The sequence below is a fragment of the Oerskovia flava genome, assembly GCF_026163685.1.
In the GTDB taxonomy this organism is placed as follows: domain Bacteria; phylum Actinomycetota; class Actinomycetes; order Actinomycetales; family Cellulomonadaceae; genus Oerskovia_A; species Oerskovia_A flava.
In genome coordinates this window covers 114,713-172,383 of the sequence record NZ_JAOXSR010000002.1, presented here as the reverse complement: position 1 = coordinate 172,383, position 57,671 = coordinate 114,713, and the positions used below count along the sequence as shown (strand labels likewise).

The 57,671-nt window shown below is 71.4% G+C and carries 44 protein-coding genes and 1 tRNA gene (1 of these 45 cut by a window edge); 21 read left to right on the top strand and 24 right to left on the bottom strand.

Features of this window, described 5'->3' with window-relative positions; genetic code table 11:
* Window positions 1-189 carry the 3' portion of a hypothetical protein gene (locus OHL10_RS05415; RefSeq protein ID WP_265521159.1) on the top strand. The gene continues 126 nt to the left of window position 1, outside the view, so only the last 189 of its 315 coding nucleotides appear in the window; the start codon falls outside the window, past its left edge; its stop codon occupies window positions 187-189.
* Here the strand turns inward: OHL10_RS05415 and OHL10_RS05410 are convergent.
* The 3 genes from OHL10_RS05410 to OHL10_RS05400 all read right to left on the bottom strand — a co-directional run bounded on the left by OHL10_RS05410 (window position 186) and on the right by OHL10_RS05400 (window position 7,707).
* On the bottom strand, window positions 186-4,682 hold the full coding sequence (locus tag OHL10_RS05410) for an nSTAND1 domain-containing NTPase (protein ID WP_265521158.1): 4,497 nt from the start codon (window positions 4,680-4,682) through the stop codon (window positions 186-188). The two genes, OHL10_RS05415 and OHL10_RS05410, sit on opposite strands and share 4 nt — an antisense overlap.
* Window positions 4,683-6,039: 1,357 nt before the next feature.
* Window positions 6,040-6,801: a MerR family transcriptional regulator gene (locus OHL10_RS05405; RefSeq protein WP_265521157.1), complete on the bottom strand. Its 762-nt coding sequence runs from the start codon at window positions 6,799-6,801 to the stop codon at window positions 6,040-6,042.
* Window positions 6,802-6,864: 63 nt separating this feature from the next.
* Complete coding sequence (locus tag OHL10_RS05400; RefSeq protein WP_265521156.1) at window positions 6,865-7,707, bottom strand: alpha/beta fold hydrolase; 843 nt, start codon at window positions 7,705-7,707, stop codon at window positions 6,865-6,867.
* Between the two features lie 212 nt (window positions 7,708-7,919).
* Between OHL10_RS05400 and OHL10_RS05395 the strand changes: the two genes are divergently transcribed.
* Complete coding sequence (locus tag OHL10_RS05395) at window positions 7,920-10,649, top strand: AAA family ATPase (protein WP_265521155.1); 2,730 nt, start codon at window positions 7,920-7,922, stop codon at window positions 10,647-10,649.
* A 50-nt stretch (window positions 10,650-10,699) separates the two neighbouring features.
* Window positions 10,700-11,098, top strand: a complete 399-nt coding sequence (locus OHL10_RS05390; protein WP_265521154.1) for a DUF4260 family protein — start codon at window positions 10,700-10,702, stop codon at window positions 11,096-11,098.
* 1 nt (window position 11,099) lies between these two features.
* Here the strand turns inward: OHL10_RS05390 and OHL10_RS05385 are convergent, their stop codons facing one another.
* From OHL10_RS05385 to OHL10_RS05370, 4 genes are all read right to left on the bottom strand, one after another.
* A complete protein-coding gene (locus tag OHL10_RS05385) occupies window positions 11,100-11,879 on the bottom strand; it encodes a MerR family transcriptional regulator (RefSeq protein ID WP_265521153.1) in 780 nt (259 codons plus the stop codon).
* A 16-nt stretch (window positions 11,880-11,895) separates the two neighbouring features.
* A complete protein-coding gene (locus tag OHL10_RS05380; protein ID WP_265521152.1) occupies window positions 11,896-12,093 on the bottom strand; it encodes a hypothetical protein in 198 nt (65 codons plus the stop codon).
* Window positions 12,094-12,214: 121 nt separating this feature from the next.
* A complete protein-coding gene (locus OHL10_RS05375) occupies window positions 12,215-12,790 on the bottom strand; it encodes a hypothetical protein (protein WP_265521151.1) in 576 nt (191 codons plus the stop codon).
* A gap of 120 nt (window positions 12,791-12,910) precedes the next feature.
* Window positions 12,911-13,684 carry an SDR family oxidoreductase gene (locus OHL10_RS05370; RefSeq protein WP_265521150.1) on the bottom strand — a complete coding sequence of 258 codons (774 nt, stop codon included), beginning with the start codon at window positions 13,682-13,684 and terminating at the stop codon, window positions 12,911-12,913.
* A gap of 187 nt (window positions 13,685-13,871) precedes the next feature.
* Between OHL10_RS05370 and OHL10_RS05365 the strand changes: the two genes are divergently transcribed.
* Complete coding sequence (locus tag OHL10_RS05365; protein WP_265521149.1) at window positions 13,872-14,810, top strand: CPBP family intramembrane glutamic endopeptidase; 939 nt, start codon at window positions 13,872-13,874, stop codon at window positions 14,808-14,810.
* A gap of 46 nt (window positions 14,811-14,856) precedes the next feature.
* Here the strand turns inward: OHL10_RS05365 and OHL10_RS05360 are convergent, their stop codons facing one another.
* Entirely contained in the window at window positions 14,857-17,631 is a 2,775-nt protein-coding gene (locus OHL10_RS05360) for an ATP-binding protein (protein ID WP_265521148.1), read from the bottom strand.
* 195 nt (window positions 17,632-17,826) lie between these two features.
* On the opposite strand from OHL10_RS05360, the gene OHL10_RS05355 reads away from it, so the two are divergent.
* Complete coding sequence (locus OHL10_RS05355) at window positions 17,827-18,849, top strand: zinc-binding dehydrogenase (RefSeq protein WP_425498965.1); 1,023 nt, start codon at window positions 17,827-17,829, stop codon at window positions 18,847-18,849.
* 36 nt (window positions 18,850-18,885) lie between these two features.
* Here the strand turns inward: OHL10_RS05355 and OHL10_RS05350 are convergent.
* The 8 genes from OHL10_RS05350 to OHL10_RS05315 form a co-directional block, all read right to left on the bottom strand.
* Window positions 18,886-18,959 (bottom strand) — tRNA-Pro (locus tag OHL10_RS05350).
* Window positions 18,960-19,016: 57 nt separating this feature from the next.
* The gene (locus OHL10_RS05345; RefSeq protein WP_265521146.1) at window positions 19,017-20,339 is read right to left on the bottom strand and encodes an MFS transporter; all 1,323 of its coding nucleotides are present in this window, start codon (window positions 20,337-20,339) and stop codon (window positions 19,017-19,019) included.
* The gene (locus tag OHL10_RS05340) at window positions 20,336-20,980 is read right to left on the bottom strand and encodes a GntR family transcriptional regulator (RefSeq protein ID WP_265521145.1); all 645 of its coding nucleotides are present in this window, start codon (window positions 20,978-20,980) and stop codon (window positions 20,336-20,338) included. Before OHL10_RS05340 ends, OHL10_RS05345 begins: the two co-directional genes overlap by 4 nt.
* 67 nt (window positions 20,981-21,047) lie before the next feature.
* Complete coding sequence (locus tag OHL10_RS05335; RefSeq protein ID WP_265521144.1) at window positions 21,048-21,569, bottom strand: putative immunity protein; 522 nt, start codon at window positions 21,567-21,569, stop codon at window positions 21,048-21,050.
* On the bottom strand, window positions 21,566-21,856 hold the full coding sequence (locus OHL10_RS05330) for a putative quinol monooxygenase (protein ID WP_265521143.1): 291 nt from the start codon (window positions 21,854-21,856) through the stop codon (window positions 21,566-21,568). Before OHL10_RS05330 ends, OHL10_RS05335 begins: the two co-directional genes overlap by 4 nt.
* Window positions 21,857-21,885: 29 nt before the next feature.
* Window positions 21,886-22,359 (bottom strand): hypothetical protein, encoded by a 474-nt coding sequence (locus tag OHL10_RS05325; protein WP_265521142.1) that lies wholly within the window; start codon window positions 22,357-22,359, stop codon window positions 21,886-21,888.
* Window positions 22,360-22,407: 48 nt separating this feature from the next.
* A complete protein-coding gene (locus OHL10_RS05320) occupies window positions 22,408-23,136 on the bottom strand; it encodes a hypothetical protein (protein ID WP_265521141.1) in 729 nt (242 codons plus the stop codon).
* A 66-nt stretch (window positions 23,137-23,202) separates the two neighbouring features.
* Window positions 23,203-24,345, bottom strand: a complete 1,143-nt coding sequence (locus OHL10_RS05315; RefSeq protein ID WP_265521140.1) for a DNA glycosylase AlkZ-like family protein — start codon at window positions 24,343-24,345, stop codon at window positions 23,203-23,205.
* Window positions 24,346-24,469: 124 nt separating this feature from the next.
* Here OHL10_RS05315 and OHL10_RS05310 point away from each other — a divergent pair, with 124 nt between their 5' ends.
* The 5 genes from OHL10_RS05310 (at window position 24,470) to OHL10_RS05290 (ending at window position 35,876) form a co-directional block, all read left to right on the top strand.
* Complete coding sequence (locus tag OHL10_RS05310; RefSeq protein WP_265521139.1) at window positions 24,470-26,161, top strand: AbfB domain-containing protein; 1,692 nt, start codon at window positions 24,470-24,472, stop codon at window positions 26,159-26,161.
* A 156-nt stretch (window positions 26,162-26,317) separates the two neighbouring features.
* Window positions 26,318-28,942 (top strand): discoidin domain-containing protein, encoded by a 2,625-nt coding sequence (locus OHL10_RS05305; protein WP_265521138.1) that lies wholly within the window; start codon window positions 26,318-26,320, stop codon window positions 28,940-28,942.
* Between the two features lie 76 nt (window positions 28,943-29,018).
* On the top strand, window positions 29,019-32,912 hold the full coding sequence (locus OHL10_RS05300) for a hypothetical protein (protein WP_265521137.1): 3,894 nt from the start codon (window positions 29,019-29,021) through the stop codon (window positions 32,910-32,912).
* Between the two features lie 320 nt (window positions 32,913-33,232).
* Window positions 33,233-34,420 (top strand): Cmx/CmrA family chloramphenicol efflux MFS transporter, encoded by a 1,188-nt coding sequence (locus OHL10_RS05295; RefSeq protein WP_265521136.1) that lies wholly within the window; start codon window positions 33,233-33,235, stop codon window positions 34,418-34,420.
* A 70-nt stretch (window positions 34,421-34,490) separates the two neighbouring features.
* A complete protein-coding gene (locus OHL10_RS05290) occupies window positions 34,491-35,876 on the top strand; it encodes an NAD(P)-binding protein (protein WP_265521135.1) in 1,386 nt (461 codons plus the stop codon).
* 19 nt (window positions 35,877-35,895) lie between these two features.
* On the opposite strand, the gene OHL10_RS05285 is transcribed toward OHL10_RS05290, so the two are convergent.
* Complete coding sequence (locus tag OHL10_RS05285) at window positions 35,896-36,987, bottom strand: substrate-binding domain-containing protein (RefSeq protein WP_265521134.1); 1,092 nt, start codon at window positions 36,985-36,987, stop codon at window positions 35,896-35,898.
* 71 nt (window positions 36,988-37,058) lie between these two features.
* Window positions 37,059-39,008, bottom strand: coding sequence for a heparinase II/III domain-containing protein (locus OHL10_RS05280; RefSeq protein ID WP_265521133.1), 1,950 nt, complete (start codon window positions 39,006-39,008; stop codon window positions 37,059-37,061).
* A 261-nt stretch (window positions 39,009-39,269) separates the two neighbouring features.
* On the opposite strand from OHL10_RS05280, the gene OHL10_RS05275 reads away from it, so the two are divergent.
* From OHL10_RS05275 to OHL10_RS05225, 11 genes are all read left to right on the top strand, one after another.
* Complete coding sequence (locus OHL10_RS05275) at window positions 39,270-41,219, top strand: DUF2264 domain-containing protein (RefSeq protein WP_265521132.1); 1,950 nt, start codon at window positions 39,270-39,272, stop codon at window positions 41,217-41,219.
* Window positions 41,220-41,296: 77 nt separating this feature from the next.
* Window positions 41,297-42,604, top strand: coding sequence for an ABC transporter substrate-binding protein (locus OHL10_RS05270; protein ID WP_265521131.1), 1,308 nt, complete (start codon window positions 41,297-41,299; stop codon window positions 42,602-42,604).
* A gap of 90 nt (window positions 42,605-42,694) precedes the next feature.
* On the top strand, window positions 42,695-43,654 hold the full coding sequence (locus OHL10_RS05265) for a carbohydrate ABC transporter permease (RefSeq protein WP_265521130.1): 960 nt from the start codon (window positions 42,695-42,697) through the stop codon (window positions 43,652-43,654).
* Window positions 43,654-44,559 (top strand): carbohydrate ABC transporter permease, encoded by a 906-nt coding sequence (locus OHL10_RS05260; protein WP_425498964.1) that lies wholly within the window; start codon window positions 43,654-43,656, stop codon window positions 44,557-44,559. Before OHL10_RS05265 ends, OHL10_RS05260 begins: the two co-directional genes overlap by 1 nt.
* A gap of 5 nt (window positions 44,560-44,564) precedes the next feature.
* Window positions 44,565-45,293 carry a DUF624 domain-containing protein gene (locus OHL10_RS05255; protein ID WP_265521129.1) on the top strand — a complete coding sequence of 243 codons (729 nt, stop codon included), beginning with the start codon at window positions 44,565-44,567 and terminating at the stop codon, window positions 45,291-45,293.
* 79 nt (window positions 45,294-45,372) lie between these two features.
* The gene (locus tag OHL10_RS05250; RefSeq protein ID WP_265521128.1) at window positions 45,373-46,548 is read left to right on the top strand and encodes a glycoside hydrolase family 88 protein; all 1,176 of its coding nucleotides are present in this window, start codon (window positions 45,373-45,375) and stop codon (window positions 46,546-46,548) included.
* Complete coding sequence (locus OHL10_RS05245) at window positions 46,545-47,444, top strand: fumarylacetoacetate hydrolase family protein (protein WP_265521127.1); 900 nt, start codon at window positions 46,545-46,547, stop codon at window positions 47,442-47,444. The genes OHL10_RS05250 and OHL10_RS05245 overlap by 4 nt, the downstream gene beginning before the upstream one ends.
* Window positions 47,441-48,205: a 2-dehydro-3-deoxy-D-gluconate 5-dehydrogenase KduD gene (gene kduD, locus OHL10_RS05240; protein ID WP_322645521.1), complete on the top strand. Its 765-nt coding sequence runs from the start codon at window positions 47,441-47,443 to the stop codon at window positions 48,203-48,205. Before OHL10_RS05245 ends, kduD begins: the two co-directional genes overlap by 4 nt.
* 71 nt (window positions 48,206-48,276) lie before the next feature.
* Window positions 48,277-49,128, top strand: coding sequence for a 5-dehydro-4-deoxy-D-glucuronate isomerase (gene kduI / locus OHL10_RS05235; protein WP_265521126.1), 852 nt, complete (start codon window positions 48,277-48,279; stop codon window positions 49,126-49,128).
* Between the two features lie 229 nt (window positions 49,129-49,357).
* Window positions 49,358-50,152, top strand: coding sequence for a cohesin domain-containing protein (locus OHL10_RS05230; RefSeq protein ID WP_265521125.1), 795 nt, complete (start codon window positions 49,358-49,360; stop codon window positions 50,150-50,152).
* Between the two features lie 68 nt (window positions 50,153-50,220).
* On the top strand, window positions 50,221-52,077 hold the full coding sequence (locus tag OHL10_RS05225) for an amidase family protein (RefSeq protein WP_265521124.1): 1,857 nt from the start codon (window positions 50,221-50,223) through the stop codon (window positions 52,075-52,077).
* 49 nt (window positions 52,078-52,126) lie between these two features.
* Here OHL10_RS05225 and OHL10_RS05220 read toward each other — a convergent pair whose 3' ends face one another.
* Genes OHL10_RS05220 through aroH form a run of 6 tightly spaced genes read right to left on the bottom strand, consistent with a single transcriptional unit; the run spans window position 52,127 to window position 57,592 of the window.
* Entirely contained in the window at window positions 52,127-53,185 is a 1,059-nt protein-coding gene (locus OHL10_RS05220; RefSeq protein ID WP_265521123.1) for a hypothetical protein, read from the bottom strand.
* Window positions 53,182-54,735: a ribosome biogenesis GTPase Der gene (der, locus tag OHL10_RS05215; protein WP_265521122.1), complete on the bottom strand. Its 1,554-nt coding sequence runs from the start codon at window positions 54,733-54,735 to the stop codon at window positions 53,182-53,184. The genes OHL10_RS05220 and der overlap by 4 nt, the downstream gene beginning before the upstream one ends.
* Window positions 54,736-54,766: 31 nt before the next feature.
* Window positions 54,767-55,759 (bottom strand): EamA family transporter, encoded by a 993-nt coding sequence (locus OHL10_RS05210; protein WP_265521121.1) that lies wholly within the window; start codon window positions 55,757-55,759, stop codon window positions 54,767-54,769.
* Window positions 55,756-56,475 (bottom strand): lysophospholipid acyltransferase family protein, encoded by a 720-nt coding sequence (locus OHL10_RS05205; RefSeq protein WP_265521120.1) that lies wholly within the window; start codon window positions 56,473-56,475, stop codon window positions 55,756-55,758. The genes OHL10_RS05210 and OHL10_RS05205 overlap by 4 nt, the downstream gene beginning before the upstream one ends.
* Window positions 56,472-57,233, bottom strand: a complete 762-nt coding sequence (cmk, locus tag OHL10_RS05200; protein ID WP_265521119.1) for a (d)CMP kinase — start codon at window positions 57,231-57,233, stop codon at window positions 56,472-56,474. The genes OHL10_RS05205 and cmk overlap by 4 nt, the downstream gene beginning before the upstream one ends.
* Complete coding sequence (gene aroH / locus OHL10_RS05195; protein ID WP_265521118.1) at window positions 57,230-57,592, bottom strand: chorismate mutase; 363 nt, start codon at window positions 57,590-57,592, stop codon at window positions 57,230-57,232. Before aroH ends, cmk begins: the two co-directional genes overlap by 4 nt.
* Between the last annotated feature and the right edge of the window lie 79 nt (window positions 57,593-57,671).

The window sequence follows — 57,671 nt, the reverse complement described above, 5'->3', positions numbered from 1 at the left end:
GTCGGCGACGAGCTCGACTGGTCCATCGCGGTCTCCAAGAATATCAGTGCGTTCGGCGGATTCGAGATCGACCGCACCGACCCCGCGACCAGCGAGCAGACGATCACCACCGCCGCAGACCCCTGCACGATCGCCGACGACATCCTGGCCTGGATCAACCAGCGCTGGCTCAATCCGAACACACCCTAGCGGCGTTCAGCATCCTCGACCGCCTGGTTGACTCCATAGACACCGAGTTCGACCAGACGATCGAGAATGTCGAGCAGCGCCGATACGCGCACCTTGTCGCGGGTCTGTGCCAGACCTCGAACGATCAGGTCCGAGATGTAATGCGCGTCGCCAGCTGCCCCGGTCCGGATGTCCGCAACGTCGCTGCCGTAGATGTCGAGGAAGCGGTGCGCGGCGAGATCAGCCAGGTCGTCGACCTTGTCGGGGGCCTCTTGCAAAGCAATCAGCAATTGCGGGGTCGCGTGGACGAAGCTCGGCGATGCGATCAGGTCCGAAAGGAAACTGGCGAATGAACGCAGGCTCTTCCCTCTGAGGTGGATTGCGAGCTCACCCACTGCCTTGCGGACTTCGTCGTCATCATCGCGCATGAGTTGGCGCAACGCGGCGAAGACGAGTTCTGAGTTGGCGGCGAGAGCCACCCTAGCGCTGCAAACGGTAGCCGCGCCTGTCCGAACCTCGATGCCACCTGCGAGTGCTCGTTCCATCAGCTGCGGACGCTCCCACTGAAGCGCCGCGAACGCGGCCATGCTGCCGCCCGCATGCCTTACCTCCCGGTCCGCTGACTCGAGCATCCGGTTGATCACCGGGTCGATTCGTTCCGGGTCGACATTCCCGATGTACATCATCAGCTTGACGACAAGGTTGGAGGCAAGCAGGACGTCGTCAGCATCGATGAGGCATTCGAACGCCTCGTACGCCGTAGGCCGTGCATGTCGAAGGCAGGCAGCGATCGTGTGGGCGACACAGGTCCGGACGCTGAGGACCGGATCACTGGCGAGCACTACCAGGTGAGGACGAACCGCCGCGGTGCGCTCGCCATCCGCGTCATGAAGTAGGAGGTCACCAAGCGCCTCGGCAAGGCTCCCTCGTGCAGTGTTTATGCCGTTCTGGCGCAGGTCACGACCGGGACGGTCGTCACCGTGGCCCGTAAAGACTGGTGAGTTGTCCTTCGGGTCTGGCGCATGCAGGGCACGCTCCCGGACTATTTCGACGATGTCAAGAGGTGTGTCATCGAGGACACCTCGCACCGACCACCCGAGCCAGCGATCGCACTCAGTCAGCCCCAAGCTCATGATGTGCCGGATGGCATCAAACACCGCTGGCAGTGCGCTGGTCGGGATAGTGGCCTCGCCGAAGCCCCACAGGATGGCACCGAGATAGGCCGTGTTCGTCATTGCAGTCATCTGCATAACTAGGCCGGCAAACCGTAGCGGATCCTCGGCGGTGCGCTTCCTAAGCATCTGCGAGAGTTCGCGGGCACCACCGGCCGATGTGTCCCAATCGCGGTCGTCAGTGTCGTGTTTGGCCATTGCTCGAAGCCATTGCTTGTTAGACATCCTGGCGGTCGCCGTGTCGCTGATCGGAGAGCTGACCGTATAGGTGATGATGCCGGTCGGTGGCGGAGGAACATCCATTCCGAATTTCCTCTGGTACTCAGCAAGTCGCCGTGTGCCCGCCGGGCTAAGCCGGTCGTGCTCGAGTGCGGACAAGAACTTGAAAGCAGTGTAGCCGAACGAGCGGAAACGTTCGCATGAGTTGCGAAGGTCTCGAAATTTGTCCTCAAGGCGGGAGTGGACCTCGTCGGAGACAAGCGGCGCGACAGCCTGGACAACTTCTCTAGATAGCCAATGGCCATCTGAGAGACAACCACTTTCAAGACGGCTGTCACCTTCGAGGATCAACTCCGCTGCCCAATCGGTGAAGTGTCCTGCACCGGCGATGAGCGCGCGAAACAGCAAGGCTTGAGCGGAGTCGTACTCGCTTGCAGCGAGAGTCCGAAGCAGCGCCTCGGTCGACGCTGGAGTAGTCAACACCCAACTTGCGAGTGCATCCGCCGCACCGTTGTAGAGTGCGTCATCAACGTTGTCAAAACCTGCCTCCGATCGCAGCCGGAGGCTGAAGTGCTGGTCGTAGAGCAGGCCGTCGTGGCGCCGCTCTAGGGAAGTCGCCTGCATAACGGCGAGCAGATGTGGCACTACGGTTTCAGCAAATACCCGAGGCTCCAACTCGCTCGACACTTTAATGAGAGCTGCTGCACCATAATCGCGCAGACCGAGAATGCCGACTTTACCTTTTTCGTCCGTAACGAGCGCCGACGGGCTTTCGATGAAGCATGCACTCAGCAATTCAATCGCCCAAAGCGGCCTATGTTCAGCGAACTTGTGGGTCGACAGCCACAGGTTTCGATCCCCCGGGTCGAAGTCTCCCGATCGTACCGCATTCAGTAGAAGGTTGAATATGGGCCGGCTCTTGTGCATGTCAGCACGCTGCGTGAGCCTTCGCACCCACATCAGGTATTCTGGGGCCCCCCGTCTCGCTGTAAGAACTTCCGACACCACTGCGTCACGTTCAACTCCGGCGCTTGCCAGCCAGGTGACGCCTCGTTCGCGCAGCGTCTGATCGGTGCTGTCGAGCCATGTCTCGATGAGTCCGCTGTCGTGAAGCACGTCGAACCAACTGGGGCGGGCAATCTGTTGCCACAGACGACTGGCCAGCGTGGTGTCGAGCTCGCTGATTCGAAGAACGAGGCCGAGATCTTCGTCCGTCGGTGCCTTCACGGTGGCGAAAACGATCATGACCGTCTCTTTGATGTGGAAACGGATTGCTGGCTCGCTCAGAACCGCCTCGACTTCAGTGCGGAAACGCGCTGGATCACGCTCACGTAGCAGTTCAAGAATCTGACGCACCTGCGCCCGTCGGAACAGCTCTTGCTCGTGTGCACAGAGAAATTCTGCCATTGACTGACGCCGCGACAGCCACTGGCGCGCGAAGGTGTAATCGAAGAAGGTTTCATGGAAGAAAGAAACCCGGTCGCCGTCGATAGCCAGGACCTGCTCAGACGCCAGTACATGAGCGTCACTAATGTAGTCGTCGGGGTCGAGAATTTCGATGGCGACCGAAAGCGCCTGCTGATCGCTTGCGGCGTTCGCAACGCGCGCCAGCACGTCATTAAAACGAACCTCTGGGCGGTAGTCTTTGATAGTCTGGCGCTTGCGCTGCCAGAAAGCCTCGAATAGCGACCCACGTGAGGTAAAGCTGAGCGCTCCCTGTTGCCTCGCGACGGTTTCGAAAAGCACGAGGTTTAGCGGCGACTTCAGCAGTTCCCGTTGCGACGACGTGAGCGCCGTGGCGTCGAGACCCATCGCCTCTACGGCCGCAGTGACGGCCTCATCGGGCAGCGACTTGACGGTAAGTCGCTCAACGTCGGTCCGAGCATCGAGCTTGCGAATGCGGTGATCGTTCTCTACATCGAAGAGGCGGCACGCCAGAATGACCCGTACGCCTTCGACCGCCATAGCTTCATCGATCAAATCCTCAATCACGTCGTAGCGTTCCGAAAGTCGTCCCGACGCGAGTGACACAGCGTCGAGCTGATCGATGATCAGGAAAGCGCCGCGGCCATCGGCTGCCATCCGCAGTGAGGCAACCGGGGAACTAGTCAAACCGAGCTGCGATCCCAACTCGGCTGTCGAGTTATACGCCCCGCGACGGTCGAGACGGAAGGCGAGAACTTCGGCGCCTTTCGACTCCAGGCCACTCGCGGCCTGATAGACGACCGAGCTCTTGCCGCCGCCGCCGGTGCCGACCACCAGCGCCAAGCGCGTCTTGCTCATAAGTTCGATGAGTTCAGCGGACTCTGTGCGCGGGATAACCGGTCTAAGCAACTCCCGCTCCACGGTACGTCGCCAACTTGTGGTTGTGGATCGTACCTCATCATGAGCGGTTCGTTTCGCTGTTGCGTGGCGGGCGCAAATTCCGTGGCGAGCCAGCCCCTCAAGCAATTCGCGCCTCGTCAGTCGCCGGCGGAGGCTATCCAGCAGCACCGCCCCGACCGCTACGGGTTGCAGCGACTCTGCGGCCCCCTCCAGCACCGTCGCGGCGAGCATGGCGTTCGTCCTAGCGAGTTGTTGTTCGTCACCGATCTCGAACCACATGCCACGAAGCACTCGCCAAGCATCCTCCGCATCGCCGAAGATCTCGCTAGCTGAAAGCTCATCGAATACTGGGCTCAACTGTTTGGTTAGCTGGCGAGTCATGAATTGCTGAACATCGGTGGACTGCCGAGCCCACTCGCTAAGCACGCGTAGCGACCCGCACGGGGTCATTGAGCTGAAGTGATACTCGCGGCCGGCCGTGACGTGCCGCGCTGCAGCCGCGAAGATGCCGCGACTGCGCAGTGCTGCAATCGTCCAATGATCGTTGATGCTGTGCTGGCGCTTGACCTGCGTGACGGCGACGGAGCCGTTCTCGTCAACGAAGGTGAACTCAGAACCATCGGCCAGATCTGGATCGAGGTCTTCGAGGGTGATGGCGCACCGCTCGTCTTGGATGCACCGCAAGGCATGGTGCACGGCCCAGGACAACTCGTACTTGTTTCCCAGCTTGTCGGCGACCCCGCCGCCAGCGCTACTCTTGCGCAGCGCCGTCGTATGCGCTTGCTCAGCATCCTCCATTGGCACCATGGTGTGACGCCGCCCCTTCTGCAGCCTGCTCGTCCGAACTGATCACGCGATCGCCAGCTACCCCGAACCAGACGGAGCTCACAGGTGCGGTTGTCATCGCGCGTGTCTCAGCGGGCGACAGCACTCTACCCCTGGCCAGGTTCGGATGACCTGTGGCGATCCGTATTGAACCGCCCTGGCGTTCTTGGGGGTTCGCGAACTTCTTCGGGACGGAGCCCGAGCCCGAGCACAAGTGGAACGGCGTTCATCGAGGCCAACCGGCACGAGGTCATCGAGGGCAGAAAGCTCGGGTCAAGTCCATCTGCGCCGCCTTGTCCGGGCGGAACTACTGGTGGTTCCGAGTTCCCAATACGCCGTCAGGACGCACCGACCGTCGGCCCGTGCGCTACTTGATGCCATGGTTCGGCCGGTGGTCCGGGCACCGTGGGTGGAGAACTACCCGGGTCTACGGGGCATGGAAACCGTGGAAGGCCGCCCGCCGGATCTGCTGGGACATCGGAGCCTGACCCACTTTCCCGGACGCCTGGTCTGAGGCGTTGATCGCCACAGACCAGGTGTGCGGGATACCGGGTCAGGCTCCTCCCTGCTACTCGTCCACGACCTCAACATCCGTATCATCAACGCCGCCACCGGAGAGATCCTGCGATAGCTCACCCTCAACCCCCCTCGGGACGACCAACCCACCGGCCACCCACACCGACCCGACCAGCAGAAATCCGGACCTACAGAACGGGGGGTTGGCGGTCCTCGATGTCCTGAGACATCACACGGTCGGGCTGACAGTGCCCTGGCTCAGCACATCCCGGACAGGTGTCCCACGACATCCCGGACACCATGTCTCACGACATCAGCATCACTATCGGGTCGCGATGATCGATCATGACCAAGGCTAGGCTGGTAGGCGCTCCCACACCTCACCCGCCGCGACCCTGGCACCCGTGGTCGAGTTCGTCCTGACTCACCACCACGACACAACCTTGTCGCGCACCAAAACCCACTCAGGCACCCCAGACCTTCTCGCGAAGGCATGCCCGTGCGCGGTCGCGCTGGGTGCGAGGCAGGGTTGCGGCTGCGACGACGAAGTTCCCGACGACGACGAAGTTCCCGACGATGTGGGAAGTCACGCTGCGAGCTACGGCCTTCGCGGTCGCTCCCGCGCCCCAGTTTCCGTCCTTGAGCTCTTCGGCTCGCACGATCACCGGGCTCGTCCACGGGATGTCGCGGTCAACCGGTCGAGCAGCGGTTCGCGCGTTGCTGGGCGCATTGCCGCCAGGACCGTCTGCACTCCCCGGCGCTGGTGCCGGAGTCCGGCTGAGCCGGCGGCCTGCACCGTGTTCTCACGACACGGTCACGTCCCGTCGCCTTGCGACCCCTCCCCCCGCTCCTGCAGCTCCTCCACCTGTTCTCGCGCTACCTGCACGGCTCGCCCGAGCACGTCGAGCTGTGCCGGGTTGTACAGCTCGTGGATGGCCTCGAGCATCGTCTCCGACGTGACGTATCGGCTCTTGGACAGGTGAGCCGCCGGATCATTCAGCCACGGATAGTCGAGGAGGTTCCGCGCCAGACTCTTGGCGAGCCGTGCGACGAGCGGTCGCTGGGTCTCTTCATCGGCATCGGGCGGCAGTCGGTCGAGATCGGCGGCCACGTCCACGGTGTCCTCGGCGATCTTCTGGATGTCTGCGAGCGCTGCCTCGTCGTACAGCTGCGTGTAGATGTGGACGACGGAGGTGTCGGTCGCGGACATCCGGCCTGCCACCGACTCGAACCCGGCCGGCGTGTCGGGCGGGACCTCCTCGTGCAGGATGGCGGCGACGTCGGCTCGAGCCTTCGTCAGCCTGCGGATGCTCTCCTGGAGCTCGGCGTCGAGCTCGCGCAGCATCTGCGGTGTGTCGTCGCTGCCCGCCTGCACGTCACGGATCTGGGACAGGGGCACTCCGAGGTCGGCGAGGCGCCGGATGCGCAGAAGGCTCACGAGATGGTGCACCTCGTACTGCTTGTATCCGTTGTCCTCGCGCTCCGGCTCCTCGAGCAGACCGATCCGGTGGTAGTGACGGATCGTGTTCACCGTCGTCCCGGCTCGTTCGGCGAGCTCGCGCGTGCTCCATGCCACGGACGTCTCCTTCGTGATTCTGCGGGTGCGGAGGGCCGGCCGTCGCCTCCGCACCCGCGGTGATCACTGGGCGAGGAAGGTCTTCAGGGCGTTGTTGACCTCGTCGGCGTGGGTCCAGAGCAGGCCGTGGGGGGCGCCCTCGATCTCGACGTAGTCGGCGTCCGGGACGGCCTTGTGGAAGCGGCGCGCGGTGGCGTCGATGGGGAGGATGTTGTCCTTCGTGCCGTGCAGGATCAGGGTGGGCTTGCCGGCGGCGCGCACGGCCTCCACGTCACTGCGGAAGTCCTCGATCCAGCTCGACACCACGGCGTAGGCCGCGACCGGGGCGCTGGTGACCGAGAGGTTCCAGTTCGCGTCGACGACCTGCTGGCTGACGCGACTGCCGAGGTTCTCGTCGAGGTTGTAGAAGTTCTGGTAGAAGTCGGTGAACCACGCGTACCGGTCGGTCTTCGCGGCGGCCTCGATCCCGTCGAACACGTCCTGCGGAACACCCTCGGGGTTGTCGTCACGCTGCACCAGGAACGGCTCCAGCGAGGCGAGGAAGGCCAGCTTCGCGACCCGCTCGTGCCCGTGGTTGGCGACGTACCGGGCGAGCTCGCCCGTACCCATCGAGAAGCCGACCAGGACCACGTCCCGCAGATCGAGGTTCTCCAGCACGGCGCTCAGATCGGCAGCGAAGGTGTCGTAGTCGTATCCCGCACCGACCTTCGACGACTGACCGAAACCACGACGGTCGTACGTGATCACCCGGTACCCCGCCGCCAACAGCTCCCGCGTCTGCTTCTCCCAGCTGTGCCCGTTCAACGGATACCCATGGATCAGCACGACCGGCTGCCCCGACCCGTGATCCTCGTAGTACAGCTCGATCGACGTGCTGTTCTCGGTCCCGACAGTGATGTAGCCCATGGTCCTGGTCCTCTCCGCTCCGGCCTGCGGGGTGCCTGCCGCTGGGATCAGCAGACACCGTGTGGTCGCAACAGGGTCAAGGACGTCTCGTCTCCTCAGGCTTTCCGCAGATCGTCGGAACCACCGAACCGGCGTCCGCGGAACCAGTCATAATCGCTGTGCAAGGCACACAGTTCGGCAAAGACCGTTCCGCGAGGAGAAGGAGACCGCCGTTGCTTCTAGGTCGGCACGGCGAGTGCCACCGGGTCGAGCAGCTGCTGAGCGAGGCGAAGGTCGGGCACAGCGGGGCGCTCGTGGTGCGCGGCGAGGCCGGCATCGGCAAGACGGCGCTCCTGGAACACCTGCGCACCAGGGCCGGCGATCTCGGGTTCCGCACCGAGACGTCAACCGGTGCCGAGGCCGAGACGCAGTTCGCCTACGCGGGGTTGCACCAGCTGTGCGCTCCGCTGCTCGACCACCTGCCCGCGCTGCCCGAGCCTCAGCAGCTGGCGCTCCGCGTCGCGCTGGGCCGCGACGCCGGCGCGGCACCGGACAGGTTCCTCGTGGGCCTGGCGACCCTCGGGCTGCTCTCCGAGGCGGCCGAGAAGAACGGTCTGCTGTGTCTCGTCGACGACGCCCAGTGGCTCGACCAGGCCTCGACCGAGGTGCTCGCCTTCGTCGCGCGCCGGATCGGGGCCGAACGGCTGGCGATGGTGTTCGGCATCCGCGACGACGGGACCGGAGGCAGGGCGTTCACCGGCCTCCCGGAGCTGCGCCTGAGCGGGCTCGGCGACGCGGATGCCCGTTCGCTGCTGGACTCCGCCGTCCCGGTGCCCCTCGACGAGGACGTGCGGGACCGGATCATCGCGGAAGCCCGCGGCAACCCGCTCGCCCTGCTGGAGCTTCCCTCCCACACCTCGCCGGTCCGACTCGCGGGCGGGTTCCAGCAGCCCGATCTCTCCGACGTCTCCAGCCGCGTGCAGACGGAGTTCCAGAACCGGGCGGACGGGCTCCCCGACGAGAGCCGGATGCTGCTGCTCGTCGCCGCCGCCGAGCCGACCGGAGACCCCACCCTGCTCTGGCGTGCCGCCGCCCATGCCGGCATCGCTCCCGAGTCGGCGGCGCCCGCCGAGTCGGCCGGCTTGATCGAGATCGGCACCCGGGTGCGCTTCCGGCATCCCCTCGCGCGGTCAGCGGTCTACCGTGCCGCGGAGCAGCCCGACCGTCGCCGCGCCCACGCGGCGCTGGCGGCGGTCACCGATCCGGCGTCCGAACCCGATCGCCGGGCCTGGCACGCGGCCCAGGCCACGTCCGGGTTCGACGAGCAGGTCGCCGCCGAGCTGGAACGATCGGCCACCCGAGCCAGAGCACGCGGAGGGTACGCCGCCGCGGCAGCGTTCCTGCTGCGAGCGACGCAGCTGACGCCGAACCTGAGCGAACGAGCAGGGCGCGCACTCGAGGCCGCGCACGCCGTGCACGAGGCAGGTGCGTCAGACACGGCGCTCGACCTGCTCGCGACGGCTGAGACCGGCCCCCTCGACGACTTCCAGCGCGCACGCCTGGCCCTTCTACGCGCGCAGATCTCCTTCCACCTGACCCGGCACCCCGACGTTCCGCAGATGCTCCTGGCCGCCGCCGACGACATGGCCCCGTTCGATGCGGACCTCGCCCACGAGACGCATCTCCACGCACTCGACGCTGCGCTCGTCATCTGCGGCCCGACGACGCACGACGTCGCCAGGGCGGCGCTCGCGGACACCTCGCTCGAGCGAGCCGTCCGGCCGGTCGACCGACTGCTGGTCTCTCTCTCGACGACGATGATCCGGGGCTTCGCCGAGGGCGTTCCCCCGCTGCGAGACGCACTGCAGTCGCTGTGCGACGCCGCCCCGGTCACCGCGCAGGGCGACCAGTACCGGTCATGGTTCTGGCTCGCAGCGCGCAGCGCCGTCGGCATCCTGGACGACGACCTCGCCCACCGGCTCGCCGAGACCAACGTCCGATCGGCGCGCGAGGCCGGCGCGCTCACCGGACTCGCCAGTGCGCTCAACTTCCACGCCAACGTCCTGGCGCTCGCAGGGGAGCTCACTCGTGCCGGTGAGATGGCCGGGCAGTCGATCGCGATCCTGGAGTCCACCGGCGGGGTGCCGATGCGCCACGCCGAGACCATCGTCTCGGCGTGGCGGGGCGACGCCGCCACGGTGGCCAGGCTGCACGAGCTCACGCTGCGGAACCCGGGCAACCCACCGGACGGAGCCGAGGTCGGCCTCGCCGCCTACGCGATGGCCGTGCTGCACAACGCCCTCGGCGAGTACGACAAGGCGCAGCGGGCCGCCACGATCACGTGCGCGTGCGTCGCGCTGTCGCTGAGCAGCGTCGGGCTTGCCGAGCTGATCGAGGCGGCGACCCGCGCCGGCGATCCGCAGAGCGCCGCTCGGGCTCTCGACGAGCTGAGAGATCGGGCGGACGAGTGCGACACGCCGTGGGCTCGCGGCGTGGAGGCGCGATCTCGGGCGCTGACGATCGACGGGCCGTCGGCCGAGCCGCACTATCGCGCCGCGATCGAGCATCTCGAGGCCACCCGGATGACCGGCGAGGCAGCGCGGGCCCACCTCGTCTACGGGGAATGGCTGCGCCGCGAGGGCCGCCGCCAGCAGGCCCGAGAAGAGCTGCGGATCGCGCACGACCTCCTCTCGCGCATCGGCGCGCACGCGTTCGCCGCACGGGCGGCGAACGAGCTGCGCGCGACGGGTGAGCACCCACGCAAGCGCACGGCGCAGTCGACCGACGACCTGACGGCTCAAGAGCTGCAGGTCGCGAGGCACGTGGCCACCGGCGCCAGCTCCCGCGAGGTGGGTGCGCAGCTGTTCCTGAGCCCGCGCACGATCGAGGCACACCTCCGCAGCATCTACCGCAAGCTCGGGATCACGTCCCGTCGCGAGCTGAGGGAGATCCCGCTGCCCTGACGGCCCGGGGGTCTTGACTCCGTTCCGAGAACCGGGTGTGCACTGGTGCCATGAGGCAGCGTACGTTCGACGACGGAGCCGTGGCCGTCCAGCGGGTCGAGAACGGCGCCATCGCGGTCGCCATCGTCATCGCCGTCGTCGCCATGGGACAGTCGTGGTGGTGGTTGGTCGCGGCCTTCCTCGTCTTCGACCTCTCCGCCGTCGGGTACGTGAGCGGCCCACGCCTGGGGGCGCTGCTCTACAACGCCGTGCACAGCTACACCGGGCCGGCGATCCTGATGGTGGGGTATGCCGGCTTCGCCCTCGGGGGACAGGATCTCCCCTGGCTCGCCGTGGTCGCCGCCTGCTGGGGGTTCCATGTCGCCGTCGACCGAGCGCTCGGCTACGGACTCAAGCTGGACGACTTCGCGCACACCCACCTCGGTCGGATCGGGCGGGGCTCGCGGTAGGTCAGCCCACGAGCGCAAGATCCCGTGGCTGAGGATCGTCGTCCGGCGCATCGGATCCCACCTGCAGCAGGTCGTGGGCGAGTCGGCTCGCACGGCCGAGCACGTCCAGCTGTGCCGGGTTGTACAGCTCGGCGACCGCCTCCGACATCGTCTGCTGTGCGACGCGTTCGCTGCGGGACAGGTGCTCGGACGGATTCAGGAGCCAGGGGTACTCGACCAGGTTGCGCGCGAGGATCGGCGCGAGAAGCCGCACGAGGCGTTCACGGCTCGCATCGTCGGCGTCCGGGGCGAGAGCGTCGATCTGCGCGCCGACGCCGTCGGCTGTCACGTCGACCTCCACCATGCGGCGCACGTCAGCCATCGCCTGCGCGTCGAAGAGCTGTGCGGAGATGTGCAGGATCGAATGGTCCGCCTCCGACAGCCGGGACGCCACCGGCTCGAACCCGGCCGGCGTGTCGGCGGGTGCGTCCTCGCGCAGGATCGCGGCGATGTCGGCTCGCGCCTGCTGAATCCGCTCGATACCCGCCACCAGCTCGGCATCCAGCTCCCGAAGCATCTCCTGACCGCCACCGGCGTTGATGTCGCCGATCTGCGCGAGCGGGAGACCCAGCTCGACGAGTCGCCGGACCCGGAGCAGCTGCACAAGATGCCGCACCTCGTACTTCTTGTAGCCGTTGACCCCACGCTCGGGCTCGTCGAGCAGCCCGAGACGGTGGTAGTGACGAACCGTGTTCACGGTCGTGGACGCCAGGTCCGCGATCTCGCTCGTGCTCCAGGCCATCGTCTCCTCCTCCGTGTCAGGCCCGTCGTGGGGATGCACCCGCGACCTGGAGGCTGATGATCAGGCACCCCAGCGCGGCGGCGACGCTGACGCCCCCGTCCGGTGGCGCCTGACCAGCGCCCTCGGCGGAGGCCGCCTCGCGGCGGTTCGGTCCCACCTCGGCGAACGGCGCCGCGATGGGGCGGATCCTGGTGATGGCCGGGTGCTCGCTCATGGGTCGTCTCCTGCGGTAGAGACCGTTCTGCACGGTCGCGGTGGTGACAACAGGTTCACATCGCTGAGGCCCGTTTCGCGTCGGTGGAAGTCACCTATGCGGCCGCCCTGTCGACGCGGCATCACGACCGTCGCCGCAGACGGGTCGCGGAGCGGCGCAGCGGCGCCGCCGGCTCCGGAGCATGCGCCGACATCTCGTCGGCGTCGAAGACCGACATGATGACCGCCGCCGTGCTCGTGAAGCCGATGGCGAGGGCGAGAAGGAGAGAAGGGGCGAAGTCGCTCGACGCCGGGATCCAGCCGCCCAGGATCCACGGCAGTGCCACGACGGCCACCACCGCGAGCGAGGTGAGGATCTCGTTCGCGGCCAGCGCGAGAGACCTCCTCGCCGCGCCCTTCTGGACGATCCGACGGGACGTGTCGACGGTTGCGACCACGAGTGCCGTCGCGAACACCAGGAACGACACGGCCGCCCAGACCGGCTCCGCACCGACCAGGGCGAGAGCGACGATCAGGGGCAGGCTGTAGGCGATGAGCACCCAGCGGACGCCGGCCCGGATGTACCGGTCGTGGGCTCTGCCCGCGGCGCCGCGGGCCCGGTGCAGCGCCGAGTTCAGGTAGAAGAACACCGCGAGGATGAACGCGCCGAGAAGGGTCGCTGCGATGCTCGCGAGGGCGAGCAGGAATCCGTCGGTCACCGCACGCACTGTCGTCACCTTCTTCCCTCGAGGACGGGGTCGACCGGCGACCGCCCGCGACGGGTCAGACCAGGAGGACCGCAGGCACGCCGCAGCGGAACGAAGGCATCGCTCGGGGGTTCAACGCCCGCGCTCTTCGCTGATGGAGTTCGCTCCGTCGACCGTGATGAGCTGACCCGTGATGTACGACGCGCCTTCGCCGGCGAGGAACGCGATCACGTACGCCACCTCGTCCGCCGTGCCGGACCTCCCGACGGGCGTGGCCGCGCCCATCACCCGCTCGCGAGCGGAGGCGGACGCGGTATCGATCCAGCCCGGAGCGACGGCATTCACCGTGACGCCCGCCGCGGCGGTGTCGATCGCCGCTGATCGCGTCAGCCCGACGATGCCGGCCTTCGCCGCGTGGTAAGCAACATCGCCGGGGTACGCGGCGACCGGCCCGGACACCGACGACACGTTCACGATGCGTCCGTAGCCGGCAGCCTGCATGGACGCCACCACCGCGCGGATCATCAGGAACGACGTCGTCAGGTTGCGTTCGATCGAGGCATGCCAGTGGTCGAGGGACAGCCCGTCGATCGCACCCGAGGCGTACCAGCCGGACATGGACGTCATCCCGGCGTTGTTGACGAGGATGTCCACGCCGCCGAACGCATCGGACGCACACGCGACGACGGCGTCCACACCTGCCTGTTCCGTGAGGTCCGCGACCACCCCTTCCGCTCGGATCCCGGCGGCGCGCAGCTCTGCGACTCGCTCGAAGATGCGATCCGTTGTCGACGTGATCACCACGCGATTCCCGTCGGCGCCGAGCAGACGTGCTGCCGCGAACCCGATCCCGTGTGCACTTCCCGCGCCGGTGATGATGGCGACTCGCTGCCTCTGCGTGGTCATGGCGAAACCCTCCGTCGAGCTGTGCGAACCGGACGACACTCACCGTCCAGTGAAAACCGTGTGGCTGGCACAGGGTCAAGCACCTGATCCACCGCTGTGGCGATCGGGTCGGCACGACTTGACTGCGTGGTGACAACACGGTCTGAGATGGCCGCACCACGCAAGATCTCGGAACGGAGCAGAGACGATGACCACCGCAACACCGACACCGACAGCCCCAGCCCCCGGCGCCGGTCAGGTACCACCCGGTGTGGAGTACCACCGGGTGCTCGCCGGCGAGGAGCGCAGGATCGGGCGCGGCGTTCTCGCCATCGTCCTGCTCATCGGCGGCCTGTTCGGCGCGATCCAGGTGTTCTATCTGCTCGCGGCCTGGATCGACGGGCTCATCCGCCCCGACACGGACTCCGGCGTACCGGAGTACACCGCGCTGACGCTCGGCTCAGGTCTGGTCGCCACCGCGTTGCTGATCCCCTGGAGCATGTTCATCCAGCGCTGGCTCTACGGGGTGCGCGGGCCGTCGCTCCACTCGGTCGTCTCCCGCTTCCGCTTCGACCTGTTCGGGCGCGCCCTGCTGGGAGTCTTCCCCCTCTTCCTCATCGCGTTCGCCATCACCGAGTATCTCGAGCCACGCGCGACCGTCGTGTGGTCGCACGCGGACATCATCACTCTGTTCGTCGTGGTCATGCTGTTCGTGCCCCTGCAGGCTGCGGGCGAGGAGTACGGCCTGCGAGGTCTGGTCTTCCGCGTCGCGGGTAGCTGGGCGCGCGGCCCTCGGGCGTCCCTGATCCTGGGGATCGCCGTCTCCGGCGCCGTCTTCGCGGTGATCCACACTGCGGGCGACCTCTGGTGGAACGTCCTCTACGCCCTGTTCTCGGTCTCGACCGGACTCGTCACCTGGCGCACCGGCGGACTCGAGATCGCGGTCGTCATGCACGCCGCCCTCAACCTCGTGGTCTTCCTCTTCTGGTTCGTCCTGCAGGCGGATCTTGCCGACAGGTTCGACCGCTCGGCGGGCGCGGTCACACCCGCCCTGTTCGTGCCGCTCTCCCTGGTGATCATCGCCGTCGCGGTCGTGGTGTGGCTCCGGACCCGGCGCTCCGGCCCCGCACTCACTCCTGCGGCATAGGGAACCCCCTCCCGAAGCGGGACCGGCCGCGCCTGGGCAGCCGGGGTCAGGGCAGTCGCACCTCTTTGAGCTGGCGCCGCGAGGTGATGCCGAGCTTGCGGAAGATGCGACGCAAATGAGCCTCGATCGTCCGCGGACTCAGGAACAGCTGCGCGGCAACCTCCCGCGACGTGGCGCCGGTGGCGACCAACCGCGCCACGTGCAGCTCCTGGACGGTCAGCGCGTCGGACGGCTGCGCCGTCCGCTCCCGCGGGTGTTCACCGGTGGCGCGCAGCTCGCGGGCGGCCCGAGCGGCGAAGGCGTCCACGCCCATGTCCGTCAGCAGGTCGTAGGCGGTGCGGAGCTGTTCGCGCGCGTCCTGGCGGCGCCCTTCGTCGCGCAGCCACTCGCCGTACACCAGGTGAGCGCGAGCGAGGTGAGTAGCCATCCGCGTCCGGCCGAGCCGCTCGGTCGCCTCACGGTAGGACGCCTCGGCGGCAGGCCCGCGTTCGAGCAGCGCCCTCGATCGCGCCTCGAGCCCGAGCGCCCACTCGGTGCCGCTGGCGCGAGCCCGCTCGCTGAGCACGTCGAGTGCGGCGGACGCACGTTCCGGCCGGTTGGCGCGGACGGCCGCCTCGACGAGCTCGGGCAGGGCGATGCTGCTGAACGTCAGCTCGTCGTGCTCGACCGGTCGCTCGGCCGCCGCGAGCGCGTCCTCGTAGTTGCCGAGCCCGTTGTGCAGGGCTGCCAGCGCGACGTCGGACAGGCCGAGCGTCGCGCCTTCCCCGCGTCCGGTCGCCTCGTCGACCATCGCCGCGTGCAGGTCCGCCGTCTCGGTCTGCCGGCCGCGCCATGCGGCGAGGATGAGCCGGGCGTTCGGCAGCGGCGGAGCGCCGGTCGCCTGCGTGATCGCGCGCTCCTCGGCGAGCATCTCTGCGGCGCGAGCCAGCTCGCCGGTCAGCACGAGCACCGAGGCCAGGGCGTTGAGCGCCGCAGGGAGGCGTGCCAGGGCGCCCTCGTCGCGCGCGAGCCGGACGTCGAGGGCCGCGAGCTCGTAGATCGCCTCGTCGTCCCACAGCGTGGCCGCGATGTGGCAGGCCAGCCACAGTCGGTGACGGCTGCCGTCCTCGAGTCGGGAGGCAGGGGCGCGCAACGTCTCGAGGGACCGCTGCAGGATCGGGACGCTCGCCGCGTAGCCCTGGACGAACAAGGTGGCCAGCCCGTCCAGCATGAGATCGACCGGCCGAGCGGGCTGCGACGGCGCGGGCGCGGTCTGCGCGGCTCGGGCGGCACGCGTCAGCTCTCCGCCGCGACCCAGCCGACCGGCGTGGAAGGACGCCTCGAGTGCGTGCAGGTAGCTGTCGCGTGACAGATCGGCATCCAGCGGGCCGAGGGTCTCGGCGGCGTCGAGCAACATCCGCGGCGCCTCGCTCCCCCGGGTGGTGTGGAACGCGATCTGCGCGCGCAGCAGTCCGAGGCGCGCGCGCTGGTGATCGTCGAGCGGTCCGCCCTGCGCACTGGTCAGGAGCTCGAGAGCGGTCTTCGACGCGCCGGTCTCGAGCGCGGCGTGCGCCGCCTGGAGCGACCGGCGCGCGCGGCGGTCGGGATCCGGGGAGAGCTCGACAGCCCGGCGCAGGAACGCGGCGGCCGCCGCCGACCCGCCGCGGCTGCGCGCCCGGTCGGCAGACGACTCGAGTTCCGCTGCGACGTCCTCGTCGGGCCCGTCCGCCGCCTGTGCCCGGTGCCACGCCCGCCGATCGGGGTTGGTGCGCACGTCGGTGACCGCGGCGAGCGCGGCGTGGGCGCTGCGGCGGTCGCGCGGCACTGCTGCCTGGTAGATCGCGGAGCGCACGAGCGGATGGCGGAACCGCACCCGCGTGTCGATCTCCATGAGTCCGGCGGCCTCTGCGTACGCCGCTGCGTCACGGGCGATCTGCAGCTGGGCTGCGGCCCGCCACAGCAGCGCCACGTCGCCGGTCGGATCGCCCGCGGCGATCAGCAGCAGCTGCTGCGTCGCGGCCGGCAGGCTGGTCGACCGCTGCCGATAGGTCTCCTCGACCCAGCGCGGGACGTCCGCGGCGTCGGGCCGCTCGTACCCGCCCGCGAACTGGGCGGGCGGCACGCTACGGGGCAGCTCCAGCAGGGCGAGGGGATTCCCGCGTGCCTCGGCGACGATCCGATCGCGCACGCGGTCGTCCAGCGGCGAGCGCACCGCGGCGGTCAGGAGCGCACACGCGTCCGCGTCGGCGAGCCGTTCCAGACGCAGCTCGGGCAGCCCGGCGAGCGTGCTCGCGTCGTCTCCGCCGGTGTTGCGCGACGCGAACACCACGGCGAGCCGCTCGGCCCCCGCTCGCCGCGCGACGAACGCCAGCACCTGGGCGGACGCCTGGTCCAGCCACTGCGCGTCGTCGACGAGGCAGAGCAACGGCTGCTCCTCGGCGGCCTCTGCGAGCAGACTCAGGGTGGCCAGCCCGACCAGGAACCGGTCGGGTGCTGTACCGCGGTGCTGGCCGAGCGCCACGCCCAGGGCGGCGCGCTGCGGCTCGGGAAGCGCGCCCGCGTGGTCCAGCAGCAGCGTGCACAGCTGGTGCACGCCCGCGAACGCGAACTGCGTCTCGGACTCCGTTCCGACCGACTCCTGCACCTGGAACCCGAGCTCCTGAGCCGCCTCCGCGGCGTGCTCGAGCAGGGCCGTCTTGCCGATGCCGGCCTCCCCGCGCACCACGAGAGCGCCGCCCCGCCCGACGCGGGCGTCCGCGAGCAGCTGTTCGATCACCGCGCGCTCAGTGCGCCGGCCGAGGAGATTCACCAGGTTCCCGCCTCCGCCCGCCCGAACCGGCATCCGTTTCCGGATGAGGCGATTGTTCCCGGTGCGACACGCGACCGCCAGGGGCACAGGCCGTTCCCTTCGACGGGATCGCTGCCAGCGGGCCGGACCGATGACCGGCTCGCTCCGCAGGCAGCCCCATCCCGTGCTCCCACCACACGGTCAACGGGACGACGACGTCTTGACCCTGTGCTCGGGACAGGGTGTGGCATGGACAGACTGTCGCCTCCGGTCAGGCATGGGCGACGACGATCGGAGCGAGGCGGGTTCAGGATGCTGGCATGGACGACGACACCCGGATCCCGAGGCGGGCTGACGCTTCGCGAGGTCCCGGAACCCGTCCCGCTGCCTCACGAGGTGCTGGTGCAGGTGGAGGCCTTCGCTCCCAATCCCGGTGACCTCGCGGCACTCGCCGAGGCGCCGGCGGGGACGATACCGGGATGGGACGGCAGCGGCGTCGTGCTGGAGTCCGCCGCCGACGGACGAGGGCCGCGGGCGGGCGAGCGCGTCGTCTTCCTCGGACTCGCTGCCCGCGGCTGGGCGCAGCGGCGCGCTGTGCCCTCCGCGATGTGCGCCGCGGCCCCCGCCGACGCGCCGTGGGAACGGCTCGCGACGCTTCCCGTGCCCGCGACGAGCGCGTTGCGCGCTGTGCGCCGGTTCGGGTCGGTCCTCGGGCGACGTCTCCTGATCGTCGGCGCGGCGAGCGCGGTCGGCCGGTTCGCCGTGCAGCTTGCGGCGCGCTCCGGCGCCCGGGTGGTCGCGGTCGCGCGCGACGAGCGCCGCCACGCCGATCTCCGCCGCCTCGGCGCGTACGAGACTCACACGGCCCTCGCCGCCGTCTCGTCCCGCGTCCACGGCGCCATCGACCTGATCGGCGGGCAGCACCTCGTCGACGCGTACGCCCTGCTCGAACCAGGAGCGACGGTCATCGCCCTCGGTCATGCCGCCGGCGCCGACGAGCACTTCCCGTACGGGGCGTTCGTCGCCGACCCGGCGACCTCCGACCGCTCGATCACGAGCTTCTTCCTCGGATCGGAGCCCGACCTGGCCGACGAGATGGCATACCTCGCAGCGGACCCGTCCCTCGACACCGGCGACATCGACGCCAGACCGTGGACCGAGCTCGCGACCTGGATCGACGCCGGGGCCGAACGGCGCTCTGGGCGGGTCGTCTTCCGCGTCGCCAACCGCACCGACCCCGGACAGCAGAAAGCCGGACCTACAAAAACGTAGGTCCGGCTGTCCTCGATGTCTTGAGACATCACACGGTCGGGCTGACAGGATTTGAACCTGCGACCCCTTGACCCCCAGTCAAGTGCGCTACCAAGCTGCGCCACAGCCCGTGGCTGGAATCACCGAGCCTGATCCGTACGGATCTGGCCCCGTGAACCTCGGATACTCTACCCCATCCGCGCCCCGTCGAGTGCACCGTTTGCCCCGGTCACCGCTGTGCGGTCGGTCTCGTCGGCAGGCTCCGGCAGTGCGCTCCGCTCCCCCGTCGGCAGGTGAGCGCGCCACGCGCACGCGACGATCACCAGGCACGCCACCGCGACGGCGAGGCCACCGAGAAACATCTGGGCGTAGGCCCACCGCACGGACAGCGCCGCGAGCGCCACGGGCACGAAGAACCCGAGGTACGTCAGCGAGTAGTACACGGCGGTGAGGCCGGCGAGGTCGTCGGGGCCGGCGATGCGCTGGACCTCGCTGAGCCCGGCGACGAGCGCGAGCCCGTACCCCGCACCGAGCACGGCAGCGGCGACGAGCGCCGTCACGAGGTCGAGCCGTGCGCTGGCGAGGGCGCCGAGTCCCATACCGACCACGACGATGGACATGGCCACGACCGACGCCCGCGCGCTGCGCCGGGTGTCGATGAGGCGGCCGAGCACCTGGATCCCGACGCCGCACCCGAGCCCCAGCACCGTCATCAGCCCCGAGAACGCGATGGGCGCGCTGCCCGCGGTCTCCGTCATGAGCCCGGGCAGCACGGCGTACGCGCTGCCGGCGCAGCCGAACACCCACGGCGCGACGGGCACGACGACGCGCAGGAACCTCCGGTGCGCGACCGCCGGGACGCGCAGGTCGTCGAGCAACCGGCCCCGCACCGCAGGCACACGGACCACCCGCGTCTCCGGGACGCGCAGCACCCACACGCCTGCGACGGCCGCCAGCGCCGCGTGCAGCAGGTAGGCGGTGTGCGTGGGCCAGGGTGCCCACTGCGCGAGCACCGCGGCGACGCCTGCTCCGGCGAGGAACCCGAGCGTGAGGGCGAGGCCTGCGCGGCGGGGGCCGGACCCGCCGTCGGGCACACCCGAGGCGCGCGCGGCGGCGTCGGTCAGCTCTTTGATCCAGGTGGTGCCCACGGCCATGACGAGGCCGAGCGCCACCCCGCACAGCACACGCCCGACTGCGAGCAGCGCGGCCGACTCGGCGCCCGCGGCGAGGACGAGGGACCCGGCGAGCGCGACCGGTGCGGCGGGCAGGAGCAGCGGCCTGCGCCCGTACCGGTCGGACAACGGCCCGCCGAGCAGCAGCGCGGGCACGATGCCGAGCACGTACGCGGCGAGCAGGGCGTCGACGGTCACCGCGGAGAAGTGCCCCACCTCGCGGTACATCACGAGCAGCGGCGTGAACTCGTTGCCGCCCCATGCGACGGCGAGCATCGCGACGGCGACGGGCAGCCACGCCCGCGGGCCCACCGGTGCGCCGGGGCGTGCGCGGGTCACAGCCCGGCCCGGGCGTCGTCGAGGTGGCGGTGCATCCGGCGGCGGAAGGTGCGCGAGTCGCGGGCCTCGAGGGCCTGGACGAGAGCGCGATGCCCGGCGACGAACGTCGCGGCCCGCCCCCGGTCCCACCGCACGCTGTGCGCGACCATCCGCTGCTGACGCTCGCGCAGGCTCACGGCGAACGTCGTGAGCAGGGAGTTGCCTCCGGCCGCGACGATCCCCTGGTGGAAGCGCGCGTCGAGGGCCGCATACTCGGCGACGTCACCGTCCGCGACCGCGGCCTCCTGCGCGGCGACGAGGTCTCGCAGGAGGGCGACGAGGGTGGCGAGCTCGTCGTCGGGCAGGCGCAGCACACCCTGGGCGGCGTGGACCTCGACGAGCAGCCGGGCGTCGAGGACGTCGTCCGCCTCCCCCGGCGCGACCGGCACGACGAGCGCCCCGCGCTTCGGGTACAGGCGCAGCAACCCCTCGGCCTCGAGGCGCAGGAACGCCTCACGCACGGGGGTACGGCTCATCCCGAGCTGCTCGGCGACCTCCCCCTCGCTCGTCATCGAACCGCCGGGCAGGCTCCCGTCGAGGACATGGCGCTTGACGTGGCGGTAGGCCTGCTCCGTGGCGGAAACACTGGTCGTTCGAGGCATAGATACATGATGCATACATCTGGTCGACGACATGCACTCGCTCCGACATACGGACGTACGCCTCTCGTCAGGCCCGCAGCGCCCCGTCGAGGAGGCGGACGAGCTCGCCGACGCGGCCACCGCCGTCGGGCGCGGCGGGATACCGGCGCAGCACGTCGACGACGAGCGCGGGAGCGGCCTCGCGCGACCGGTCGAGGTGCTCCGCGCCCACACGGTGGTCGTCGCTGGCGGCGAGCTCGGCCGCGCGGGTGGCGTGCGCCGCCGACCCGAGGATGTGCTTGACCTGCGTCGCCCGAGCGAGCGGGTGGAGGTACGCGGCCCCGGCCGCGTGGCCCGCCGCCCGCGCGACGTGCTCCGCCACGGGTGTGCTCGCGTCCTTCGCCGCTCGCAGCGCCGCGAAGGCGTCGGCGCGCAGCGCGTTCGTCCGCCTGCCGCCCGCGGCGAAGGCCAGCGCGGCGTCGACGGCGTCGCGGGGCCGAGCGTCGTCAGGCTCGACGTCCTCGACAAGCGGCAGGACCTCCAGCGCGCACTGCGCCGCGTAGCCGGCGACCGCGCGGATCTCGTCGAGGGTCAGGTCGACCTCCGTCATGACGCGGGATCCATGCCGTCGATCGTGTAGCGGCGCTCGATCCCGGCCGTCGCACGACCCCACTCGCTGGCCGCGACCCGGCGCTGGTGCGCCGCGAACGCACCGGCGTCGACGAACCGCTCCTCGACGTGCCAGACCAGTGGCTCCTCCGCCGGGGTCACCTCGAACGACAGGCAACCGGGCTCCGCCCTGGTCAGGGCCACGTGCTGGGGCAGGTGGCGTCGCACGACGGCAGCCTCGCCGTCGTCCGCGCACACGAGCTGTCCGGTGAGGCGCACGTCGGACACGCTGTTCTCCTTCGGGTGGGGGCGGAGCTTCAGGGCATCGGGACGAGCAGGTCGGGTGCCATGCCCCGCGCGGCGAGGGCTGCGGTCACGCGTTCGAGCTCCTCGGGGAGGAGCTCGAAGGCCAGGCCGGTCCCGGTGTCGGCGGTCGACCAGGCGAGGCGACCGTCCTCGCTGATGCCGCTCGCGGAGATCGTGCGGGACGCGACCGCCGCCGCGAGCTCGACGTCGCGGTCGGCACGCGGATCGAGCCGGACCGTGATGCCCGGGCTCCACCCGAACCGCTTCGCGAGGGCGCTGCGCTGGGAGAACGCCCGCTCGCCGAGCTCCTCGACGGCCCAGCGGAGGTCGTCCGGCCAGTCCTCGTCGGAGTACACGTCCACGTCGAGGTGACGGAGCCGCTCGCGCTGGGCGAGCAGCGTCGCGCGGCACAGCGCGTCCAGCTCGTCGGCGGTCGCGCCGTCACGTGCGGTGTAGCACGGCACGCGCGCCTTTCTCAGTCTCACCGTCCCGATCGTGCCAGACGCAGCCCGTCAGCAGGACCGTGCCACGCCTCAGGCACCGGCCGACCCGGCAGCTCCGCCGTCCGGCGTCGTGCGTCGCAGCGGGACGTGGGTGCGCCACACGCGCTCGTAGCTGCGGTAGCCGCGGAACAACCACAGCGCAAAGTTCACCGTTGCCGCGGCGACCCCGACGGCGACGGCGACGGCCCAGCCCGCGACGTCCGCGAGCGCCCACACGACGCTCCCGCACAGCAGCCCGACGAGCACGGACCCGACGAGGAGGATGAGCATCATGGAGCTGCCGAGGACCTGGGTGCGGTCGCGACCGGCGAAGGGGTAGTAGGTGCGGATGGCGCCCTCGGCGTCGTCGGCGGGCGACATGAGGAGGTACGGCTCGACGCCGGGGTCGAGGTCGACGTACGCGCCGCGCAGCCGGTTCATCGCGAGGACGTAGGCCAGGTCTTCCTCGGCGGTGTTGAACACGCGCAGCTGTGTGACGACGCCGAGCGTGGACAGGAGCAGCAGGACGCCGATCGCGACACCTGCGAATCCGCCGCGGAACCCGGTGGCGTTGCCGAGGACGCCGAGGCCGAACACGCCGGCGGAGACGAGCGTGAGGAAGATCGCGATGCGGGTCAGCACCTCGCTCTGCGTCGTCGAGCGGGACGCGAGCAGGCTCCAGTGCTCGGTGGCGAGGATCTGGGCGCGCAGCGCACGCTGCGCGTCCGTCAGACGCGAGACGTCGTCGCCTCCGGGAGGCGTGGCCGCAGCCGTCGCCATACGAGCATTGTCCACCTCGACCTGGTCGGCGTCGCGGCCGGGCGGGGTCGGGGCACGAGCCGGTGCTCAGCCGGTCCGGACCGCGAGGCGCAGCGGCCGGTCGAGGATCTGCCCGAGCCGGTCGACCTCCGCGGCGAGCGCCTCGCCGAGCGCCTCGGGGCGTGACTCGAGGGGTGACTCGAGGGGTGACGTGCCGGCGTCGAACATCGACACGACGACCTCGTCGCGGGGCGCGGTCCACGTCCCGGTGACGACTCCCCCGGCCACGACGAGGTTCGCGCCGCGGCTCACGGCCTGCCGGTGGGCGGGCGGCACGACGTGCGGGTCGGCGGTCCCGGGACCGAGGACCCACTGGTCGAAGCCCGGCAGGAGGTGCACGCTCGTCGACGGCTGCGTCGCGGCCAGCGCGGCGGCGTCCTCGCGCAGGACGGCCAGGCGCTCGCCCTCGACGACGACCTCGGCGAGCTCGTCGCCGAGCTCTGCCCACCACCGGCGGATGCGTGCGCGCCCGGCGCCGAGTCCCTCGCCCAGCCAGTAGTGGGCCTGGGCCTCGCTCACCGGGCCGTAGGTCGCGACGTACGACCGCACGGCGTGGTGCCCTGCCACCTCGAGGTCCGGCCACGGAGTCCAGCGAGGGTTGGTGCTGAGCAGCTGGAACGTCCCCTGCCCGTCGCGGGTCGGGCCGAAGCTCATGTCCCCCTGCCACGTGAGCGGCTTGAGGAGTGTGTCCGACCCGTCGGTGAAGACGTCCCGCAGGTGCGCGAACCCCGCGTCCTGCCCGACGGCGGCGCCCAGCTCGGCGCGCGTCAGCGGCCCGTCCGCGAGCGCCGCCCGTACAGTCTCGCGCAGGCGGGGCCAGTCGCCCGGTTCCAGGTCGTAGAAGGTGCGCCAGCTCGTGCGCTCCCACATGCGCCCGGCCGCGCGCAGGGTGAGGTAGGCGCCGCCGTCCTCGGGGGTGACGAGGTGCGTCGCGCCACGGAACGCGTAGACCTTGAGGATCTCGCCGGCTGCGAGCGCACGCGTGACCTCTCCGGGCGTCGAGGAGGTGCGTCGTGTGCGGATCGCGAGCTCGGCGTCGGACGCCGCGGGCACGGCGCACAGGCGCCCGACGACGCCCGCGACCGGCTTGCCCGCGAGGTCGCCGCCGACCGGGTCGAGGAGCTGGCGTCGCAGGCGCCAGGCGAGGGCTTGCGGCCACGTGATGTCCACGTTCGCAGGGTATCCGTAGCGCTCACGCCGTGGGCTGCGTACTGTGTCCAGCGCGCGTCGAGCCGGCACCGATGCCGCGCCCCGCAGTGCTGCCTGCACTGCAACGACCGTGGAAGGACTCTCGATGTCTTCGCGCACATCGCACCCCCGGCACCTCACCCGACGCTCGTTCCTCACCGTGGCGGCCGCCGGCACGCTCGCCGCAGCGTTCCCCCTGACGCCCGCGAGCGCCGTCGGCCGGACGTTGCGGCACGGGCCCCTCGTGGCGGCGACGACGCCGGCCTCGTCGCTCGGCGCCCACCCCGGCCTGCTGCACACCACGGGCGACCTGTCGTACCTGCGCCCGCGGGTGGCGGCCGGGCTCGCGCCGTGGAGCGACGGGTGGGCCCGTCTCACCCAGAACGGACGCTCGAGCAGCGGCTGGCAGCCTCGACCGCTGACGACGGTCGTGCGCGGCGGTACCGGGCAGAACTACGCGCAGATGTACCCGGACATCCACGCCGCCTACCAGAACGCGGTCCGCTGGCGCCTCGGGGGCGGCGACGCGCACGGCGACGCGGCCGTGCGCATCCTCAACGCGTGGTCGTCGACGCAGACCGGCCTCGCGGGGAACGCCGACCGGTTCCTGGCGTCGGGGATCTACGGGTACCAGTGGGCGAACGCGGCCGAGCTGGTGCGTGACCACCCCGACTTCGACGTCGAGGCGTTCCGGACTCTCCTGCTGGACGTGTACCACCCGATGGCCGAGCACTTCCTCACGCACCACAACGGCGCCGTCATCACGAACTACTGGGCGAACTGGGATCTGGCGAACATGTGCGCCGTCCTCGCCATCGGGGCGTTCGCGGACCGCCCAGACCTCGTGGACCGCGCGCTGGAGTACTTCGAGACCGGCGCGGGCAACGGGTCGATCCTGCACGCGGTTCCCCACCTGCACGACGACGGGCTCGGCCAGTGGCAGGAGTCGGGCCGCGACCAGGGGCACTCGGTCATGGGCATCGGGCTGATGGGTGCGTTCTGCGAGATGGCGTGGAACCTCGGGGTCGACTGCTACGGGTACGACGACAACCGCTTCCTCAAGGGCGCCGAGTACGTCGCGAAGTACAACCTCGGTCACGACGTGCCGTTCACCCCGTACACGTGGCAGTCGGGCCCGGCAACGACCGCTCCGCACGTCGGTTGGAACACCCAGACCGCGGTCAGCGACATCGCGCGCGGCCACGTGCGACCGGTGTGGGAGCTCGTGCTCGGTCACTACGCGGGCCGCCGCGGCCTCCACGCGCCGTGGGTCGAGCAGATGGCCGCGACGGTGCGGGCCGAGGGTGGTGGTGGTGACTACGGGTCGACGTCGGGCGGGTACGACCAGCTCGGGTTCGGCACGCTGCTGCAGTCCGCGCGCACCAGCCCCAGCCGGTTCGAGGCGCTCGGCCGCCCGGGGGCGTTCCTGCGGCACCGGGGGTACGTCGGGCGGGTCGAGGCGTCCGTCTCGCCGGCCGACGACGCCCGGTTCCGGATGGTGCCGGGGCTCGCGTCGAGCGCGGGCGGGCGGGTGTCGTTCGAGTCGGTGAACTTCCCGGGCCACTACCTGCGGCACGACGCGTACGCGCTGCGGCTCGTGGCCGACGACGGCACGGCCCAGCTCGCGGCGGACGCGACGTTCGAGCCCGTGGCGGGTCTCGCCGACCCCTCGCTGGTGTCGTTCCGGTCGCACAACATCCCGGACCGGTACCTGCGCGACCTGAGCGGTACGGCCCGCATCGACGTGGTGACGAGTGCGGCCGAGAGGGCGAGCGCGACGTTCCGCGAGTCGCTCTGACGCACGTGTTCGTTTGCTTTCACGTTGCCAGGACCGGTTGACGGGCCTCCCCCCGACGCCTACTTTCGGACACGAACGAACGTTGCAGCACGCGAACAAACACAAACGATCACCGAGGATCGTGGCGGCTGCGGCGCATGATCGAAGGAGATCTCCGTGCCCGACGCTGCCGCCGGACCCCGCGCCTTCTCGCACCGACCCCCTCACCACCCAGCCGGCCTCCGGCGACGCCTCACGGCGACCCTGGCCGCGACGACGGCGCTCGCGCTCGGCGGGTCGCTCGCCGCGGTCGCCTCCCCGGCCGTACCCACCACCGCTGCCGTCACCGCCCCGGGCGCACCCGCCGCGGTGGCGACAGCGGCCGCGCCGGACCTCGTCCCCGCGCCCGACGGCTCGGTCTGGGAGGACACCGACGGGAACGCCATCAAGGCTCACGGCGGCTCGGTCGTCACGGTCGACGAGGCCGAGGTCGGCCTCGACATCACCGGGGACGGCACCACCGACCAGGAGGTCTACCTCTGGTACGGCGAGGACAAGACCCACGCGACCCGGCCCGTCGACGGCGTGCGGGGTTACTGGTCGACCGACCTCACGACCTGGAACGACATGGGGCTCGTCCTGCCCAGCCACCAGCACCTCACCCTGAGCGTCGCCCCGGGCGGCGGGTCGGTCCAGGTCGACCCGGCCAAGGTCGACGCCCTGACGGCCGTCGCGAACAAGACCGCCCCGGACGCGAGCTCGACCCAGGCGCAGATCGACGCCGCCAAGGAGTTCGTCGCCCCGTACGTCGAGACGTGGGCCGACGAGGACGCCGGCGTCGCCGCGACCTACGACGACGCCGCGCTCGCCAACGCGTCCTACCGCCTCAACGGCAACATCAACATCATGGAGCGTCCGAAGATGCTCTGGAACGCCGCGACCGGCAAGTTCGTCATCATCTACCACGCCGACGGCCCGCTGCCCACGGACACCAACCTCGTGCGCTGGGTCGGCGAGGGCGGGAACCCGGCCGACCGCAACATCGGCTCGCGCTACTCGCGCGCCGAGATCGGCTTCGCGACGTCCGACACCCCGTGGGGGCCGTTCAAGCTCGTCAACACGACGAAGATGAACTGGGCCCCGGGCGTGCCTACCGCCGGGCGCGAGGGCGACTCGCGCGACATGACGGTCTTCCAGGACGCCGGCCAGCACACGGTCGACGACGAGGCCGACGACGCGTACGCCGTCTACTCCTCCGAGATGAACAAGTGGATGTACGTCTCGAGGCTCAACGCCGAGTACACCGGCCCGCTCGCCGAGGCCGACGCCGCGACGCTCGGCGAGGACTTCTCGAACCGCGTCCTGCCGGACTTCTCCCGCGAGGCCTCCAGCGTGTTCCGGTACGACGGCTGGTACTACATGATCACCTCCGGCACCGACGGCTGGGCGTCCACCCCCGTGGTGGCGTACCGGTCGCGCTCGATGATCACCCCGACCGAGGCCGTCGTCGGCAACAACAACGGCCACCCGTCGACCGGTCAGTGGGAGCGGCTCGACCCGCGCAACCCCTGCGTCGGCGTGGCGGCCCGTGCGGGCGTCGGCACGGCCGACCCCACCCGGTGCTTCGACTCGCAGCCGACGTACGTCATCACGCTCGACCAGGAGGCGGGCCGGTTCGCGTACATGGGCGACCGCTGGATCGTCGACCCCGCCACCGGCTCCGCGGGCGAGGGCTCGCGCTACGTGTGGGCGCCGATCCAGGTCGACACGCAGGCCGGTCACGTCACGGTCGAGAACGTCGGTGCGTGGGACCCCGAGAACACGGCGTTGTTCCACCCGATGGAGCCCGTCGCCCCGCTCGCGTTCAGCGCGCACGTCGACGACCGCGACACGTTCGACCCGACCTTCGACGTCACGGTCGCCGGCGAGCGGTACGACGACCTCACGGCCGACTGGTCCGCCGCGAGCCTCGGCACCGCGTTCGCGGCCGCCGGCACCCACACGCTCGTCGGCCACGTCGCGGGCGACGGACCGCTCGCCGGGCGCTACGTCACCGCAACGGTCGAGGTGACCGGACCGGTCGACGTCTGCCGCGAGCCGGGCACGACCGTCAGCGCCTCCTTCCACCAGACCGAGTACGACACGATGCCCGCCGCGCGGGCGTGCGACGGCAACCCCGCCACCGCGTGGTCCACCTGGGCGGGGGGCGACCGCAAGCGCGACCAGGTGACGTTCACGGTCTCGGCCGCCTCGACCTGGACCGTCAACGCCGTCCGACTGACCAACACCGAGGGCGTCATCACCGGTATCGGTGTCGAGTACCGCGACCCGGCTGACGGCCAGTGGCGACCCACCACCGCGAGCGCCGTCGCGCCGTCGGCCAACGGCACGCTCACCACGGTGCGCTTCGACCCCGTCGACACGACGGGTGTGCGCCTGACCTTCGACACCCCCGGGTCGTACCTGAAGATCTCGGGTCTGGCGGTGGCGGGCACCGTGCCCGTCGCGGCGCCGGAGCTCGCGGTCTCGGCGCAGGCCGACGCGCGCTGCCTCGCGGGCCGGGTCGCGATCTCGGTGAAGGCGACCAACGACGACGTCGTGCCCGCCGACCTCACGCTCGCCACCCCGTACGGCACGCGCACCGTGACGGGCGTCGCGCCCGGCGCGAGCGCGTACCAGTCGTTCACGACCCGCTCGGCGAGCACCGACGCCGCGCCCGTGGAGGTGACGGCGTCCGCCGTCGTCGACGGGCAGGCGGTCACGGTGAGCGAGGACCTGACGGCGCCCGCCAGGACCTGCTGAGCGCAAGCACCCCACGCACTGTCCCCCCGTACCACCCCGCACCATGTCGCACCCCGTGGCGACAGGAAGGCTGACCATGAGACTCCTCGCGATACCCCTCGCAGGGCGCGTGCGCACCGCCACCGCCGTGACGGCCGCGCTCGCCCTCACCGTGACCGGGCTGGCCGCCGCACCCGCCACCTCCGCGGTCCCCGGCACGGTCCCGGCGGCGCCCGTCGCCACCTCGACGCTGCCGGACGACCTGCCCGAGCTCCGCTTCGACGACCCCTCCATCAACTGGGCGCAGATCCTCGTCGACGGTGAGGACGTCGAGCGGGACGACGACGGCGCGGCCTTCAACGTGTTCGGCGGGTTCGGCTCCGTGTCGTGCAACAACACGGGCAACCTCCTGCTGGACTACAAGGAGGAGAACCCGGAGGCGTACTGGAAGATCATGCGCATGCTGTTCGACACCGAGACCGGTGCCGGGCTGCGGCACATCAAGGTCGAGCTCGGCTCGGACACGAACACGTCGTCGGGCACGGAGCCGGCGACCAAGCGCAGCGAGGACGAGCCGGCGAACGTCCTGCGCGGCGCGGGCTTCCACTTCATCGCCGACGCGCTGTCGATCAACCCGGACATCGAGACCGAGGCGCTGCGCTGGGGCGAGCCGTCCTGGACGGGCAACGACTTCGACCTGCGCTACCAGTGGTACAAGGAGACGATCGACGCCGCGTACGACACGTACGGCATCGAGTTCGACTACATGAGCCCGTCGCAGAACGAGGTCGGTGGGAGCTTCCGGGCCGCCGACATCGCGCCGCAGCTCAACTGGACGGTCGACTTCGCCGAGCGGCTCGAGGAGGACGCCGACGAGGCGGACGCCCGCTACGACTACAGCGACATCAAGATCGTCGCGCTCGACAGCTACCGCAACGTCGAGCCCGTCGCGGCCGCGATCCTCGCGAACCCGCGCGCGCTCGAGCAGGTCGACGCGATCGGCTACCACTACGACATCGCGGGCAGCCCGAGCCTCACGCGGCTCAACAAGGAGTTCGGCATGGAGGTGCTGTACTCCGAGGCCGTCGCCCCGATGATCGACCCGCAGTACCGCATCAACGCCGAGCCTGCCCGCGGCGGCATCGGCGGCACCGTCGGTGCGGTCGACATCGCGGACCGGTTCATCAACGCCTACCGCTGGAGCGGCGCGGGCGACCACCCGGGCCACATGACGTCGTTCCTGTTCCAGCCCGCGGTCAGCGCGATGTACGAGGGGTCGCAGTACTCCCCCAAGCACCTCATCCGCGCGTCGGACCCCTGGTCGGGGTACTACGAGGGTGGCGTCGGCATCACCACGGTGCGCCACTTCATGCAGTTCATCGACAAGGGCTGGGAGTACGTCGAGGGCGCGTCCTACGGCAACGGCACCAAGGGCGACGGCGGCACGAACGTCGACACCTCGACCCGCACCTACCTCACGCTGCGCACCCCGGCGGCCGACGGCGGCGAGCCCGACGTCACCCAGGTGCACGCGAACAACACCTCCACGGTGCGCCACTTCGAGGTGAAGGTCGCCAACCTCGGTGAGGCCCGCCCCCTGAGCGTGTGGGAGACCCGCGGACCGGACGCCGGCCAGTCCTACGACGAGAACTACTTCCAGAACACCGGCTACGTCGCGCCGGTGCGCACCGAGACCATCGACGGCGTCGAGCACGCCGTCTACCAGGTCGAGGTCGCGCCGTACTCGATCCAGACCCTGTCCACCCTGCCGCAGGGCGTGCACGGCTCGACGACCGAGTACACACCCGGCGAGTACGCACCCGACGTCGAGGACACCCCCCTCGAGCTGCCGTACACCGACGACTTCGAGTACGCCGACTACCCGACGACCGACGTCAACGGCGTCGAGATGGACTACGTCGAGCGTCGTGGGGGCTCGCCCCGGTACACCGCCGACCAGAACGGCGCGTTCGAGGTCGTGCGCACCGACGACGCCGAGCGCGGCAACGTGCTCGAGCAGCGGATCCACGCCGACAACCGTGGCTACACGTGGAACGTGTGGGGCAACGGCGCGCAGAACATCCTCGCGACCGCGGACCCCGCCACGGTCCTCGGTGACCACACGTGGGCGAACTACACGGCGTCGACCGACTTCCGTCTCGACACCCAGGTCCGCAACGCGTCGCTGCCGAACTTCGTCGGTGTCGGCGTCCGCCAGGTCGTCGCGCAGGGCGCCGACCTCTCCGCCTACGCGGCGCGCGTGCACGCCGACGGGTCGTGGCAGCTGCGCAAGCTCAACAACGCCGTGGCCTCGGGCACGATCAGCGGGTTCGACGCCGACGCGTGGCACAACCTCGAGGTCGAGGCCCGCGAGAACGTCATCACGGTCCGCCTGGACGGCGACCAGATCGCCCGGTACACCGACACCAGCGCCAACCCCGTCATGGCGGGCCGCATCTCCCTGGTGAGCGGGTACTACAACACGCAGTTCGACGACCTGGAGATCGCCCCGATCGAGGGCTACGCCTGGGAGTCGATCAAGATCGACGACGCCGACTCCCGGATCACCTACCCCGGCGGCTTCGCGTTCAACCAGGCGGGCTACGGCCACGGCAACCGCACGCAGCACGTGCTGTCGACGGGCCGGTCCTTCACGCTCGACTTCGAGGGCACCGGGTTCAACCTGTTCGGCGCGACGGGGGCGGCGACGCTCGACGTCGCCGTCGACGACGAGCCCGTGCGGACCGTGAACGTGGGCTCGGCCGCCGACCGTCAGACGTCGTACTGGTTGCGCGGTCTCGACGGCGACGTGCCGCACACCCTGACCGTCACCGTCCGCAGCGGGTCGTTCACGCTCGACGGCATCGACGTGCTCGTCGGCGGCGCCCCGGCGCTCGAGGTCGACCCCGAGGAGAAGCCGATCGCGGTCGACGGCCAGCTCGGCCGGCTCGTGACCGGCGTCGGTGAGGCACCGGAGCTCCCTGAGACCGTCACCGCGACGTCGCAGGCCGGCACCACGATCGAGGCCGAGGTCGACTGGTCCGTCTCGGTCGGTGCGTTCGACGAGGCCTACGACCTCGTCACGGTCGACGGCACGTTCGTCAACAACCCGCTGCTGAGCGTGCTCGCGCACGTCGAGGTCGTCCCGGACGGGCTGCAGTACCTCGTCGACGCGAACGCGCCCGCCACGAGCGCCGCCGTCACGCACCCCGCGGTGCTGGCGTACGTCGCCGACCAGGGCGGCGAGCTGCGCAACGACGTGGCGGACGCCGCGTTCACGGCGGAGCGAGGCTGGGGCCGGGCCGCGACGTACACCGCGAAGGGCCTGCTGAACCAGACCCCGTACGACAAGATGCGCGAGACCGGGTGGTACACGGCCGGGGCCACGACCCCGCTCTCGTACCGGTTCACGCTCCCCGCCGGTGAGTACACCGTGTCCTCCGGGCACACCGAGTGGTGGAACGTCGGCAGCGGCCGGGCGCGCAACATGCGCACGACCGTGAACTGGACCGACGCCGCCGGGCAGGCGCAGTCCGTGCCCGTGGGCGCCGTGGCCTTCCCGAACGGCAGCAGCGGACGCTCCGAGGTGCTCTCCGGCGACTTCACGCTGGACCACGAGACGGTCGTCACGTACACCGTGGCGAACGACGGCGGCACCGAGGCGCCCGTCATCAGCTGGGTCGCCGTCGCCGGCGAGGAGAGCGTGGCGCAGGGCGTCGAGACGACCACGGTCGTCGCCGAGCGCTGCGTCGCCGGCAAGCCGTACCTCACGGTGCGCGTGACCAACGACGACGAGGTCCCGCTGGACGTCGAGATCGACACGGCGTACGGCACGAAGGCCTTCGCGGAGGTCGCGCCGGGCAAGAACGCCTACCAGTCGTTCGTCGTCCGCCAGACGCCGGAGGCCGGCACCGTGACCGTCACCGCCAGCACGACCGGCGGCGAGCGCGAGGGCGTCGAGGAGGTGGAGCACCCCGCGCCCACCTGCTGACGCTCGACCGAGCAGACCGACGGGCCCGTCCCTCGCACCTGGTGCGAGGGACGGGCCCGTCGTCGTGGGCGATGTGCACGGGTGCACGGGGTCCGCACCCGCCGGTTCGCGGGGAGGCGCAGGTCATGAGTAACGTCTGTGCCATGTCGAGCCCCGAGGCGTCCACACGAGGGCTGCCGGTCACGCCGTCAGCCCCGAGCCACTGAGCATCTAGCCCCCTCCCTGTCGCGCCTGCGCACGGGCGACGCCGAGGCGATCTCGGGCGTGCTGACCGCGGTGACGAGAAGTCCTCTCCTCGTTCTCTCACCTCGGAGTCCTCGATGCCTTCTGTTCTCTACCTGCTTGCCCTGGCCGTCTTCGTCATGGGCACCTCGGAATTCATGCTCGCCGGCCTCGTGCCGGACATCGCTGCGGACCTCGACGTCTCGGTCGGCACCGCCGGCCTGTTGACGTCGGCCTTCGCAATCGGAATGGTCGTCGGCGCACCCGCCATGGCGGCGCTCGCCCGCCGCTGGCCGGAACGTGCCACGTTGCTCGCGTGCGTCCTCGTGTTCGCGCTGTGCCACGTCGTCGCCGCAACGACGGCCCACTTCTCCCTCCTCTTCCTCACGCGTGTGATCGCTGCGCTGGCCAACGCCGGGTTCCTGGCAGTCGCGCTGAGCGCCGCGACCAGACTCGTCGCACCGCATCAGAAGGGCCGGGCACTGTCGGTCCTTCTGTCGGGCACGACGATCGCGGTGGTCGCGGGCGTCCCGGCCGGGTCGCTGCTCGGCTCCGCGCTCGGTTGGCGGGCGACCTTCTGGGCGATCGTCCTGCTGTGCGTCCCCGCCACGCTGAGCATCGCGAGGAGCATTCCCCGCAGGTCCGTCGAGGCCGCGCGGGCTGTCGGCGGCCCCACGCTGCGGTCCGAGCTCGTGCAGCTTCGGGCGCCCAGGGTGCTTCTGGCGATGCTCCTCGGAGCGTTGGTCAACGGCGGCACGTTCGCCGTCTTCACCTTCTTGGCACCGATCGTCACCGACACGGCTGACCTCGCCGAGACGTGGGTCTCCGTGGCACTCGTGCTCTTCGGTCTCGGCTCCTTCCTCGGCGTCACGCTCGCGGGACGTCTCTCCGACGGGCGTCCCGGCCTCGTCATCGCCGGAGGAGGGCCCCTCCTCCTGCTGGGGTGGATCGCGACGGCGCTGCTCGCGAGTCATCCCGTGCTGCTGCTCGGTCTCCTGCTGATCCAGGGCATTCTGGCGTTCGCGGTGGGGAGCACGTTGATCTCGCGGGTGCTCTACGCAGCCACCGGCGCACCGACGATGGGCGGTTCGTACGCGACCGCCGCACTGAACCTCGGCGCGGCCGCGGGCCCTGCGATCGCAGCGGCAGCCCTCACCGCCGGGTACGGCGTCCTGGCGCCGGTGTGGGTCGCCGTCGCGTCGACAGCACTTGCGCTGCTGGTGGCGTTGCCCCTGCTGAAGACGATCGCACCGCAGGCCGCCGCGGCTGCAGTGGAGAGCTCGTAGGCCGTGGCGGTGCGTGGCGCGCGCACGCGCACCCTGTCGGCGGACACGGGCGCTGAGGCACACTGGTCCCATGGGCGGAGCCCTGGAGACCGACTACCTCGTCATCGGCGCGGGTGCTGCCGGTATGGCGTTCACCGACGCGGTGCTGGACCACGGCGACGCGCACGTGACGCTCGTCGACCGGCGTGACGCCGTCGGCGGCCACTGGCGCGACGCGTACCCGTTCGTGCGGCTGCACCAGGCGTCGCCGTTCTACGGCGTGGCGTCCACGCCGTTCGGCGGGGCGGTCCAGACGTTCGGCCCGGAGGCCGGACTGCACGAGCGTGCCACCGGTGCCGAGGTCTGCGCCTACTACGACGGCGTGCTGCACGAGCGGTTCGAGCCGAGCGGTCGCTTCGTGTTCCTCGGCGGCCACGAGGTGTCGGACGGCGGCCGTGTGACGGCGCTCGACTCCGGCGTCGAGCACGAGGTGCGGGTCCGACGGCGCGTCGTGGACGCCCGCTACCTGTCCCCGCGCATCCCCGCGCTGGACCCGCCGCCGTTCGAGGTGTCCGACGGCGCCACGTGCGTGCCGGTGGGCGAGCTGCCGGCGGTCGCGGGGTCGGCGGGGTCGTTCGTGGTGGTCGGGTCGGGCAAGACCGCGACCGACGCGATCGTGTGGCTGCTCGGGAACGGGGTGCCGCCGGACGCCGTGTGCTGGGTGCGTCCGCGCGAGCCGTGGATGCTGGACCGGGCCGTGGTGCAGCCCGACCCGGCCGTGTTCCTCACCATGGTGACGTCGCTCATGGTGGCCGGGGCGTCGGCGGCGTCGGTGGACGAGTTCTTCCTGCGGCTCGAGGACGACGGCGTCATGCTGCGGATCGAACCCGCGGTGGTCCCGACCATGGCGCGCGTGCCGACGCTGGCGCGGTGGGAGCTCGAGCTGCTGCGGACGATCGAGGACGTGGTGCGGCTCGGGCACGTGCGGCGGGTCTCGCCAGGCGTGGTGACGCTCGAACGCGGGCAGGTGCACGTGCCGCGCGACGCCGTCGTCGTGCACTGCGCGGCCGAGGGCCTGCGGCAGCGGCCGGTCGTGCCGGTCTGGTCACCCGGACGGATGGTGCTGCAACCCGTGCGCGCCGGGTTCCCGTGCTTCGCGGCGGCCCTGGTCGGCTACGTGGAGGCGACGCGACCGTCGTCGGGCGAGGCCGAGCTCAACGCGCTGTGCCCGGCGACGCCGTACTTCTCGACGCCCGCCGAGTGGGTCGGGGCGCAGGCCGCCGGGGCGGTCTCGACGGCGGCCTTCATGGCGGCACCGGACGTGGCCGCGTGGGCGCACTCGACGCCCCTCAACCCGACCCGGCTGACCGCTGCCGATCGCGAGCGCGACGAGGTGCGGGACGCCGTCGGGCGGTTCAAGGCAGTGCAGGCGGCCGGGGTGCGGGGCATGGCGCGGCTGGCGGCAGCGCACGGCTGACGCCTCCGGGCGCCAACCGTCAGGCGCGCACGGGCCCCGTCGACTCGCGCACGACCAGACGCGGGCTGATCGCAACGCGGTGCACCGCGCGCGACGGGTCCTCCAGCCGCTTGACGAGCAGGTCGACCGCCGCGTGCCCGACGGCCGAGCGCGGCGGGCGCACCGCCGTCAGCGCCGGGCTGAACAGGCCCGCCACCTCGTCGTCGTACGCGACGACCGACAGGTCTCCCGGGACCGACAGCCCGCGGTCCTGCGCGTGCTGGACGATCGCGAACGCTTCCGGGTCGGAGTGGGCGAGCAGCGCCGTCGTGCCCGACGACAGCGCGGTCTCGACGACCTCCTCGACGACCCGCGGGAAGCCCGGCTCGTGCCGGTCCGGGGCGAGGCGCTCGAAGTGCTCGTCGGTCGACAGCCCCAGGTCGGCGCACGCCGCCCGCCAGCCCGCCGCGATCTTGCGCGACGTCGGCGAGAGCCGCGACAGCACGAGCGCGACGCGCCGGTGCCCGAGGTCGGCCAGGTGGTGCACCGCCATGAGCGCCCCGAGCGCGTGGTCGGAGACCACGGACTCGAGCGCCTCGCGGTGCGGCGCGAGCGCGGCCTCGCGCTCGACGAGCACGTGCGGCACCCCCGAGCGCGCCAGCCACTGCACCATCTCCTGCGCGTGCGGGCCGTCGGTGCGCGGCGCCAGGACCAGGCCGCGCAGGTTCTCGGACTCCACGAGGCGCTGCAGGGTGGGCCGCTCGTCCGCGGCCTCGTAGGACGAGCCGCGCAGCACGATCTTCAGACCGTGCTTGCGCGCCTCGATCTCCATCCCGCGCACGACGCCCGGCCAGTAGTAGTCGAGCGACGGCACGAGCACACCGATCGTCGCCGTGATCGCCGGGTCACCCGCACGGTGGTCGCCCGACGCCGCGACGGCGCCGCCGTGCACCCGCGCCAGCAGCCCTTCCCGTTCGAGGGTCGCGATGTCGCGGCGGATCGTCACGGCGGTCACGCCGAGCTCGTCGGTGAGGTCGGCGACGCGCACGACACCCTCCCGCTCGAGCGCGGCGAGCACGTGCGCCCGGCGCTCCGCGGCGAGCGGCGCGCGCTGAGCCTGTTCGGTGGTCACGTGGTCTCCCCTGTCTTCGGCCGTGCTGTCGTCTTCGGCAGTGTCGTGGTCGTGAGCGATGTCGTGGTGGTTCATCCGGTGCCGTCCTGCTCGACGACCACGGTCAGCTCGTCCCGACCGCTCGCGTCCAGGTCGAGCCGCGTGAGCCGCTGCCCCCAGACGTCCGAGAGCATCGGGTCGTCCAGCTCCTGCACGTGCACCTGCACGGCGACGTCCACGGGCCAGGTCAGGCGCACGGGCGTCGCACCGTCGAGCGGGAGCACGAGCGCCCCGCCCGTGCCCGGACGGACCTCGCCCGCGACGAGCAACCGGACCGACGTCGGGGCCGACCGCTCGTCCGTCGTCGCGCCCGCCAGGTCCCAGGCGTCGTGCACGACGACGCGGGCCGGCTCGCGCTCGAGGCGCACCTCGCGCCGCCAGGACGTGAGCCCCGGTACCGGGTACGCCCCGGCCAGGTCCAGCGCGAGCCCGGCGACGTCCGGGTCGGTCCGGGCGGCGACGTCGCGGGCCGCGTGCTGCGCCCCGGTCCCCTGCGCGGTGCCGGCCACCTCGGGCACGTTGTGCCACGAGCTCTGCATCATCCACAGCGTGTACCGGTCGGGGCCGAACGTCTGCGCGGTGTACGTGGGGCGCCCGGCGTCGACGAGCACGGGCACGCCGTCCGAGGCCACGACGAACGAGCCGACGTCGTTGTGGTTGTGGTTCTCGCCGTTGTGGCCGCCCTTCGCCGCGAGCGCCAGCCCGCGGGGCGTGCCGGGGTGCTCGCGGGCGAGGAGCACCTGGGTCGAGCCGAGCCACACGTCGCGCGGCAGCGGCGCGGTGGCCCGCGGTGCGGCGCACCACGCGGGGTCGGTGACGGCGCGCAGCAGACGACCGAGGCCGGAGCGCTCGTCGGCGACCGGCGCTCCGGGTACGCGGTACGACGCCGCGTGGTCGCGCGCTTCGTCGTCCCCCGCCCGGCGGGCGGCGCGGTGCAGCGCGTGCCACGGCTGCTCGGCGGGCGGCCGGGCAGGGCCGTCGGCGACGTTGAGGTACCAGTCGCCGCCGAGGTGCATGCGGTGCGGGAAGGCGAGCGTGGCGCGCAGACCGGCGGCTCCGCCGGGCGCGAGAGCATCGAGCGAACCGCCCGTGGCGTGCGCGAGCAGGTCGAGCGCCTCGACCGCACGGCACGCGCCGTTCCACCAGTACGAGTAGCCCTCGTCGATGGCCCCGTCGACGGGCAGGACGGCGACGTAGCGGTCGATCCCCTCCACCACGAGGTCCACGACGTGGGCGCGCAGCGCGGCGTCGTCCGGGTCGTCGAGCAGGCGCAGCGCGGCGACGAGCACGTTGCCGTGGATCCACGGGTTCCAGTTGTGCGCGTCGCCGTCGAGCCCGAGCCAGTGCCAGTCGCGCCGGTCGAGGAAGGGGATGAGCACACGGGTGCGAACCTCGTGGCGCACCCGCGCGCGCACGCCCGGGTACCGCGCGTCGAGCACGTCGCCGAGCACCTGGTCGGCCCAGGCGAGCTGGCCGGCCACCTCCCCCGCGCCGAGGTCCAGGAACGGGCGGTCGACGGCGGGCAGCACCCAGCCCTGGACGGCGCGGGTGTCGTCGTGGGCCGGCCAGCACCAGGAGCTCTGCTCGCACAGCTGCCAGAGCCCGTCGGCGACCTCATCGGTCCAGCGGTCCGTGTGCGTGGCGGCGGCCGCGACGACGGCCCGGGAGAGCCGCTCCTGGCGCTCGAAGACGAGCGCCTCGTGCGTCGCGCGGTCGCCGTCGCGGTGCAGCCGCGCGGCCGTGCTCGCGAGCGGGAGCGGCCACGGCCGATCGAGGTCCTTCTCGGCGCGGGTGAGCACGGCCCGCAGCGTCGTGGCGTCGGCCGTGCCCCGGTCGAGGTCCCACACCGTGCGCGCGCTCGAGGACGGCACGGGAAGGGCCCGGTCCGGGTCGAGGAGAAGGCGCGCGAGCGCGTCCGGGCGCGAGGGGGTCAGGCGCGGCGCGAACGCCGCCGCGAGTGGGCCGGTGAACTGGCTGGACATCGCTCTCCGTCGAGGATCTGGGCTCCGGCGGGACGATCGCGACATCGCGATCCCCTGGGTGGACGTGCGTGTCCGATAACGACCACGGATGGTTGCTAAGCGAACGGAAACGATCATAACAGAATGGCTACGTGCTTGACAGTACCTGTTTCTGAGCGATTGACTCCGGATGTGTTCGGTGAACGCTCACACGGACGCATCGCTCAGGACGAGCACGACGACCAGTACGGCAGGACGACGCAGACGTCGACGGAGGACGCAATGACGCTCGAGGGCACCGGGTCACGCACGACCGAGCCCACCACCACGAGCCCCCTGACCGGGTGGGACCGTGCACGGTGGGCCGCGTTCGCGGACCACCTGCTCGCCTCGGTCCGTCCCTTCGCCTCGTCGGGCCACGCACGGATCACGCTGCCCGGCCCCGAGGGCGGCTACGGCCGGTCGATCGACGGCCTCGAGGGCTTCGCGCGCACCTTCCTCCTCGCCGGGTTCCGCCTCGCGGGCGAGCACGGCGCCGACCCGCACGGCTACGCGCAGTGGTACGCCGACGGCCTCGCCGCCGGCTCCGACCCGCACGCCGCGGACCGGTGGCTGCGGCTGTCGGAGCACGCCCAGGCCAAGGTCGAGGCCGCGTCGCTCGCGCTCGTCCTCGACCTCACCCGCCCGTGGATCTGGGACGGCCTGTCCCCCCTCGTCCAGGAACAGCTCGTCGACTACCTCGCCGAGGCCGTGGGCGACGACACCTACCCGCGCATCAACTGGGTCTGGTTCCGGCTCGTCGTCCAGACGTTCCTGCGCTCGGTCGGCGGACCCCACTCGCTCGACGAGATGGCCGCGGACCTCGCCACCCACGACTCGTTCGAACGCGCCGACGGCTGGCTCGCCGACGGGCCGGAGCGGTCCTTCGACCACTACAACGGCTGGGCGCTGCACGTCTACCCCACGCTCTGGGCGCGGATGCGCGGCGCGCAGGACCTCGCCGCCGACCGCCGCGAGCGCGACGTGGCACGCCTCGACCGCTTCCTCACCGACGCCGTCGCCCTCGTGGGCGCCGACGGCTCCCCGCTGCTGCAGGGTCGCTCGCTGACCTACCGCTTCGCCGCCGCCGCGCCGTTCTGGGTCGGGGCGATCGCCGACGTCCCCTCGCTCTCCCCCGGGCTGCTGCGCCGCGCCGCATCCGGCGTCGTCGACCACTTCGTCACGCACGGCGCCCCCGACGAGCGCGGCCTGCTCTCCCAGGGCTGGCACCACGAGTGGCTGCCGATCTCCCAGTCGTACACCGGACCCGGCTCACCCTACTGGGCGAGCAAGGGCATGCTCGGCCTCGCGCTGCCCGCCGACCACCCCGTGTGGACCGCGACGGAGGAGCCGCTGCCGATCGAGCGCGGCAACGTCCTGCGCACGGTGCAGGCACCGGGGTGGATCGTCAGCGGCACGCAGGCCGACGGCGTCGTGCGGGTGCACAACCACGGCACCGACCACGCCCGCGAGGGCGACGAGGTCGGTGACTCGCCGCTGTACGCGCGCCTCGCCTACTCCACCGCGACCGCACCCTGGTCCGACGAGCGCAGCCGCACCTCGCCCCTCGACCAGAGCGTCACGCTCGTCGACGCGGACGGGCGGGCCACGCACCGCACCGGCTGGCGCGAGCTCGGCGTCCGCATCGACGCCCGGCCCGGCCAGGTGCCGGTCGGCGTCGGCGCCAGCGAGGTCAGCGCCCACTGGCTCGACGCCGAGCTCGGCGGCCGGGACCACGGCTCCGGGCTTCCCGGCGCCGCGACCGACGCCGGCACTCTCACCGTCGTCTCCCTCGTGCGCGGCCCGTGGGAGGTCCGGCTCGTGCAGGTCGATCGCCTCGCCGACGGCGCGGCGTCCGCTCGCCTGCGCGTCGGCGGCTGGCCGGTCGTGGCGGGCGACGGGCTCGACTCGCAGGTCGTCCCGCTGCGCGGCGAGGCCACGACCGGCCACGAGGACCGCGAGGACGCCTCGCCCCTCGGCCGGCACGGCCGCACCCCGTGGGCCGACTTCGTCGTCGCCCCCGGCACCTGGGTCGCCGCACTGGTCACTCTCGAACGAGGCGTGACCCTCGAGCGGGACGACCCCGCACCTCGGGCGCCCTCCGGGGCGCCGACCCTCGAACTCGCGACGGCAGGACGAGCTGCCGACGTGGTCTGGCCGGACGGAGAACGCACGTCGACCGTCCTGCACTGACGTATCGGGTCGCCCACCGGCCCGATGTCTCGAACAGGTCCGACGCCGGACCTGCCTCACTCGAAGGAGAGCAAGGAATGAAGCGCAAGACCCCGGTACTCATCGGTATGACCGCCGCCCTCGCCCTGACCCTCACCGCCTGCAGCGGTGACGACGGCGGGAGCGACACCCCGCCCGCCGCCGAGGGACCTGTGACCCTCACCCTCGCGGGCTGGAGCCTGTCCTCGACGCCCGAGTTCCAGACGCTCGCGGACGCGTTCAACGAGGAGAACCCCGACGTGACCGTCGAGGTCCAGGAGTACGCCGCCGGTGACGACTACGACACCCAGATGACCGCGGACCTCGCCGCCGGCACCGCCCCGGACGTGTACGTGCTGAAGAACCTCAAGAACTTCTTCACCTACCAGTCGGGCGGCCAGCTCCTCGACGTCTCCGAGGTCACCGGCGCGCTCGACCCGAGCACCGGCGGGCTCGACGCGTACGAGGCCGACGGCGCCAGCTACGCGGTGCCCTACCGCCAGGACTCGTGGGTCCTGTACTACAACCAGGACATGTTCGACGAGGCGGGCGTCGACCAGCCCGACGGCTCGTGGACGTGGGACGACTACGAGCAGGCCGCGAACGACCTGACCGACGGGCTCGAGGGTGACGCCCGCGGGACCTACCAGCACAGCTGGCAGTCGACCGTCCAGGGCTTCGCGCTCGCGCAGAGCGGCGGCGCGCTCGACACGGCCGACTACGGCTACCTCGAGCCGTTCTACGACCGCGTCCTGGACCTGCAGGACTCCGGCGCCCAGGTCGACTTCGGCACCATCACGACGAACTCGCTCACCTACCAGGCCGAGTTCGGCACGCAGAAGGCCGCCATGTTGCCGATGGGCTCGTGGTACGTCGCGACGCTGATCGCCCAGCAGGCGTCCGGTGAGGCCGACGAGTTCGCCTGGGGCCTCGCGCCCATCCCGCAGGTCGACTCCTCGACGACCGGCACCGACGCCACCCCCGTGACGTTCGGCGACCCGACCGGCCTCGGCATCAACGCCGGGATCGACGAGGAGAAGATCCAGGCCGCGCAGGACTTCCTCGCCTTCGCCGCCGGTGAGGGCGGCGCCAACGCGCTCGCCGAGATCGGCATCACCCCCGCCCTCCTGGGCGACGACGTGGTCGACACCTACTTCGGTCTCGAAGGCATGCCCACGGACGACCTGACCCGGTTCGCGTTCTCCACGCACGAGACGCTCCCGGAGAACCCGGTCGGCGCGAGCACCGCGATCGTCCAGAACATCCTCGGCGACCTGCACTCGGCCGTGATGTCGGAGTCGACCTCGGTGGCCGACGCCATCAGCGAGGCGGAGGCCCGCGCCGCCAACGAGGCCGGGATCAGCTGACCCACCCGGGTCACCCCACCACCGCACGTCCCCGGGGTGCCGCGCAGGTCGCGGCACCCCGGGCGCCCGCACCAGACACAGGAGTCCTTCATGGCGACCATCGCCGCCGACGAGCGATCGCCCGGCGCAGTCGGACCAGGCCCCGACGGCCCGCGTACCGGACGCAACCGTGCCGGACGCAAGCTCAAGCTGCGCAACACCCTCATCGGGTGGAGCTTCATCCTGCCGAACTTCATCGGCTTCGCCGTGCTCACCCTCATCCCGGTGTTCGCGCTGTTCTACGTCTCGTTCACCAACTGGAACGTGTTCGGGGCCGCGCAGTGGACCGGGCTCGACAACTACACGCGCCTCTTCGGTGACGCCAGCTTCCAGAAGGCTCTGTTCAACACCTTCTACTACTCGGTGTTCCACATCCCCCTGACGCTCGCCGCGTCCCTCGGGCTCGCCCTGCTGCTCAACCGCAAGCTGCGCGGGGTCGCCTTCTTCCGCACCGTCGCCTTCTTCCCCTACATCACGTCGGTCGTCGCGATCGCCGTCGTCTGGAACATGCTCTTCAGCCCCGAGTTCGGGCCGATCAACCAGTTCCTGCGCGCCATCGGCATCGACAACCCTCCCGGGTGGACGACGAGCGCGACCTGGGCGATGCCCGCGGTCATCCTCGTGAGCGTGTGGCGTGAGATGGGCTACTACATGCTCCTGCTGCTCGCGGGCCTGCAGACCGTACCGGCGCAGCTCTACGAGGCGGCGCGCATGGACGGGGCCAACGCCTGGCAGCGGTTCTGGAACGTCACGCTCCCCGGGCTGCGCCCGACGATGTTCTTCGTCACCGTGATGCTCACCATCCAGAGCTTCAAGATCTTCGACCTGATCCTCGTCATGACCAACGGCGGGCCGGGCCAGTCGACACTCGTGCTGAGCCAGTACATCTACCAGAAGGGCTTCGTCGAGAACCAGTTCGGCTACGCGTCCGCAGTCTCCGTCGCGCTCTTCGCCATCTGCCTCGTCGTGACCATCATCCAGTTCATCGCGAACAAGAGGAGGGAGTCCTGATGGCGACGCTCGACACCCCGACCCCCGCTGCAGCGCCGGTACCGGCCACGCTCAACCCGCTCAACCGCCGCCCTCGGGACGCCGGCCGCTCCGCGGTCGCCAAGGCGCTCGGCTACAGCGCCATGATCGTGGCCGCCGCCGCGATCCTCCTGCCCTTCGCGTGGATGGTCATCTCGTCGCTCAAGACGAACAACCAGGTCTTCACCGTCCCGGTGACCTGGATCCCCGACCCGATCGTCTGGCAGAACTACCTCGACATCTGGGCTCGGTCGGACATGACGACGTGGATCAAGAACACGCTGATCCTGTCGGTCACCGTCACCGTGCTCCAGGTCGTCACCGGCAGCTTCGCCGCCTACGGGTTCTCCAAGATGCGCTTCAAGGGCCGCGACGCGCTCTTCGTGCTCTACATCGGCACCATCGCCGTGCCGTGGCAGTCGTACATGATCCCGCAGTTCATCATGCTGTCGAACGTCGGCCTGTCGAACACCCTGTGGGCCATCATCGCGCTGCAGACCTTCAGCGCCTTCGGTGTGTTCCTCATGAAGCAGTACTTCGAGTCGATCCCCGAGGAGCTCAGCGAGGCTGCTCGCATCGACGGTCTGAGCGAGTACGGGATCTGGCGACGGATCATCATGCCGCTGTCGGTCCCCGCGATCGCGAGCCTCACGCTCCTGATGTTCGTCAACACCTGGAACGACTACCTCGGCCCGCTGATCTACCTGCGCAGCCCGGACCTCTGGACGATCCAGCTCGGCCTCAAGAGCTTCATCGGCCAGTACAACGCCGAGCACGCGCTCATCATGACCGGCTCGGTCCTGTCGGTGCTGCCGGTCGCGATCATCTTCCTGCTCGGGCAGCGGTACTTCGTCGAAGGCATCGCCTCGACCGGTGTGAAGGGGTGACCGCGATGACGACGGCAGCGACGGCAGCGACGGCGTCCCCCGGTGTGCACCGCCCGCGCAGGCGGTTCGTCTCCCAGGACACCTACGACCTGATCTTCAGCACCGTCTACACCGGGCTCGCGACGAACGTGATGCTCGTCGTCGCCTGCTTCCCGCTCGTCGTGCTCGCCATGACGACCGACCCGGCGACGTCCTGGCCGGTGCTGGCGCTCGTGGTGCCGTTCTGCACACCAGCGGTGGTGGCGGCGTTCGGCGTGTTCTCCGCGTTCACGTCCGACGCGTCGACGCAGGTGGTGCGCACGTTCTGGCGCACCTACCGCCGCCAGTGGCGACGGTCCCTCGTGCTCGGCGTCCTGAGCACGGCGCTCGTCGTGATCCTCGCCGTCGACATCGCCGCCGTGTGGGGCAGCATCGTCGGGGCCGTGGCGATCCCGGTGTTCGCGATGCTCACCGTGCTCACCGTCGTCACGGCACTCGTCGCCGCGACGGCGCTCCCCGACCACCCCGAGGCTCGTCTGCGCGACCTGTTCCGGGTCGCGCTGTTCGTCGGCGTCCGCCGGTGGTACCTGACCCTGCCGAGCCTGGTCGTGCTCAGCATGCTCGCCTCGCTCGTCGCGGCCCGCCCGGCCGTCGGGCTCGGCGTCGCGCTGGCGCCGCTGCTGTTCGCGGCGTGGGGAGCGACCCGCTACGCGCTGAACGCCACGCTCACCCCGCGACCGGCCGCCGGTCCCTGACCTGCCCCGAGCCCCCACGACACTCAGTCCGCTCGACATCCCGCCCGCACGCTCGGGCGACCAGAAGGAAGTTCTCCTGATGACGCTAGCCACCGAGCTCGCCACCGAGCTCGCACCCGCCGTCGACGCCGCGCTCACCACGGTCCGTCGCAACATCGCCACGTTCGGCTCCCGCTACCCGGACGACACCACGACCGACGGGCGCTATCTGCCGCGCCCCGCCACCGAGGAGTTCCCGCTCGGCGGCAACCGGGGCTGGACGACCAGCTTCTGGCCCGGCATGCAGTGGCTCGCCTACGAGCTGACGGGCGACGAGGACTTCCGCCGCGCCGGCGAGGAGCACGTGCAGGACTTCGCGCGCCGCGTCGCGCAGGGCGAGGACCTCCTCACGCACGACCTCGGCTTCCTCTACACGCTGTCCTGCGTGGCCCCGTGGCGCCTGACGGGCGACACGGTCGCCCGCCAGGCAGCGCTGGAGGCCGCCGACCACCTCATGGTGCGGTTCCTCGAGCCCGCCGGGATCCTCCAGGCGTGGGGCGACCTGTCCGACCCCGCCCAGCGAGGCCGCACGATCGTCGACAGCCTGATGAACATGCCGCTGCTCACGTGGGCCGGCGAGCAGAGCGGCGCCGAGCGCTTCGACGACGCCGTGCGCCGCCACACCGCACAGCTCGCCGAGCACGTCCTGCGCGACGACGACTCGACGTTCCACACCTTCTACTGGGACCCGGTCACGGGCGAGGCGCTGCACGGCGCCACCGAGCAGGGCGCCGGGGACGACTCGTGCTGGGCCCGCGGCCAGGCGTGGGGCATCTACGGCTTCGCGCTCAACTACCGGGCGACCGGGAACCCGGCGCTGCTGCGCTCGGCCGAGCGCTGCGCGGACTACTTCCTCGCGCACCTGCCCGACGACAAGGTCGTCTACTGGGACCTCGTCTACACCGACGGCAGCGACGCCCCGCGCGACAGCTCCGCGTCCGCCATCGCGGCCTGCGGCCTGCACGAGCTCGCCTCGCTGCAGACCGACCCGGCCAAGGCCGAGAAGTACGCGGTCGCCGCCGCCGAGATGCTCCGCGCGCTCGTGGAGCACTACACCCCGGCCGCCGAGGGCGTGGACTCCGACGCCCTCCTCCTGCACTCGGTCTACGACGCCCCGAAGAACATCGGTGTCGACGAGGGCAGCCTCTGGGGCGACTACTTCTACCTCGAGGCACTCGTGCGCCACACCCTCCCGGCCTGGACGCGGTACTGGTGAGGCTCGTCACGACGCTCGACGGGCGTCCCGCCGCACTCGTGCCCGACGGCGCCACCGAGCGCCTGCTCGACCTCACCCCGGTCGTCGGCCAGGCCGCGCTCGCGGACGTCCTCGCGGACCCGGGCGCCACCGCCCGGGTGCGCGCCGCCGTCGCGCACGCGCACCACGCGCCGGCCGACCTGCCGCCGGCCGACGGCGTGCGGCTCGGTCCCCCGGTCCGACCCGGGAAGATCCTGTGCCTCGGGTACAACTACCGGGGGCACGTCGCCGCCGGCGCCGACCCCCACGGCGACGACCCGGCGTACCCGGACGTGTTCGTCAAGACGCCGAACACGCTGTGCGGACCGGACGACGCGGTCGCGCTGCCGGCCGCGGCGGACGACGTCGACTACGAGGGTGAGATCGCCGTCGTCATCGGCCGGCGCGCCCACCGCGTGAGCGTCGCCGACGCGATGGACCACGTGGCCGGCTACACGCTGTTCGACGACGTCTCCGACCGCGGGTGGCAGGGCCGTTCGAGCCAGTGGGAGCTCGGCAAGTGCTTCGACGGGTTCGGCCCGCTCGGCCCGGCGCTCGTCACGGCCGACGAGGTCCCCGACTTCCACGACCTCCTGGTCGAGGTCGAGCGGGACGGCGTCGTCACCGTGTCCCAGAGCACGTCGACGATGGTCTTCACCCTGCCGTTCCTCGTGCACTACCTCAGCGAGGTCATGACCCTCGAGCCGGGCGACGTCATCTCGACCGGGACCCCGCAGAAGCTGCCCGAGGCGCTCGCCGCGCACCGCCCGCTCGCCCACGGCGATGCCGTGACGATCCGCGTCGTGCTCGGCGAGCACCCCCTGGCCCTCACGACCCGGTTCGTCGACGCGGACCGCAGCGAAGGAGAGAACCGATGATCCTCGAGAAGTTCCGTCTCGACGGCAAGGTCGCGCTCGTCACCGGCTCCAGCCGCGGCCTCGGCCAGGGCGCCGCCGTCGCACTCGCCGAGGCCGGTGCCGACGTCGCCCTGCTCGACCGGACGGTACCCACCGAGACCGTCGCGCTCGTCGAGGCCACCGGACGCCGCGTGCACACCGTGCAGCGCGACCTCGCGACCGCCACGCCCGCCGAGCTCGACGCGGCGGTCGCCGAGGTCGTCGAGGCGCTGGGCAGCGTCGACGTGCTCGTCAACAACGCCGGGACCATCCGGCGCGCACCGGCCGCCGAGCACCCCACGGAGGACTGGGACACCGTCCTGACCGTCAACCTCGACGCCGTGTTCCACCTCTCGCAGGCCGCCGGGCGGCGCATGCTCGAGCGTGGCTCGGGGCGCATCATCAACGTCGCCTCGATGCTCTCATTCCAGGGCGGCATCCTCGTGCCCGGCTACGCCGCCTCCAAGCACGCCGTCGCCGGTCTGACGAAGGCGCTGGCCAACGAGTGGGCCGGCCGGGGCGTCAACGTCAACGCCGTCGCCCCCGGCTACATCGCCACCGACAACACCGCGCCGATCCGTGCCGACGAGGCCCGCGAGCGGACGATCCTCGAGCGCATCCCCGCCGGGCGCTGGGGCATGCCCGCCGACCTGCAGGGGACGTTCGTCTTCCTCGCCTCCGACGCCTCGGCCTACGTGCACGGGGCGATCGTCCCCGTCGACGGTGGCTGGCTCGTGCGCTGAGCACCGCGGCCGTCCACCCCCCGACCACCTGACCTGCCGATCCACCGATCCACCGAACGGAGACACGTACCGTGCACCAGCGCTACGCGACCAGCCCCGACCAGATCAAGGGTGCCGACACCACCGAGCTGCGCGACCGGTTCCTCGTCCAGGACCTGTTCGTCCCGGGCGAGGTGAACGTCACCTACACCCACCACGACCGCGTCGTCCTCGGCGGAGCGGTCCCGGCCGGTGACGCGCCGCTGCCGCTGCCCACGTACGACGAGATCCGCAGCGACTTCTTCCTCGAGCACCGCGAGATCGGCATCGTCAACGTCGGCGGCGCCGGCACCGTGACGACCGACGGCGAGGTCCACGAGCTGCCCAAGGGCGCCTGCCTGTACGTCGGGCGGGGTGTGCGCGAGGTCGTCTTCGCGAACGCCGACACGGCATCCGGCGAGGAGTCCGGAGAGCCCGCCGCGTTCTACCTCTTCTCCGCGCCCGCGCACACCACGTACCCGACCGTCCTGACGCTCCCGGGCGAGGGCACGGTCCGCGAGCTCGGCGACCAGGTGACGTCCAACCGGCGCTCCCTCAACCAGTACATCCACGAGAACGGCGTGAAGTCCTGCCAGATCGTCATGGGCGTGACGCAGCTGCACCCCGGCAGCATGTGGAACACCATGCCGGCGCACACCCACGCCCGCCGCACCGAGTGCTACCTGTACTTCGACCTGCCGGCAGACGCCCGGGTCGTGCACCTGTGCGGTGAACCGACCGAGACCCGCCACCTGCTCGTCGGCGACCGCGAGGCGGTCATCTCCCCGAGCTGGTCCGTGCACTCCGGGGTCGGGACCGCCGCGTACGCCTTCGTCTGGGCCATGGCCGGCGAGAACCAGTCGTTCGACGACATGGACGGGTTCCCCGTGGCCGCCATGCGCTGACCGCCAGGCGCTGCCGCGCTCCACACACGGATGCCGACCGGGTTTTCACCCGGTCGGCATTCGTGCGTCCGGGCCCTGACGGACGCCGAGGTGTTTGCGCTAACACACAGGAAACGGGTGGGAAACAGTCACCTGACAGCATTCCGGACGTCAGGGGGCACACCGCGTCCACCCACGGTCTGGCAGCGCGTCGACACGTCGCCGCAGGCCGAGGAAAGGAATCCCACCCATGTCCGTCTCTCTCCCACGACCCGCGACCCTGCGGGCGTCCGTCTGGGGCCTCGGGCTCGCCGTCGCGGCGACCGCGCTGGCCGCCTCACCTGCGGCCGCCGTGCCCGACGTCGACACCTTCACCCTCGATGTTCCGGCCGCCGCGAGCGCCGGTGACGAGTTCGACGTGACGCTCACCGCCTCGGCCGTGAGCGACCTCTACGCCTACGAGGTGGTGCTCGCCTACGACGCCGACCTCCTGACCCCCGACCTGGACGGAGTGACGCTGCCGGAGGGCGGGTTCGACGACGTGACCGGTGACGAGGGCGTCGTCGTCCTCACCCACACCCGGCTCGGGTCCTCCCCCGGTCTCGAGGGCGACCTGACCCTCGCGGCGCTGAGCTTCACGGTGACAGACGGGGTCACAGGTGGGTCGGGCACCTCGATCGACACCACCGTCGACGTGGTGAGCGTCGGCCTCGTCGGCGCCGACGGGGAGACCCTCCTCGTCGAGGACGCCGCCGCTGCCACGATCACGATCGCGGCGGTCGAGCAGCCCGGCGAGCCGGAGCCCACGACGGACCCGGTCGACCCCGGGCCGACCGACCCGTCCGAGCCCACCGACGACACCACGAGCGCAGCTCCCGTGTCGTCGGAGCCGTCGCCGGGCGCGTCGTCCGGCGGCGACGCCGACGGCACCGGTGGCTCGCTCGCCTCGACCGGTGCGGCAGTCGGGACCTTCGTGGCCATCGCACTCCTCGCCGTCGTGAGCGGCATCGTCCTCGTCCGCCGCCGGGCGGTGATGTCGCGATGAGCCGTACCGTCCCGGTTCTCGGCGGCACCGCCCCCGCCGCCGTCCCCTCGACCCTGAAGGACAGGTCCGTGACCCCACACCACCGGCGTGCGGTGACCGCAGGCGCCGTCGTCGTCACTCTCTCGGGGCTCGTCCTCGGCGTCGCGACCGCGGCCCCGGCTGCGAGCGCCCCCGAGCCCGCCACGGCGACGCTCCTCGCCCCGTACTACACCGAGCTCGACCTCACGGGCGACCGTCAGGTCACGGCCGACGATCTCGCGGTCGTGGCGGAGAACCTCGGCGCGACCGACGCCGACCCGGGCTGGGACGAGCTGGCCGCGGTCGACGTCGACGGGGACGGCGCGCTGACGGTCGCCGACCTCGCGGGCGTCTCCCAGCGGATGGTCTACGACGACGGGCCGTTCGAGCTCGTGGAGGCGGACGTCGTCGCGATGCAGTCGGCCATGAACGCCGGCGTCACGACGTCGGTGGAGATCACGCAGGCGTACCTGGACCGCATCGCGGCGTACGACACGACGCTCGTCGACACGGCGGACGGTGGCCGTCCGCTGCACTCGATCATCACGACGAGCGACGTCGCGCTGGACGCGGCGGCCGAGGCCGACGCGATCCGGGAGTCCGTCGGCATGACGAGCATGCTGCTCGGTGTACCGATCGCGCTCAAGGACAACTACAACACCCACGACATGCCCACGACCGCCGGGTGCGGATGCTGGGACGACAACCAGACCTCGACCGACGCGACCATGGTGGAGGGCCTGCGGAGCGACGGTGCGGTGATCCTCGCGAAGGCGACGCTCGACGAGTTCGCCTTCGGGTTCGCCTCGGAGTACTCGGCGTACCAGCCGGCCGGGCAGACCACCCTGGTCGCGAGCCCGTACGTCACGAGCAGGACCGCGGGCGGGTCGAGCGGCGGCACGGGAGCGGCGATCGCCGCGAACCTCGCGGGCATCGGCTTCGGCACGGACACGGGCGGCTCGATCCGGGTGCCGTCGTCGTACAACCAGCTCGTCGGGGTGCGCCCGACCATCGGCCTCGCGAGCCGGGACGGGATCGTCCCGCTCGCGCTCAGCCAGGACACCGGTGGCCCCATGGCCCGCAGCGTCACGGACGCCGCGGTCGCGCTGGACGCCGTCGTCGGGATCGACGCGGCCGACCCGGTCACGGCACGCCAGGAGGGCAAGGTCCCCGAGTCCTACACGGCCTCCCTCGACGCCGACGCGCTCGACGGCGCCCGGATCGGCTACGTGCCGTCCATGCTCGGGAACAACACCACGACCCGGCGCCTGTGGGCCGAGACGGTCACCACGCTCGAGAGCCTGGGAGCGACCGTGGTCGAGGTGACGCCCCCGACGTCGTCCTCGCCGGTGCTGCCCAACGGGTTCACCAGCGTCCTGGGCGAGGGCAGCGGCAGCACGAACGAGTTCCGGCACGACCTGGACGAGTACGTCGCGACGCACCTGGCACCGGGCGTCGAGGCCCGCACGCTCGACGACGTGCTCGACTCCGGCCGGTTCGTCACCTCACGCCGCTCGACGTACGTGGGGCGCGCAGCGGTCACGGAGGCGACGTACGAGGCGTGGGCGGGCCCGGAGGGCACCCACACGAAGGTCCTCGCCGAAGGCAAGGTGCTCGTCACCGCGATGCTCGACGACGCCGACCTCGACGCGCTCGTCTACCCCAGCGGCAACCCCTACGGCACGCAGGGCACGAACCTGCGGCTCGGCCCGAACACGGGTCTGCCGTCGGTATCGGTGCCCGTCGGGCAGGCCGTCGCGGCCGACGGCACCGTCACGGGCGGCGGGGTGAACCTGGAGCTCCTCGGCCGGGACTTCTCGGAGGGCACGCTGCTCGGGCTCGGCTTCGCGCTCGAGCAGGCGACGGAAGCCCGGACGAGCCCGGCGCTCTACCCGGCGCTCGACTGAGGGAACGTCTGCCGGGGAAACGACCCGGCACAGGACCGGGTGCCGTCGCTCACCGAGCGGCGGCACCCGTCCGTCCGTGGCGGGTGCGCTGCTCGTCGTCGCGCCCCAGCGCGGCGCCGAGCGCCGCGAGGACGAGGAGGTCGACCGTGAGCCCGGCGACCGCGACCCACTCGACGGCGCGGAAGGCGAGAAGCTGGGTGACGAGCAACGAGACGAGCACCCCGCGGCGTACCCACACGGCGCCCGCGCGGCGGTCGTCGCGGCCGACGAGCAGCCCCGCGACGACGCACGCGACCGTCACCGCCACACCCACGACGATCCCGAGCCCGACCCAGGTCGGGACGTCCACGTCGCCGACGAGCACACGCACCCCGGCGGCGAGCGAGCCGGCCGCCGCGCCGAGCACGGCGACGACCACCACGACGGCGGTCCACCGGTGCTCGAGCGCCGCGGTGAACCACGCCGCCGCGCGGCGCACGAGCGCACGGACAGGGTCGGGGACGTCGACGTCGTCACGTGGGACGGCCTCGACGAGCGCCAGGACCTCGTCGGCCGCAGGCTCCCCGCGACCGCGCTCGGCGAGCGTGCGCGCCTCGGCGCGCGCGACGTCGGTGAAGCCGCCCGCGATGCCGGCGACCGCCCGGTCGGTCGCGACCGCGAGATACTCCGCCGGGTGGTGGCGCCGACGCCCGTGCAGCGCCTCGGTCACGAGGACCAGCACGACGACCACGCCGTAGATGAGCGCCGCCGTCGGCTGGTAGAAGTAGTCGTTGTCGCTCGTGACGAACTTGCCGATCTCGTCGACGAACAGCCCGAAGCCGACGCCGCTGAGCACCGCGCCCAGCGACCGCAGCGCGGGGCCGACGAACGACAGCAGCACGACGATGCCCAGGGCCATGCCGAGACCGCCCCAGAGCACGTGCGCGACGTGCAGGTCACCACCGCCGACCTGCGGGTAGTTCGCCGCCGCGAGGTAGAAGCGCGTGCCGAGCACGGTCGCCACCCCGACGACGAGGAACGTCACCAGGTGCCGCACGGCGGCCGTGTCGCGCGCGACACCGGCGCGCAGCATCCGGGCGCGACGCGACAGCCCCGCGCCGTCGCTCACCGCTTGCGCTTCTCCCGCACGCGCACGCTGATCTCGATGGGCGTGCCGTCGAACCCGAAGGTCTCGCGCAGGCGACGCTCGATGAACCGGCGGTAGCCGGCCTCGATGAAGCCCGTGGCGAAGATGACGAAGCGCGGGGGCCGGGTGGAGGCCTGCGTCGCGAAGAGGATGCGCGACTGCTTGCCGCCGCGCAGAGGGTGCGGGTGGGCAGCGACGAGCTCACCGAGGAACGCGTTGAGCCGGCCCGTCGGGATGCGCTTGTCCCACGACTCGAGCGAGCGCTCGAGCGCGGGCACCAGGCGCTCGGTGTGCCAGCCCGTGCGGGCCGAGACGTTGACGCGCGGCGCCCACTGGAGCTGCACGAGCTCCTTCTCGATCTCGCGCTCCAGGTAGGGACGGCGGTCGTCGTCCATGAGGTCCCACTTGTTGTACGCGATGACCAGCGCACGACCGGCGTCGACCACCTGGGACAGCACGCGGGTGTCCTGCTCGGTGAGCGGGTTGGACGCGTCGAGGAGCACGACCGCGACCTCGGCCTTCTCGATCGCGGCCTGCGTGCGCAGCGAGGCGTAGAAGTCCGCACCCTTCGTCTGGTGCACCCGTCGGCGGATGCCCGCGGTGTCGACGAACCAGTACGGGATGCCCTTGAGCTCGACGAGCTCGTCGACCGGGTCGCGCGTCGTGCCCGCGACCTCGTCGACGACGACGCGCTCGGAGCCGGCGATCTTGTTCAGCAGGGACGACTTGCCGACGTTCGGGCGGCCGACGAGGGCGACCCGGCGCGGGCCGTCCGGTCGCAGCTCACCGTGCTCGGACTCGGTCGGCAGCGCCTTCATGGCGGCGTCGAGCAGGTCACCCGTCCCGCGGCCGTGCAGCGCCGAGACGGCGTGCGGCTCACCGAGCCCGAGGCTCCACAGCGACGCCGCGTCGGCCTCGCCGCGCGGTCCGTCGACCTTGTTGGCGCACAGCACGACGGGCTTGCCCGAGGCGCGCAGCATCCGCACGACCCGCTCGTCGGTGGCGGTCGGGCCGACCATGGCGTCCACGACGAACACCACGGCGTCCGCGAGGGAGATCGCGACCTCGGCCTGCTCGGCGACGCGTGCCTCGATGCCGGCGACGTCGACCTCCCAGCCGCCCGTGTCGACCAGGGTGAACCGGCGGCCGGCCCACTCGCCCGGGTAGCTCACACGGTCGCGCGTCACGCCGGGGCGGTCCTCGACGACGGCCTCGCGGCGCCCGAGGATGCGGTTGACGAGCGTGGACTTGCCGACGTTCGGGCGGCCGACGACCGCGAGGACCGGTGCCGGCGCCTCGGGGACGTGGTCACCGTCCTCGTCGAGCTCGCCGTCGATGAGGGCGCGGTCGGCGTCCTCGAGCTCGTACTCGTCGAGACCGACGCGCAGGGCGCGTTCGTGCGCGACCTCGTCATCGATGGTCGGGGGTGCGTCGATCGGCGAGACGACGGCTGAGTCGTCGGACGTGATGGCCTCGCCGTCGTGGTTCACCGGTGCCTGGTCGGCGGACTGGGCGGGGTCAGGAGTGGTCATGGGGCCATTCTCCCAGGCGAACGCCCCAGCGCTAAACCGTGGGGTCCGGGGTGTCGGTCGCGGACCGGTCGCGGGGTGCCGGGGCGCCGTGCCCGGGCAGCACCGCCGACGCCGGGGCGAGGCGGATCAGCACCACCCCGGCCACGATGCACAGGCCTCCGAGAAGCTGGACGAGGCTCGGCACCTCCGCCAGCAGGAGCCACGCGAGGAGGACCGCGAAGAGCACCTCCGACAGCCCGACGAACGAGGCGAGGCGCTCCCCCATCCGCACGACCGCGGCGACCCCCGACACGTACGCGAACGCCGTCGCGATCACCACGACGACCGCGAGCGGCACGAACCAGGGCACGACCGTGTCCCACAGGACGACGTCGACCCGCGGGGCGGCGAGCGGCAGGACGCCCACGGCCCCCGCCGTCCCGAGCGCCGCGGCGCCCACCGCCAACCCGCTCGCCGCGAGCGCCACCGGCGGCAGCCGGGTCGGGCGCGCGGACAGCACGAAGTAGGTGCCGACACCGACGGCCGCGCCCAGCGCGAAGAGGATGCCCAGCAGGTCGGGGCGTCCGCGGGAGAGGTCGACGACGAGGACCAGCCCGGCGATGCTGACCGCCGAGCCGACGAGCGTGATCGCCGGCGGGACACGCCGGGTACGCACCCAGGCGAGGCCCACGAGCAGCACGGGCGCGAGGTACTCGATGAGCAGGGCGAGCCCGACCGGCATCCGCTCGACGGCCGCGAAGTAGCAGAGCTGGGTGCCCGCGACGGCGACGAGCCCGAACCCCGCGACGAGCCGGTACTCCTGCCGGAGCAGCCGGTGGCTGCCCCGCAGCGCGACGAGCGCGAACGGTGCCAGCACGAGCGCCGCGCCCAGGGCGCGGGCGAGGACGGCGGCACCGGGCGTCCACCCGGCCTCGAGCAGGGGCTTGACGAACGGCCCGCTCGCCCCGAAGGCGAGCGCGGAGGCCAGGCCGAGCAGCAGGCCCGCCCCCGGCGACGACGTGCCGGCGGGCGCGGACGGGCTCATCGGGCCGCTCCGCGCTCCCGGTTGGGGTCGTCCGTCGGCAGCGCGATCCCGGTGCGGGCCGAGGCCGCCGTCACGAGCTCGACGAGAGCGAGCCGGATCTGCTCGTTCGCGTCGACGAGCGCCTGCCGCCCGCTGACGCCGGGCTGCCGCTCGAGGTGCAGCGGGGGCCCGAACTCGACGTGCAGCCGACGCCGGAACCCGGGGACGTGGGCCACGCCCTCACCCGTGCGCCGCGTGCCGAGCACGGCGACCGGCACGACGGGCGCGTGCCCGTTGAGCGCGAGCCAGGCGACACCCGCGCGGGCCGAGACCGCGTCCCCCCGACCGCGGTTCCCCTCCGGGAACACACCGACGGCCCCGCCGCGGCGCAGGACCGCGAGCGCCGTGGCGAGCGCGGCCCGGCCGCCGGTACCGGTGGCGGGGCGGTCGACGGGGATCTGCCCGGCTGCACGCAGCACGAGGCCGACGGGGCCCGAGAACATCTCCTCCTTGACGAGGATGTGCACCGGCCGGGGCGCGACGCCGAGCACGACGGGTCCGTCGACGAGCCCGGTGTGGTTGGCGGCCAGCAGCACCGGTCCGTCGGCCGGGACGTACGCACGTCCCTCGACGCCGGTGGCCCAGACCGCCCGCGCGAGGAACCGGCCCACCCACCGCGACCACGCCGGCCCGACCGGCGAGGGGACCGCACCCGCCGGCGCGGCCGCGGCGCTCATCGTGCCGGGTCGGCGCCCTGGGGGCGCCCGGCGACCTGCTCGATGACGTCGAGCACGGCCTGGATCGTCTGCTCGTAGTCGAGGTCGGACGAGTCCACCGTCACCACACCGTCCGCGGCGACGTGGAACTGGGAGACGGCCGAGTCGTCGCGGTCGCGCCGCAGGACCTGGTCACGCGTGGCCGCGACCGCTGCCTCGCCGGCCTCGCCGTGCACGTCGAGGGCGCGCCGGGCCAGGCGCGCCTCCTCGCTCGCCGTGAGCAGGATCCGCGCGTCGGCGTCGGGTGCCACGACCGTCGTGATGTCGCGGCCCTCCGCGACGATCCCGCGTCCGCCGGAGAACGACCCGGGCTCGCGCTCGGCGTCGATCGCGGCACGCTGCAGTCGGCGCAGCTCGCTGCGCACGTCGAGGTTCGTCGCGACCGCGCTCACGGCCGTGGAGATCTCGGTGGTGCGGATGGCTTCGCTGACGTCGGTGCCGTCGACGTGCACACCGGGTGCAGCGGGGTCGATCCCCATGACGAGCGGCATGACGCGCACGGCCCGGGAGACCGAGTCGGCGTCGGTGAGGTCCACACCCCGCCGCAGGCACCACCAGGTCGCCGCGCGGTACATGGCCCCGGTGTCGAGGTACGCGACACCGAGACGACCGGCGACCGCGCGCGAGACGCTGGACTTGCCCGAGCCCGACGGCCCGTCGATCGCGACGACCAGTGGGCTGCCGAGCGCGGCGACGGCTGGGTCGCGGTCGGCGCTCACTGGGCCAGGTCCTTGCGCAGGGACGTCGCACCGTGGAGGTAGACGTGCGCCACGTCGGCCCGCTCGACCGCGAGCTCGGCGTGCGCCATGAGCCGCACGACGCGCGGCAGCGCGTGCGGGACGTCGAGCTCGACCGCGCACATCAGCGGCACGTCACCGAGCCCCATCTCCCGGGCCGCAGCGGCCGGGAAGTCCGACGTGAGGTCGGGGGTGCAGGTGAAGAAGATCGAGATGAGCGCGTCGGAGTCCACGGCGTTCGCGTCGAGCACCGCCCGGACGAGCTCGCGCGTGCGCTCGAAGAGGTGCTCGCGCTCGTCCGTCTCGAGCTGCGTCGCTCCTCGGATGGCCCGGACCGGCATAGATCGTGCTCCTCGGTAGGTGGTGCGCGGCGCCGGTGCACGGCGGCGTGCTGCTGATGACGTGCGGACAGGTGGTCGG

What these genes read in the sequence shown, in the direction of transcription:
- OHL10_RS05380 (WP_265521152.1), bottom strand. Translation starts at nt 12,093, where the DNA reads ATGAGCGAGCACCCGGCCATCACCAGGATCCGCCCCATCGCGGCGCCG.
- OHL10_RS05290 (WP_265521135.1), top strand. Translation starts at nt 34,491, where the DNA reads ATGGGCGGAGCCCTGGAGACCGACTACCTCGTCATCGGCGCGGGTGCT.
- OHL10_RS05275 (WP_265521132.1), top strand. Translation starts at nt 39,270, where the DNA reads ATGACGCTCGAGGGCACCGGGTCACGCACGACCGAGCCCACCACCACG.
- aroH (WP_265521118.1), bottom strand. Translation starts at nt 57,592, where the DNA reads ATGCCGGTCCGGGCCATCCGAGGAGCGACGCAGCTCGAGACGGACGAG.
- der (WP_265521122.1), bottom strand. Translation starts at nt 54,735, where the DNA reads ATGACCACTCCTGACCCCGCCCAGTCCGCCGACCAGGCACCGGTGAAC.
- kduD (WP_322645521.1), top strand. Translation starts at nt 47,441, where the DNA reads ATGATCCTCGAGAAGTTCCGTCTCGACGGCAAGGTCGCGCTCGTCACC.
- OHL10_RS05335 (WP_265521144.1), bottom strand. Translation starts at nt 21,569, where the DNA reads ATGACGGAGGTCGACCTGACCCTCGACGAGATCCGCGCGGTCGCCGGC.
- OHL10_RS05390 (WP_265521154.1), top strand. Translation starts at nt 10,700, where the DNA reads ATGAGGCAGCGTACGTTCGACGACGGAGCCGTGGCCGTCCAGCGGGTC.
- OHL10_RS05340 (WP_265521145.1), bottom strand. Translation starts at nt 20,980, where the DNA reads ATGCCTCGAACGACCAGTGTTTCCGCCACGGAGCAGGCCTACCGCCAC.
- OHL10_RS05250 (WP_265521128.1), top strand. Translation starts at nt 45,373, where the DNA reads ATGACGCTAGCCACCGAGCTCGCCACCGAGCTCGCACCCGCCGTCGAC.
- OHL10_RS05260 (WP_425498964.1), top strand. Translation starts at nt 43,654, where the DNA reads ATGGCGACGCTCGACACCCCGACCCCCGCTGCAGCGCCGGTACCGGCC.
- OHL10_RS05310 (WP_265521139.1), top strand. Translation starts at nt 24,470, where the DNA reads ATGTCTTCGCGCACATCGCACCCCCGGCACCTCACCCGACGCTCGTTC.
- OHL10_RS05370 (WP_265521150.1), bottom strand. Translation starts at nt 13,684, where the DNA reads ATGACCACGCAGAGGCAGCGAGTCGCCATCATCACCGGCGCGGGAAGT.
- OHL10_RS05410 (WP_265521158.1), bottom strand. Translation starts at nt 4,682, where the DNA reads ATGGAGGATGCTGAGCAAGCGCATACGACGGCGCTGCGCAAGAGTAGC.
- OHL10_RS05365 (WP_265521149.1), top strand. Translation starts at nt 13,872, where the DNA reads ATGACCACCGCAACACCGACACCGACAGCCCCAGCCCCCGGCGCCGGT.
- OHL10_RS05320 (WP_265521141.1), bottom strand. Translation starts at nt 23,136, where the DNA reads ATGGCGACGGCTGCGGCCACGCCTCCCGGAGGCGACGACGTCTCGCGT.
- OHL10_RS05280 (WP_265521133.1), bottom strand. Translation starts at nt 39,008, where the DNA reads ATGTCCAGCCAGTTCACCGGCCCACTCGCGGCGGCGTTCGCGCCGCGC.
- OHL10_RS05210 (WP_265521121.1), bottom strand. Translation starts at nt 55,759, where the DNA reads ATGAGCCCGTCCGCGCCCGCCGGCACGTCGTCGCCGGGGGCGGGCCTG.
- OHL10_RS05385 (WP_265521153.1), bottom strand. Translation starts at nt 11,879, where the DNA reads ATGGCCTGGAGCACGAGCGAGATCGCGGACCTGGCGTCCACGACCGTG.
- OHL10_RS05255 (WP_265521129.1), top strand. Translation starts at nt 44,565, where the DNA reads ATGACGACGGCAGCGACGGCAGCGACGGCGTCCCCCGGTGTGCACCGC.
- OHL10_RS05270 (WP_265521131.1), top strand. Translation starts at nt 41,297, where the DNA reads ATGAAGCGCAAGACCCCGGTACTCATCGGTATGACCGCCGCCCTCGCC.
- OHL10_RS05230 (WP_265521125.1), top strand. Translation starts at nt 49,358, where the DNA reads ATGTCCGTCTCTCTCCCACGACCCGCGACCCTGCGGGCGTCCGTCTGG.
- OHL10_RS05400 (WP_265521156.1), bottom strand. Translation starts at nt 7,707, where the DNA reads ATGGGCTACATCACTGTCGGGACCGAGAACAGCACGTCGATCGAGCTG.
- OHL10_RS05265 (WP_265521130.1), top strand. Translation starts at nt 42,695, where the DNA reads ATGGCGACCATCGCCGCCGACGAGCGATCGCCCGGCGCAGTCGGACCA.
- OHL10_RS05295 (WP_265521136.1), top strand. Translation starts at nt 33,233, where the DNA reads ATGCCTTCTGTTCTCTACCTGCTTGCCCTGGCCGTCTTCGTCATGGGC.
- OHL10_RS05300 (WP_265521137.1), top strand. Translation starts at nt 29,019, where the DNA reads ATGAGACTCCTCGCGATACCCCTCGCAGGGCGCGTGCGCACCGCCACC.
- OHL10_RS05355 (WP_425498965.1), top strand. Translation starts at nt 17,827, where the DNA reads ATGGACAGACTGTCGCCTCCGGTCAGGCATGGGCGACGACGATCGGAG.
- OHL10_RS05205 (WP_265521120.1), bottom strand. Translation starts at nt 56,475, where the DNA reads ATGAGCGCCGCGGCCGCGCCGGCGGGTGCGGTCCCCTCGCCGGTCGGG.
- OHL10_RS05360 (WP_265521148.1), bottom strand. Translation starts at nt 17,631, where the DNA reads ATGCCGGTTCGGGCGGGCGGAGGCGGGAACCTGGTGAATCTCCTCGGC.